At 63.7% G+C, this 55978-nt stretch carries 56 protein-coding genes and 1 tRNA gene (2 of these 57 only partly in view); 32 read left to right on the top strand and 25 right to left on the bottom strand.

What is annotated here, in order from left to right:
- From hydA to Q4G22_RS00810, 3 genes are all read right to left on the bottom strand, one after another.
- Positions 1-1433: the 5' portion of a dihydropyrimidinase gene (hydA, locus tag Q4G22_RS00820; RefSeq protein ID WP_303383999.1), read on the bottom strand. 22 nt of this gene lie to the left of the window's left edge; the window shows 1433 of its 1455 coding nt (coding positions 1-1433); it begins with the start codon at positions 1431-1433; its stop codon lies beyond the left edge, outside the window.
- A 371-nt stretch (positions 1434-1804) separates the two neighbouring features.
- Positions 1805-3079, bottom strand: a complete 1275-nt coding sequence (locus tag Q4G22_RS00815; RefSeq protein WP_303383998.1) for a Zn-dependent hydrolase — start codon at positions 3077-3079, stop codon at positions 1805-1807.
- Positions 3080-3219: 140 nt separating this feature from the next.
- Positions 3220-4545, bottom strand: a complete 1326-nt coding sequence (locus Q4G22_RS00810) for an aspartate aminotransferase family protein (protein ID WP_303384162.1) — start codon at positions 4543-4545, stop codon at positions 3220-3222.
- 126 nt (positions 4546-4671) lie between these two features.
- On the opposite strand from Q4G22_RS00810, the gene Q4G22_RS00805 reads away from it, so the two are divergent.
- Positions 4672-5289: a TetR family transcriptional regulator C-terminal domain-containing protein gene (locus Q4G22_RS00805; protein ID WP_303383997.1), complete on the top strand. Its 618-nt coding sequence runs from the start codon at positions 4672-4674 to the stop codon at positions 5287-5289.
- Between the two features lie 557 nt (positions 5290-5846).
- Positions 5847-6065, top strand: coding sequence for a hypothetical protein (locus tag Q4G22_RS00800; RefSeq protein WP_303383996.1), 219 nt, complete (start codon positions 5847-5849; stop codon positions 6063-6065).
- Positions 6066-6083: 18 nt separating this feature from the next.
- On the opposite strand, the gene Q4G22_RS00795 is transcribed toward Q4G22_RS00800, so the two are convergent.
- Positions 6084-6614, bottom strand: coding sequence for a TetR/AcrR family transcriptional regulator (locus Q4G22_RS00795; RefSeq protein ID WP_303383995.1), 531 nt, complete (start codon positions 6612-6614; stop codon positions 6084-6086).
- A gap of 311 nt (positions 6615-6925) precedes the next feature.
- Positions 6926-7489: a DUF882 domain-containing protein gene (locus tag Q4G22_RS00790; RefSeq protein WP_303383994.1), complete on the bottom strand. Its 564-nt coding sequence runs from the start codon at positions 7487-7489 to the stop codon at positions 6926-6928.
- 316 nt (positions 7490-7805) lie between these two features.
- On the opposite strand from Q4G22_RS00790, the gene Q4G22_RS00785 reads away from it, so the two are divergent.
- The 5 genes from Q4G22_RS00785 to Q4G22_RS00765 all read left to right on the top strand — a co-directional run bounded on the left by Q4G22_RS00785 (position 7806) and on the right by Q4G22_RS00765 (position 13931).
- Positions 7806-9434 carry a murein L,D-transpeptidase gene (locus Q4G22_RS00785; protein WP_303383993.1) on the top strand — a complete coding sequence of 543 codons (1629 nt, stop codon included), beginning with the start codon at positions 7806-7808 and terminating at the stop codon, positions 9432-9434.
- A 33-nt stretch (positions 9435-9467) separates the two neighbouring features.
- Positions 9468-10559, top strand: a complete 1092-nt coding sequence (locus Q4G22_RS00780; protein ID WP_303383992.1) for a UDP-3-O-(3-hydroxymyristoyl)glucosamine N-acyltransferase — start codon at positions 9468-9470, stop codon at positions 10557-10559.
- A gap of 12 nt (positions 10560-10571) precedes the next feature.
- A complete protein-coding gene (locus Q4G22_RS00775) occupies positions 10572-10838 on the top strand; it encodes an acyl carrier protein (RefSeq protein ID WP_303383991.1) in 267 nt (88 codons plus the stop codon).
- The gene (locus tag Q4G22_RS00770; RefSeq protein ID WP_303383990.1) at positions 10835-12076 is read left to right on the top strand and encodes a beta-ketoacyl synthase; all 1242 of its coding nucleotides are present in this window, start codon (positions 10835-10837) and stop codon (positions 12074-12076) included. The genes Q4G22_RS00775 and Q4G22_RS00770 overlap by 4 nt, the downstream gene beginning before the upstream one ends.
- 220 nt (positions 12077-12296) lie before the next feature.
- A complete protein-coding gene (locus Q4G22_RS00765; protein WP_303383989.1) occupies positions 12297-13931 on the top strand; it encodes a GMC family oxidoreductase in 1635 nt (544 codons plus the stop codon).
- Here Q4G22_RS00765 and Q4G22_RS00760 read toward each other — a convergent pair.
- The 5 genes from Q4G22_RS00760 to Q4G22_RS00740 form a co-directional block, all read right to left on the bottom strand.
- Positions 13921-14991 carry an AI-2E family transporter gene (locus Q4G22_RS00760; RefSeq protein WP_303383988.1) on the bottom strand — a complete coding sequence of 357 codons (1071 nt, stop codon included), beginning with the start codon at positions 14989-14991 and terminating at the stop codon, positions 13921-13923. The two genes, Q4G22_RS00765 and Q4G22_RS00760, sit on opposite strands and share 11 nt — an antisense overlap.
- Before the next feature lie 54 nt (positions 14992-15045).
- A complete protein-coding gene (locus tag Q4G22_RS00755) occupies positions 15046-15888 on the bottom strand; it encodes a metal ABC transporter permease (RefSeq protein WP_303383987.1) in 843 nt (280 codons plus the stop codon).
- Complete coding sequence (locus Q4G22_RS00750; protein WP_303383986.1) at positions 15885-16745, bottom strand: metal ABC transporter permease; 861 nt, start codon at positions 16743-16745, stop codon at positions 15885-15887. Before Q4G22_RS00750 ends, Q4G22_RS00755 begins: the two co-directional genes overlap by 4 nt.
- A 67-nt stretch (positions 16746-16812) precedes the next feature.
- On the bottom strand, positions 16813-17661 hold the full coding sequence (locus Q4G22_RS00745; RefSeq protein ID WP_303383985.1) for a manganese/iron ABC transporter ATP-binding protein: 849 nt from the start codon (positions 17659-17661) through the stop codon (positions 16813-16815).
- Positions 17654-18526 (bottom strand): metal ABC transporter solute-binding protein, Zn/Mn family, encoded by an 873-nt coding sequence (locus tag Q4G22_RS00740; protein WP_303383984.1) that lies wholly within the window; start codon positions 18524-18526, stop codon positions 17654-17656. Before Q4G22_RS00740 ends, Q4G22_RS00745 begins: the two co-directional genes overlap by 8 nt.
- A gap of 86 nt (positions 18527-18612) precedes the next feature.
- Here Q4G22_RS00740 and Q4G22_RS00735 point away from each other — a divergent pair, with 86 nt between their 5' ends.
- The 5 genes from Q4G22_RS00735 to Q4G22_RS00715 all read left to right on the top strand — a co-directional run bounded on the left by Q4G22_RS00735 (position 18613) and on the right by Q4G22_RS00715 (position 22522).
- Positions 18613-19032: a Fur family transcriptional regulator gene (locus tag Q4G22_RS00735; protein WP_303383983.1), complete on the top strand. Its 420-nt coding sequence runs from the start codon at positions 18613-18615 to the stop codon at positions 19030-19032.
- Positions 19033-19083: 51 nt separating this feature from the next.
- A complete protein-coding gene (locus Q4G22_RS00730) occupies positions 19084-20247 on the top strand; it encodes a homoserine O-acetyltransferase (protein WP_303383982.1) in 1164 nt (387 codons plus the stop codon).
- 151 nt (positions 20248-20398) lie between these two features.
- Entirely contained in the window at positions 20399-20773 is a 375-nt protein-coding gene (locus Q4G22_RS00725; RefSeq protein WP_303383981.1) for a YigZ family protein, read from the top strand.
- Complete coding sequence (locus Q4G22_RS00720; protein WP_303383980.1) at positions 20770-21831, top strand: hypothetical protein; 1062 nt, start codon at positions 20770-20772, stop codon at positions 21829-21831. The genes Q4G22_RS00725 and Q4G22_RS00720 overlap by 4 nt, the downstream gene beginning before the upstream one ends.
- 160 nt (positions 21832-21991) lie before the next feature.
- The gene (locus Q4G22_RS00715) at positions 21992-22522 is read left to right on the top strand and encodes a GNAT family N-acetyltransferase (RefSeq protein WP_303383979.1); all 531 of its coding nucleotides are present in this window, start codon (positions 21992-21994) and stop codon (positions 22520-22522) included.
- Between the two features lie 189 nt (positions 22523-22711).
- Here the strand turns inward: Q4G22_RS00715 and Q4G22_RS00710 are convergent, their stop codons facing one another.
- From Q4G22_RS00710 to Q4G22_RS00650, 13 genes are all read right to left on the bottom strand, one after another.
- Complete coding sequence (locus Q4G22_RS00710; protein ID WP_303383978.1) at positions 22712-23299, bottom strand: DedA family protein; 588 nt, start codon at positions 23297-23299, stop codon at positions 22712-22714.
- A complete protein-coding gene (locus Q4G22_RS00705) occupies positions 23296-23655 on the bottom strand; it encodes a hypothetical protein (protein ID WP_303383977.1) in 360 nt (119 codons plus the stop codon). The genes Q4G22_RS00710 and Q4G22_RS00705 overlap by 4 nt, the downstream gene beginning before the upstream one ends.
- A 55-nt stretch (positions 23656-23710) precedes the next feature.
- Complete coding sequence (locus Q4G22_RS00700) at positions 23711-23998, bottom strand: hypothetical protein (RefSeq protein ID WP_303383976.1); 288 nt, start codon at positions 23996-23998, stop codon at positions 23711-23713.
- A complete protein-coding gene (locus tag Q4G22_RS00695; RefSeq protein WP_368661449.1) occupies positions 23995-24201 on the bottom strand; it encodes a hypothetical protein in 207 nt (68 codons plus the stop codon). The genes Q4G22_RS00700 and Q4G22_RS00695 overlap by 4 nt, the downstream gene beginning before the upstream one ends.
- A gap of 13 nt (positions 24202-24214) precedes the next feature.
- Positions 24215-25825 carry a nitrite reductase gene (locus Q4G22_RS00690; protein WP_303383974.1) on the bottom strand — a complete coding sequence of 537 codons (1611 nt, stop codon included), beginning with the start codon at positions 25823-25825 and terminating at the stop codon, positions 24215-24217.
- On the bottom strand, positions 25800-27023 hold the full coding sequence (nirJ, locus tag Q4G22_RS00685; RefSeq protein WP_303383973.1) for a heme d1 biosynthesis radical SAM protein NirJ: 1224 nt from the start codon (positions 27021-27023) through the stop codon (positions 25800-25802). The genes Q4G22_RS00690 and nirJ overlap by 26 nt, the downstream gene beginning before the upstream one ends.
- A gap of 7 nt (positions 27024-27030) precedes the next feature.
- Positions 27031-27528, bottom strand: a complete 498-nt coding sequence (locus Q4G22_RS00680; RefSeq protein ID WP_303383972.1) for an AsnC family transcriptional regulator — start codon at positions 27526-27528, stop codon at positions 27031-27033.
- A complete protein-coding gene (locus tag Q4G22_RS00675; protein ID WP_303383971.1) occupies positions 27525-28007 on the bottom strand; it encodes an Lrp/AsnC family transcriptional regulator in 483 nt (160 codons plus the stop codon). Before Q4G22_RS00675 ends, Q4G22_RS00680 begins: the two co-directional genes overlap by 4 nt.
- The gene (locus Q4G22_RS00670) at positions 28004-28996 is read right to left on the bottom strand and encodes an Lrp/AsnC family transcriptional regulator (RefSeq protein WP_303384161.1); all 993 of its coding nucleotides are present in this window, start codon (positions 28994-28996) and stop codon (positions 28004-28006) included. Before Q4G22_RS00670 ends, Q4G22_RS00675 begins: the two co-directional genes overlap by 4 nt.
- 5 nt (positions 28997-29001) lie before the next feature.
- Positions 29002-30165 (bottom strand): cytochrome D1 domain-containing protein, encoded by a 1164-nt coding sequence (locus tag Q4G22_RS00665; protein ID WP_303383970.1) that lies wholly within the window; start codon positions 30163-30165, stop codon positions 29002-29004.
- A complete protein-coding gene (locus Q4G22_RS00660) occupies positions 30162-30488 on the bottom strand; it encodes a cytochrome c (protein ID WP_303383969.1) in 327 nt (108 codons plus the stop codon). Before Q4G22_RS00660 ends, Q4G22_RS00665 begins: the two co-directional genes overlap by 4 nt.
- Positions 30481-31263 carry a uroporphyrinogen-III C-methyltransferase gene (cobA, locus tag Q4G22_RS00655; protein WP_303383968.1) on the bottom strand — a complete coding sequence of 261 codons (783 nt, stop codon included), beginning with the start codon at positions 31261-31263 and terminating at the stop codon, positions 30481-30483. Before cobA ends, Q4G22_RS00660 begins: the two co-directional genes overlap by 8 nt.
- A gap of 72 nt (positions 31264-31335) precedes the next feature.
- Entirely contained in the window at positions 31336-33117 is a 1782-nt protein-coding gene (locus tag Q4G22_RS00650; RefSeq protein ID WP_303383967.1) for a nitrite reductase, read from the bottom strand.
- A 319-nt stretch (positions 33118-33436) separates the two neighbouring features.
- On the opposite strand from Q4G22_RS00650, the gene Q4G22_RS00645 reads away from it, so the two are divergent.
- The 8 genes from Q4G22_RS00645 (at position 33437) to Q4G22_RS00610 (ending at position 41830) form a co-directional block, all read left to right on the top strand.
- On the top strand, positions 33437-35395 hold the full coding sequence (locus tag Q4G22_RS00645; RefSeq protein WP_303383966.1) for a NosR/NirI family protein: 1959 nt from the start codon (positions 33437-33439) through the stop codon (positions 35393-35395).
- Entirely contained in the window at positions 35392-36261 is an 870-nt protein-coding gene (locus Q4G22_RS00640; RefSeq protein WP_303383965.1) for an FAD:protein FMN transferase, read from the top strand. The genes Q4G22_RS00645 and Q4G22_RS00640 overlap by 4 nt, the downstream gene beginning before the upstream one ends.
- 156 nt (positions 36262-36417) lie before the next feature.
- A complete protein-coding gene (locus Q4G22_RS00635; protein WP_303383964.1) occupies positions 36418-36870 on the top strand; it encodes a cytochrome c in 453 nt (150 codons plus the stop codon).
- 13 nt (positions 36871-36883) lie between these two features.
- Positions 36884-38272, top strand: coding sequence for a cbb3-type cytochrome c oxidase subunit I (locus Q4G22_RS00630; RefSeq protein ID WP_303383963.1), 1389 nt, complete (start codon positions 36884-36886; stop codon positions 38270-38272).
- A 5-nt stretch (positions 38273-38277) separates the two neighbouring features.
- Positions 38278-39084: a CbbQ/NirQ/NorQ/GpvN family protein gene (locus Q4G22_RS00625; protein WP_303384160.1), complete on the top strand. Its 807-nt coding sequence runs from the start codon at positions 38278-38280 to the stop codon at positions 39082-39084.
- 3 nt (positions 39085-39087) lie between these two features.
- Positions 39088-41043 carry a nitric oxide reductase activation protein NorD gene (locus Q4G22_RS00620; protein ID WP_303383962.1) on the top strand — a complete coding sequence of 652 codons (1956 nt, stop codon included), beginning with the start codon at positions 39088-39090 and terminating at the stop codon, positions 41041-41043.
- The gene (locus Q4G22_RS00615) at positions 41040-41576 is read left to right on the top strand and encodes a cytochrome c oxidase subunit 3 (protein ID WP_303383961.1); all 537 of its coding nucleotides are present in this window, start codon (positions 41040-41042) and stop codon (positions 41574-41576) included. The genes Q4G22_RS00620 and Q4G22_RS00615 overlap by 4 nt, the downstream gene beginning before the upstream one ends.
- A gap of 5 nt (positions 41577-41581) precedes the next feature.
- On the top strand, positions 41582-41830 hold the full coding sequence (locus Q4G22_RS00610; RefSeq protein WP_303383960.1) for a cytochrome C oxidase subunit IV family protein: 249 nt from the start codon (positions 41582-41584) through the stop codon (positions 41828-41830).
- Here Q4G22_RS00610 and Q4G22_RS00605 read toward each other — a convergent pair.
- Positions 41801-43021, bottom strand: a complete 1221-nt coding sequence (locus Q4G22_RS00605; protein ID WP_303383959.1) for an NnrS family protein — start codon at positions 43019-43021, stop codon at positions 41801-41803. The two genes, Q4G22_RS00610 and Q4G22_RS00605, sit on opposite strands and share 30 nt — an antisense overlap.
- Positions 43022-43148: 127 nt before the next feature.
- Between Q4G22_RS00605 and Q4G22_RS00600 the strand changes: the two genes are divergently transcribed.
- The 10 genes from Q4G22_RS00600 (at position 43149) to Q4G22_RS00555 (ending at position 54105) form a co-directional block, all read left to right on the top strand.
- Positions 43149-43847, top strand: coding sequence for a Crp/Fnr family transcriptional regulator (locus Q4G22_RS00600; RefSeq protein WP_303383958.1), 699 nt, complete (start codon positions 43149-43151; stop codon positions 43845-43847).
- A gap of 114 nt (positions 43848-43961) precedes the next feature.
- Complete coding sequence (locus Q4G22_RS00595; protein WP_303383957.1) at positions 43962-46196, top strand: NosR/NirI family protein; 2235 nt, start codon at positions 43962-43964, stop codon at positions 46194-46196.
- A 1-nt stretch (position 46197) separates the two neighbouring features.
- A complete protein-coding gene (gene nosZ, locus Q4G22_RS00590) occupies positions 46198-48171 on the top strand; it encodes a TAT-dependent nitrous-oxide reductase (protein ID WP_303383956.1) in 1974 nt (657 codons plus the stop codon).
- On the top strand, positions 48171-49496 hold the full coding sequence (locus Q4G22_RS00585; RefSeq protein ID WP_303383955.1) for a nitrous oxide reductase family maturation protein NosD: 1326 nt from the start codon (positions 48171-48173) through the stop codon (positions 49494-49496). Before nosZ ends, Q4G22_RS00585 begins: the two co-directional genes overlap by 1 nt.
- Entirely contained in the window at positions 49462-50361 is a 900-nt protein-coding gene (locus Q4G22_RS00580) for an ABC transporter ATP-binding protein (protein WP_303383954.1), read from the top strand. Before Q4G22_RS00585 ends, Q4G22_RS00580 begins: the two co-directional genes overlap by 35 nt.
- On the top strand, positions 50358-51182 hold the full coding sequence (locus tag Q4G22_RS00575; protein WP_303383953.1) for an ABC transporter permease: 825 nt from the start codon (positions 50358-50360) through the stop codon (positions 51180-51182). Before Q4G22_RS00580 ends, Q4G22_RS00575 begins: the two co-directional genes overlap by 4 nt.
- Positions 51179-51748, top strand: a complete 570-nt coding sequence (locus tag Q4G22_RS00570) for a nitrous oxide reductase accessory protein NosL (RefSeq protein WP_303383952.1) — start codon at positions 51179-51181, stop codon at positions 51746-51748. The genes Q4G22_RS00575 and Q4G22_RS00570 overlap by 4 nt, the downstream gene beginning before the upstream one ends.
- A gap of 1 nt (position 51749) precedes the next feature.
- Positions 51750-52637 (top strand): FAD:protein FMN transferase, encoded by an 888-nt coding sequence (locus tag Q4G22_RS00565; protein ID WP_303383951.1) that lies wholly within the window; start codon positions 51750-51752, stop codon positions 52635-52637.
- Between the two features lie 82 nt (positions 52638-52719).
- Positions 52720-53202, top strand: a complete 483-nt coding sequence (locus Q4G22_RS00560) for a cytochrome c family protein (protein WP_303383950.1) — start codon at positions 52720-52722, stop codon at positions 53200-53202.
- Between the two features lie 309 nt (positions 53203-53511).
- Entirely contained in the window at positions 53512-54105 is a 594-nt protein-coding gene (locus Q4G22_RS00555) for an NAD(P)H oxidoreductase (protein ID WP_303383949.1), read from the top strand.
- 49 nt (positions 54106-54154) lie between these two features.
- Here the strand turns inward: Q4G22_RS00555 and Q4G22_RS00550 are convergent.
- Positions 54155-54230: transfer RNA gene (locus Q4G22_RS00550), tRNA-Ile, on the bottom strand.
- 120 nt (positions 54231-54350) lie between these two features.
- Between Q4G22_RS00550 and purM the strand changes: the two genes are divergently transcribed.
- Together purM and purN are read left to right on the top strand one after the other, a co-directional pair.
- Complete coding sequence (gene purM, locus Q4G22_RS00545) at positions 54351-55397, top strand: phosphoribosylformylglycinamidine cyclo-ligase (protein WP_303383948.1); 1047 nt, start codon at positions 54351-54353, stop codon at positions 55395-55397.
- Positions 55394-55978: the 5' portion of a phosphoribosylglycinamide formyltransferase gene (gene purN, locus Q4G22_RS00540; protein WP_303383947.1), read on the top strand. It continues 6 nt past the right edge of the window; the window shows 585 of its 591 coding nt (coding positions 1-585); it begins with the start codon at positions 55394-55396; the stop codon falls past the right edge of the window. The genes purM and purN overlap by 4 nt, the downstream gene beginning before the upstream one ends.

The following is a 55978-nucleotide window of genomic DNA, read 5'->3' as shown; positions in this document are numbered from 1 at the left end:
CCCGACCGCGCGACTGGCCGTGGCGCGGTCAGGTCTTTCCACGCCGACAGCGCCCGGTTCACCGCTGGCCGCGCCTCGCGCGCCACAAACGCGCCATGCCCTTCGCGGCTGTCCACGCGGCCCTCGGTCACGGCCACCACCCCGCGCGTCAGGGTAAACCGGGGCAGGCCCTTGACCCTTTGCCCCTCGAACACGTTGTAATCAATGGCGGATTGCTGCGCGCCTGCGGTGATGGTCTTTTCCGCCTCGGGGTCCCAGACCACCAGATCGGCGTCGCTGCCAACCAGCACCGCCCCCTTGCGCGGATACATGTTCAAGATCTTGGCGATATTGGTTGAGGTGACGGCCACGAACTCATTCGGCGTCAGCCGCCCGGTGCCGACACCATGCGTCCACAGCATCGGCATCCGGTCCTCAAGGCCCCCGGTGCCGTTCGGAATCTTGGTGAAATCGTCCACACCCGTGCGTTTCTGCTGGGTCGTAAAGGCGCAATGATCCGTGGCCACCACCGAAAGACTGCCCGATTGCAGCCCGGCCCACAGGCTGTTCTGATGATCCTTGGACCGGAAGGGCGGCGACATGACCCGCCGCGCGGCATGGTCCCAATCGGCGTTGAAATATTCGGATTGGTCCAGGGTCAGATGCTGGATCAACGGCTCGCCCCAGACGCGCTTGCCCGCCGCCCGCGCGCGCCGGATCGCCTCGTGACTGTCCTCGCAGGACACATGCACGACATACAGCGGCACCCCGGCCATATCGGCGACCATGATCGCGCGGTTCGTCGCCTCGCCCTCGACCTGCGGCGGGCGGGAATAGGCGTGCGCCTCTGGCCCGGTGTTCCCCTCGGCCAAAAGCCGCGCGGACAGTTCCGCCACCACATCGCCATTTTCGGCATGAACCATCGCCAAAGCGCCCAAATCGCCGCAGCGGCGGAACGACGCGAACAACTCATCGTCATTCACCATCAGCGCGCCCTTATAGGCCATGAAATGTTTAAAGCTGGTGATGCCGCGATCCACCACCGCCTGCATCTCATCAAACACCTGCTGGCCCCACCAGGTGATCGCCATATGATAGGAATAATCGCAATGCGCGCGGCTGACCTTGTTATCCCACATCTTCAGCGCATCCAGCAAACCCTGACCGGGCGAGGGCAGGGCGAAATCCACCACCATGGTCGTGCCGCCCGCCAAAGCGGCCCGCGTGCCGCTTTCAAAATCATCGACGGAATATGTCCCCATAAAGGGCATTTCCAGATGCGTATGCGGATCAATCCCGCCGGGCATGATATAACAGCCGGTGGCGTCCAGAACCTTGTCGCCGGAAAGGTTCTCACCAATCGCCGCGATCTTGCCGCCTTCGATCAGAACATCGGCGTCATAGGTCAGATCGGCGGTGACGATGGTGCCGTTTTTTATGACAGTGGTTGTCATTGTTATCTCCTCTTAACTGAAAAAAAACTCAGCTATCATCCTCCAGTGTTTCTGTCGCGGCCAGTAAGAGGGACTTTAGTTCCTTCGATAATATCGGGTCTCCCCGTCTCCTGACTGAAACAGTTATGCCGCTTATTAATGAATCCAAGGGAACGTCGAAACTGGCAGTTCGCCTCCAAGTTGGGCTATGATCTTCCCTAATATAGAGGTTCACGTAAGTGTCGTTGCTCCGCCTCAACGGGTCTGGATTTTTCCATTTACCAACTTCAAATCGGTGACTATACCAATCCCCATATTTTTTCTTATCATGAGAAAGATTTACTTCCGTTATTTGACTGCGGTGATTTGCTGTTGCCTCAATCCTTGCGAACTTAAAGTGATTCACTCTCCACCTCCGCCGCCTCTATCACCGCGTGCAGCAGCACATCGGCCCCCGCCGCCGCCCATTCGGGGCTGATCTCTTCGGCCTCGTTATGGCTCAGCCCGTCCACGCAGGGACACATAATCATCACCGTCGGCGCGATGCGGTTGATCCAGCAGGCGTCGTGACCGGCACCCGAGATAATATCCATGTGGCTATAGCCCAGCCGTTCGGCCGCGGCCCGCACCGTGCCGACCAGACCGGGATCGAACGTCACCGGGTCAAAATGCCCGACGGCCTCGATGCTGATCCCAAGACCCAGTTCGGCGGCAATCGCCGGGGCCTCGGTTTCCAGTCGGGTGCGCATCGCGGTCAGCTTGTCCAGATCGGGGCTGCGGAAATCGACGGTGAAGACCGCGCGGCCGGGGATCACGTTGCGGCTGTTGGGCGTGACGTTCATCTGCCCCACCGCGCCGACCGCGCCGGGCTGATGATCCATGGCGATCTGATGCACGGCCTCGATGATCCGGGCCATGCCAAGCCCCGCGTTCACCCGCATGTTCATTGGGGTCGAGCCGGTATGCGCGTCCTTGCCGGTCAGGGTGATTTCCAGCCACCACAGCCCCTGACCGTGGGTGACGACGCCAATATCCTTACCCTCGGCCTCAAGGATCGGGCCTTGTTCGATGTGATATTCGAACATCGCGTGAATGGGCCGCCCGCCGACATCCTCGGACCCGCGCCAGCCGATGCGGTCCAGCTCATCCCCGAAATGCTTGCCCTCGGCATCCACGCGTGCATTAGCGTAATTCTCGGTATGCACGCCCGCGAACACGCCCGAGGCCAGCATCGCGGGGGCAAACCGCGCGCCTTCCTCATTGGTCCAGTTCACCACAACGATGGGGCGGCGCGTCCGAATGCCCAGATCGCGGATCGAGCGCACAACCTCCAGCCCCGCCAGCACGCCCAAAACCCCATCAAACTTGCCCCCGGTCGGCTGGGTGTCCAGATGGCTGCCGATATACACCGGATCAAGGTCGGGGTCAGTCCCGTCGTGGCGCATGAACATGTTGCCCATACGATCAAGGCCCATGACCATGCCCGCATCTTCGCACCACGATTGAAACAGCGCCCGCCCCTGCGCATCGGCGTCGGTCAGGGTCTGCCTGTTGTTGCCACCCGCAATGCCCGGTCCAACCTGTGCCATCTGCATCAGGCTGTCCCACAGCCGTTCGCCGTTGATTTTCAGATTCGCAGCCGGGGCCACCCCACTGGCGTCGGTCATCATACATCCTTCCTGTCTGGCCACCCTGTCTTGGCGCGGGGTCGGCGGAATGGGCCGGGCGTCAGGACTGCCCGGTTCTGGTTTTCATCGGGGCGGCCGTCGTGCTGCCATCAGCCCCGGCAGCACACGCCGCCCCGCCATCACGGCGTTTCCTTCAGCACATCAGCCAGCGTGCCGATCAGCGTGTCGATCTGCGCCTTGTCGATAATCAGCGGCGGCGACATGGCGATGGTGTCGCCGGTGGTGCGGATCATGATGCCTTTCTCGAACGCGCGGATGAAGGCGTCAAAGGCGCGCACGCCCGGCTTGCCCTCGATCGGTTCCAGTTCGACCGCGCCGATCAGGCCCATGTTGCGGATGTCGATGACATGCGGCAGGCCCTTTAGCCCGTGCAGCGCCTGTTCCCAATAGGGGGCCAGTTCGGCACAGCGGTCGAACAACCCTTCCTCGGCATAGGTGTCCAGCGTGGCGATACCGGCGGCGCAGGCGATGGGGTTGCCGGAATAGGTATAGCCGTGGAACAACTCGATCACATGTTCCGGCCCTTGCATAAAGGCGTCGTGGATTTCGGCGGTGGTCATCACCGCACCCATCGGGATGACGCCGTTGGTCAGCCCCTTGGCGCAGGTTATCATGTCGGGCACCACGCCAAAGTGCTGCGCTGCAAAGGCCGAGCCAAGGCGGCCAAAGCCGGTAATGACCTCATCAAAGATCAGCAGGATGCCGTGCTTTTTCGTGATGGCGCGCAACCGCTCCAGATAGCCCTTGGGCGGCATCAGGACACCGGTGGACCCGGCCATCGGTTCCACGATCACGGCTGCGATGGTTTCGGCGCCGTGCAGCGCGACGATGCGTTCCAGATCGTCGGCAAGGTTCGCGCCATGTTCGGGCTGGCCGCGGGTAAAGGCGTTTTCCGGCAGATGTGTATGCGGCAGGTGATCGACGCCGTTCAGCAGGCTGCCAAAGAACCGGCGGTTGTTCACAATCCCGCCCACCGAAATGCCGCCAAAGCCGACACCGTGATAGCCCCGCTCGCGCCCGATCAGGCGGGTGCGGGCAGCATCACCCCGTGCCCGGTGATAGGCCAGCGCGATTTTCAGCGCCGTATCCACCGCCTCGGAACCAGAGTTGGTAAAGAACACATGCTCCATCCCGTCAGGCGCGATTCCGATCAGACGGTTGGCCAGTTCGAACGCCAGCGGGTGGCCCATCTGGAACGCGGGGGCGTAATCCAGTTCCTCGGCCTGTTGCTGAATGGCGGTGGTGATGCGCGGGCGGCAGTGGCCCGCGTTACAGCACCACAGCCCGGCGGTGCCATCCAGCACCTGCCGCCCGTCGGCACTGGTGTAATACATGTCTTTGGACGCAACCAGCATCCGGGGCGCGGATTTGAACTGCCGGTTCGCGGTGAAGGGCATCCAGAAGGCGCGCAGGTCGTTCGGGGCGGGTTTACGGTCAAGGGCCATCCGGCTGACTCCATTCATGTTTGACCAGACGGTCAGGATCACGCTAGCACGGCGCAACAGTCAGTCAAGCATGTTGGGGTGCCCAATCCCGGCTGACTCTTGCAGGAATTCGTGCCAAGGCAAGCCATGAACAATCAAAACCAGCCCACGCTGACCCGTATCCAGCAAAAGAACAGAGATTTGATCCTGCAAGCGGCGCTGGATGCGTTTTCCGCCCAGGGGTTTCGCGGTGCCACCCTTGACCAGATCGCTGAAAGCGCGGGCCTGTCAAAGCCGAATGTGCTGTATTATTTTTCATCAAAAGATGAAATTTATCGCACTTTGCTGACGATTCTGCTGGATACGTGGCTGGCGCCACTGCGCGAATTGAACCCGCAGGGCGATCCGATGGGCGAGGTGCTGTCTTATGTCCGGGCCAAGCTGGACCTGTCGCGTGATTATCCCCGCGAAAGCCGCCTCTTTGCCAATGAAATCCTGCAAGGTGCCCCGCATCTGAGCGAGTTGCTGGGCGGTGGGTTGCGTTCTTTGGTAGACGAGGCCGTGACCACTCTGGCCGCATGGATCGAACAGGGGCGTCTTGCGCCGGTCGATCCGCATCATCTGATCTTTTCCATCTGGGCGCTGACCCAGCATTACGCCGATTTCGAGGTTCAGGTGCGGGCCGTGCTTGGTCCCGGCCACGACCCTTATGCCGAGGCAGGGCCGTTTCTGGACAATCTTTACCGGCGGATGCTGGTCGTCTGAGGGGCGCTTGCGCCGACTTTTGTGTTCCGCGATGGGTGGGCTGTGCGGCTATGCTGGCCCTAGCGACATCGGCCCGCTACACGCTGCGCGAATCGCTGGCGCGCGCGGGGTGGGCCGAAACATCGTCGTCGTGCTGCTGTCTTTGGCGATAAGGTGATTACACCGGCCAGTCCGCTGTTGTCGACGGTCGAGGGGGGCTGCCCTCGGCTTTGACGGCAAACCCTTTGGGTATCGTGCGGGCGCTGGTTGGTCAGGGGCCGAGGCGGTGTCGCGGCTGGCGGGCCGGTGATGCGACTGGGGCCAGCCATGTCACGGATAACGGGCGCATTTCGGGGGCTGAAACCGTGACGGGCGCTGCCGCACAACGGCTTTGGTGCGCTGCCGGTGCCGGGGCGGTGTTTCTGGCCGTCATCGGAAGGGCCGTGGCGTTGATGGTTGTGGTTCATCTGAATCGTAGGCCAATGCCTATGGCATTGCGGTGACGGGGATATTGGCATTCCCTTTCCAGCAGATCGGCCCCGGATTCTGTCTGCGCTTTGGTTCTGTGGAACCGCCCAATGCGCCGCGCGCTGGCGGGATCGCGTGGGCCGGGGCACAAGTTCGGCATCATCCAGACCAGCTGGCACCGAAACCGCCGCATTCTGCGCGTGGGCAAGGCGCGGCTGATGCTGGAAGGGCCGCCCGGCTCGTCTGTGTCGCTGTGCAAAAGCGTGTTCGGGCCAGTGAACTTGCACGCCTGCCGTCCAACCGGGTGGGGCCAGCAGATCAACATCTGATTGCCGACGCGCGGGTCGTCAGTCGGGTTTGCGGTTCAGCATCCCGACGGCAGGGCCGATTTTTTCCAGATAGACCAGCCCGGTCGCGATGATATTGTCCTGCCGTCCCTCGGCCCAGTCCACCAGCGCGCGCTCAATCGCGGCGGTGATAGCCGAGGACAGGATCGCTACCAGAACCGGGTCGGCGCGCGGCACACGGCGAAACAGCAGCGTGGCCATTTCAGCGCGGCGCAGGTTCTGGGTGTTCTGATACATCGCCGCCAGCTTGGCATCGGTTTCGGCAAGGCGCAAAACGGCGGCCAGCTGGTCCCTTTCGTCCGCAAAACGGCCAAGGTGATGTTCCATCAGCTTGTGCAGGTCGTCGATCAGACGACCGCGCCCCTCGACGAACTGTTCGGCGGCATCGGCGGGATAATCGGGCGGCGGCCCCATCAAGGCCGCCTCTTTGAATGGGTAATAGTTGAAGAAGGTCCGTGTGCTGATACCTGCCTCGCGCGCGATCGCTTCGGCCGTGAGACCGGCCATACCATCCTGACTGGCAAGCCGCATCGCCGCTGCCTGTATCTTTCGCGCCGTCTTTAATTTCCGGCCTTGTGCGGGGGTCATTTGGGATAAACCTATGAAATACTGCGCTTTCACTTTCAAAATTGCCGGTGTTGGTTGGGTTGACAATAGAAAATCAACGGGCAGACTAATGAATCATGGTTAATAAGATCTATATGCCTGCGACAGCGCATCCCAAAACCAGTAACGTTGCCGGAACTGCAATCTGCGGGTGCGGCCATTTGTCTTTTTGTCAATGAAACAGCCCGCCGCAAGATGCAGACGGGCCGGTTCAACCAAGACTGATTCTATCGGGGTTACGAACCCCACTGACGAACCTGCCCGCAGTCCATATGCACAAAGTTCGAGCGGCTGTATTTGCCGACACCGCCGGCGCGGCAGGCGACCGCCGCCTGATACATCTGGTTCACCGAGCGCGACTTCATCCGCATGTCGGCGGCCTTGCCGACCAGATGCAGCGAGTTGCGGGCAACGCCGCCGCCCATGGTCCGGCGCAGCATGTTGTTGGTCTGCGGCGAACGATAGCCCGACAGCATCATGTAGGGTTCGTTGGTCTGCATCAGCCGGGCTGAGGCCGAGGCGATGTCGATGGTGCGGGGGTCGATGCCGATGGCCTGGCCGGTGCGCCAGTCACGCATAAAGATGTTGATCTCGTTCAGGGCCTCGCGGATGTATTTGCCATCCACCCAATAAACGACATCAACGCTTTCGCCGGTCCGGCCGGAATACATCTTGATGCGGCGCATGTCGCCCGCGCCCCGCAGAAAACCGAAGGCATTGGCCATCACGGGCGCGGCGGCAACGGACGTTGCGGCAAACACGCCCAAAAGGCCGCGGCGGTTCAGAAGATTCATGGTCATGTCGGATCGCCTGTCCTGCTTGTTTCTTGAGTGCCACATTTGCGCGGCGATTCCCCGGTTAACCGGGATTAGTTAAGAATGTGTCAAATTTTCCTGCTACTGGGAACCGTTTAGTTCCCGGCACGGCACTGGCCCGCCGGTTTGGGCGGAATCCCGCCGATCAACTGCGGGTTGTTAATCATTTCTTAACTCATTCCCGAGGGCTGGCGTGTGATGTTGCCGTGCGGTAACGCCCCCTTGACTTTTTCAGCGTGTCAGTATGGACGCTGCGCCGCAGTCGGTGGCACAAATGCGAATCACATCATTCGGGGTTGTTATGAGTTTTGTCGTTTCAGGCGTTTCCACATGGATTCGGGTCGCCGCGTTCGGGGTTGCGGCGGCGTGGACCTTGCCCGCTGCGGCGCAGGTGCCGCAGGTGATGATGACTGGCGCGCAGGCGGCCCCCCGGCTGGATTTCACCGCGGATGAAATGGCCTTGGCGACCGCTGTGGCAGGCAATGCCGATCTTGCAGCTTATTATGGCAGCAACGGGCTGCGCTCGATTTTCGGCGGGCCAGGGGGTGCTGCCCGTGCCGCCGCGCTGCAAGCCGCTGTTGCGGCGATGCCCGACCACGGGCTGCCCCTGTCCCGTTACCGCGCTGATGCGCTGGCCGGTGCCGATCCCGCCAGCCTGGAAGGCGAGGTGCTGCACGCGCGTATTCTGGCGCGGGTGATTTCCGATCTGACCGGCGGGATGGTGCGTCCGCAATCCGCTGATCCGCAGATCCACCGTCAAGTGTCGCGCCGTGCCGTCGCCGACAATCTACGCGATTTCGCTGCCAGCCCGGACCCCGCCCGCTTTCTGTCGGGGCTGGGGCCGAAAGATCGCCGCTATCGTGTCTTGCAGGGCGCATTGGCGCAGCGTGCGCGGCTGATCGCCCCCGCAGGCACGCCCGCCGCCCCCGAAGGGCTGTGGCGCGATGGTGCCCGCGACCCGCGTCTGGCGGACCTGCGGCTGCGTCTGGCCTCGATCGGGTTCGACGCTGGCCCGGCGGCGGACCCGGCGCTGTATGACGAAGGATTGTCGCAGGCGGTGCTGGCCTATCAGCAGGCTGCCGGTCTGCCCGCCGATGGCATCGCCGGGCCGCGCACCATTCAGCGCCTGAACACGGGCGCCGACCGGCAGACCCGCGCCATCCTGATCGCGCTGGAACGGTTTCGCTGGATGGGCGATCATGATCTGAACGCGCGCCATGTCTGGGTGAATATTCCCGACTATATGGTGCGCGTGTTCGACGGCGGGCAGGAAATCTTTCAGACCCGCGCCGTGATGGGCAAGACCAGCGACGACATGCAGACGCCGGAATTTTCCGACGAGATGGAATATGTTGTCGTGAACCCCAGCTGGAACGTGCCGCCGGGGATGTTCGCGCGCGATTATTTCCCGCGCTTGCAACAGAACCGCAACGCCTTTGCGCATCTGGATGTGGTGGATCGCCGGGGCAGGGTGGTGCCGCGCGACCAGATCGACTTTGGCCGCTATACCGCGCGCAGCTTTCCCTATCGGTTGCGGCAGAAACCCAGCGATGACAACGCCTTGGGCATCGTCAAATTCATCTTTCCGAACCAGTGGAACATCTATCTGCACGACACGCCCTCCAAGGGGCTGTTCGGCGAATCTGCCCGCGCCTTTTCGAACGGCTGTGTGCGGTTGCGCGATCCGATAGATTTTGCGCATCTGCTGTTGTCGCAGCAAACCGACAATCCGCAGCGCATGTTTCAGCGTGCGCGTGACAGCGGGCGGGAAACCTATCTCAAGCTGACGCCGTTCGTGCCGGTGCATCTGGTCTATTTCACGGCTTTTCCCGACGACAGCGGGCAGATGCGGTTCTATCATGATGTCTATGGGCGCGATGCCACCGTGTGGCAGGCGATGGCCAAGGCCGGGCTGGAACCTGACGCCTGAACCGGCTACCACTGCCCCGAAAGGGTTGAGCCGATGACCAAAACTGTCACTGTTGATGAACTGGCCCGCGCACTGGATGCGCGGGCGTGGGGCGATCTGTCTCTGGCCATTACCGGCGCGGCAGAACCGGGCGCGGCGCAGGCCGATCAGATCGCGCTGGCCATGGCGCCGAAATACGCCGCGACGCTGAAGCCGGGCGCCATCGCCATTCTGGCCGAGGGGATGGACCCCGCCGAATATGGCCTTGCCGCCGCCATCTTTGCGCCGCGTCCCCGGCTGGTTATGGCGGGGCTGACGCGTGCCTTTGACCCCGGCCCCGGCATCGCGCCCGGCATTCACCCCAGTGCCGTGATTGACCCGACCGCGCAGCTGGGCGAAGGGGCGGCGGTCGGTCCGCTGGCTGTTATCGGTCCGGATGCGCAGATCGGGCCGCGCGCGCGTATTGCCGCCCATGCCAGCGTCGGTGCGGGGGCACGGATCGGGGCGGATGCGCTGATCCTTGAGGGCGCGCGCATCTGCCATGGCGTCGTCGCGGGCGATCGGCTGATCGTGCAGCCCGGCGCGGTGATCGGTGGCGACGGCTTTTCCTTCGTGACCCCCGAGGAATCCGGGGTCGAGGAAATGCGCCGTAATCTGGGCGAGCGCGATCATATCCGCCAGCAGAAATGGCACCGTATTCACAGCCTTGGCGCGGTTGAACTGGGCGACGACGTGGAAATCGGCGCGAATTCCACCGTTGACCGCGGCACGATCCGGTCTACGCGCATCGGATCGGGCACCAAAGTGGACAGTTTGGTTCAGATCGGCCACAACGTCATCATCGGGCAGGATTGTCTGCTGTGCGGGCTGGTCGGCGTGGCCGGGTCGTCACGCATCGGCGACCGGGTGGTGCTGGCAGGTCAGGTCGGCGTGTCGGATAACATCGAGATCGGCGACGATGTGATCGCCGGCGGTGCAACCAAGATCTTTACCCGCGTGCCGGCCGGGCGCGTCATTCTGGGCAACCCGGCGGTCAAGATGGAAACGCAGATGGATATTCAGAAATCCATGCGCCGCCTGCCACGGATCGCCGCGACCGTGGCCGAGCTTCAGAAAATCGTTACAAAATTGATGGACAAGGGCTGACCGGAGGCCAACATGACTCAAGATGTGAAAACCCGAATCCGCGAAATCATTGCTGAACAGGCGATGCTGGAACCCGACCAGATCACCGATCAGGCCACACCCGAAGAATTGGGCATCGACAGCCTTGGGCTGGTCGAATCGATTTTTGCCATCGAGGAAGAATTCGACATCTCGATCCCCTTCAACGCCAACGAACCGGAACAATCCGATTTCGACATTTCCTCGATGGGCGCGATCATCTCTGCCGTGGAACGGCTCGTCGCTGAAAAATCCGCATGAGCGCGGGGGCCTTGGCGACCACTGGCGGGCCGCGCCGTGTTGTCATCACCGGCGCGGGCACGATCAATGCGCTGGCCCGCGACGTGCCCGGCACGTTCGAGGCGCTGCGCGAAGGCCGCTGCGGCATCACCCGGCTGAACTTTCGCGATGTGGACCGGCTGTCGGTGCAGATCGGCGGGCAGGTGCATGACTGGCAGCCCGAGACCTATTTCAATCGTCAGCAGATCGTTCTGTATGACAAGTTTTCTCAGTTCACCCTGTTGGCGGCCAAGCAGGCCGTCGCGCAATCGGGCCTGTCGTTCGAGGGCGAGCTGGGTGCCCATTCCGGCGTGGTTCTGGGCACCGCTGGCGGCGGGGTCAACACCTGGGACGATAATTACCGCACCGTTTACGAAGAAGGGAAGAACCGGGTTCACCCCTTTGTCATCCCGCGGCTGATGAACAACGCGGCGGCCAGCCTGCTGTCGATGGAGTTCGGCCTGCTGGGACCGTCCTTTTCGGTTTCAACCGCCTGCGCCAGTTCCAATCACGCCATGGGGCTGGCGTTCCAGATGGTCCGTTCGGGCGCGGTGCGTGCCGCCCTGACCGGCGGGTCCGAGGCGATGCTGTGTTTCGGCGGCGTCAAGGCGTGGGAGGGGCTGCGCGTCATGTCCAAGGATGCCTGCCGCCCGTTCAGCGCCAATCGCAACGGCATGGTGCAGGGCGAAGGCGCGGGGGTTTTCGTGTTCGAGGATTATGAACATGCCCGCGCGCGCGGCGCCGATATTCTGGCCGAAGTGGTTGGATTCGCTATGTCTTCGGATGCGCAGGATATTGTCATGCCCTCGGCCATCGGGGCCGAACGGGCGATCACCGGCGCGATGCGTGATGCTGGCATGAACCCCGAGGACGTTGGCTATATCAACGCGCATGGCACCGGCACCGCCGCCAATGACAAGACCGAATGCGCCGCCGTCGCCCATGCCTTTGGCCATCACGCCGATAAGCTGATGATTTCATCTACAAAATCTATGCACGGCCATCTGATCGGCGGCACCGGCGCGGTGGAATTGCTGGCCTGTATCATGGCGCTGCGCGACGGGATCATCGCGCCGACCATCGGCTATGAGGAACCCGACCCGGAATGCGCGCTGGATGTCGTGCCGAACGAGGCGCGCGAGGCGCGGGTGGAGGCCGTTCTGTCCAATGCCTTTGCCTTTGGCGGCCTGAACGCGGTGATCGCGTTGCGCCGGGTCTGACGGCGGACGGCGGATTAACCAATTCCGATGCAACAGGGCGCGCGCTGCGTTGCGCGGTAATGGCGGCTGCGCCGCTGTCAGCCCCTGCATTTGCTGGGTTTTTCGCTGCACAGATGATGCACAACCTGTGCACAGGCTGTACACAACCTGTACACAGCCCGCGCAACAACAGATTAACGGGGCTTGCGCCGCAATCGGCCATGATGCTTGTATCGGCGGCATGAACGAGACTTGGGATTTCGGTGAATGGGATGCCATCGTCGTCGGTGCGGGCAGTGCCGGCTGTGTGCTGGCCAACCGGCTGTCTGCTGACCCGCGCCTGCGGGTTTTGCTGATCGAGGCGGGCGGGTCGGACAACCGTTTCTGGGTGCATGTGCCGGTCGGTTATCTGTATGCGATGGGCGACCCCTCGCTGGACTGGTGCTACAAGACGCGGGCCGAGCCGGGGCTGAATGGCCGGGCGCTGAACTATCCGCGCGGCAAGGTGTTGGGCGGCTGTTCCTCGATCAACGGCATGATCTATATGCGCGGGCAGGCCGCCGATTACGACCGCTGGCGGCAGGCGGGCAATCCGGGCTGGGGCTGGGGTGATGTGCTGCCGCTGTTTCGCCGGTCGGAACGTCACTATGCCGCCGCCGATGATGCCCACGGGGTCGAGGGTGAATTGCGGGTCGAACAGCAGCGCCTGAACTGGCCGATCCTTGATGCGGTGGCGCGTGGGGCGCATGAACTGGGCATCCCCGCCGCCACCGATTTCAACGGCGGCGATAACGAGGGCGTCGGATATTTCCCCGTCAACCAGCGGCGCGGCTTGCGCTGGAACGCGCGCAAGGCGTTTCTGAATCCGGCCCGCGACCGCGCCAATCTGCGGATTGAAACCCATGCGCAGGTGCGCCGCATCGTGCTGAATGACCGCCGCGCCGTGGCGGTGGAATTCGCGCAGGGCAGCACCCGGCGCGTGGCGCGGCTGCGCGCGGGCGGGGAAATCGTGCTGGCGGCGGGGGCGATCAACTCGCCCGCTTTGCTGGAATATTCGGGGATTGGCCAGCCAGACCGGCTGTCGGCGCTTGGCATTCAGCCGCGCCACGATCTGCCCGGCGTGGGCGAGAATTTGCAGGACCATCTGCAATTGCGCACGATCTTTCGCATCACCGGGGCGCGGACGCTGAACGACCGTTCGGCCAGCCTGTGGGGCAAGGCGGGGATCGCGCTGGATTATGCGCTGCGGCGGCGTGGGCCGATGTCGATGGCGCCCTCGCAACTGGGCATCTTTACCCGCTCGTCAGATCGGTTCGAGACGGCGAATATCGAATATCACGTGCAGCCGTTGTCGCTGGACAAGTTCGGCGAGCCATTGCACCGCTGGCCGGCGCTGACGGTTTCGGTGTGCAACCTGCGCCCGGAAAGCCGCGGCCACAGCCATATTACCAGCGCCGATCCGACCATTCAGCCGGAAATCGCCCCCAATTACCTGTCCGCCCCTGCTGATCGAGAGGTGGCCGCCGACAGTATCCGCCACGCCCGGCGGCTGATGGCGACGCAGGCGATGGCGCGCTATGCGCCGCGGGAAACCTTGCCGGGGGCCGCGATCACCACGCAGGCTGAGCTGGAGCGGGCGGCGGGCGATGTCGGCACCACGATTTTTCACCCGGTTGGCACCACGGCCATGGGCAGTGGCCCGATGGCGGTGGTGGATGCGCGGTTGCGGGTGCATGGCGTCGCGGCGTTGCGGGTGGCCGACTGCGGGATCATGCCCTCGATTGTGTCGGGCAATACGCACGCCCCTGCGGTGATGATCGGGGAAAAATGCGCGCTGATGATGGCCGAGGATCGTCAGGCCGCGATCAGCGCGTAACCGGCCCCGGCTGTGCGTCACGTTCCTGCGTAAAGCGCGACCAGGCGGCGATGAACAGCGCCGCGATCAGCGGTCCCATCACCAGCCCGTTCACCCCCAGCGTGGCGATGCCGCCCAGGGTGGACAGCAGCACGATGTAATCGGGCAGGCGGCTGCCCCGCCCGACCAGAGGCGGTCGCAGCAGGTTGTCGATGGTGGCGATCAGAAAGGCCCCGACAGCCAGCAGGATCACGCCTTTCAGATAGCTGCCGGTCGCCTGCAGATAGACCGCAACCGGCGCCCAGACCAGCGTTGCCCCCAGAAACGGCAACAGCGCCAGCACCGCCATCACCACGCCCCACAACAGCGGGCTGGCCAGCCCCAGCAGCCAGAAGGTCACGCCGCCGATGGTGCCCTGCACCATGGCGATGATGACATTGCCCTGAACCGTGGCCCGCACCACATCGACGAATTTTGTCGCAAGATAATCGGTATAGTCGGGGTTCAGCGGGCTGGCGCGGCGGAGCCTGTGGCTTAACGCCTCGCCCTCGCGGAACATGAAGAACAGCACATACAGCATGACACCGCTGGCGATGACCAGTTGCATGGTGTTCTGCCCGATGGTCAGCAATTGCGTGGCGATCAGTTGCGACAACTGCCCGATGAAGGCGTTGATCTGGGTCTGGATCTGCTGAAACGGGGTCAGGTTCAACGAAGCAAAGGTCTCGGTCACGATTGAGGGCAGGGCATTTTGCAGACTGTTTAATGCTGCGCTCAGGTCGATCTGCTGTGCCGTGACCTGACGATACAGCCCGGCCGCCTGCGCCGACAGTGACGACAGGATGATACTGCCGGGGATCAGCACCACCAGCATGACCGCCAGCAGGCTGAGCGCCGAGGCGGCATTTCGCCGCCCTCGGGTCACGCTCAGAAAGCGCCGGTGCAGCGGGTGAAACAGGATCGCCAGAATCACCGCCCACAGCACCGCCCCGAAATAGGGTCGGATCACCCAGGCAAAGGCCAGTGTCAGCAGCACCAGCAGTGTTACCGAACTGATCGTGTGCACCGTTTGTCTGTTCATCGCGGGGCCTTTGGTTTGGGTTGGCCCCGTTATCGCATGTTGCGGGCGGTGGCGCTATGGGGCTTGGCTGTGGGGCGCGGCTTGCCGGGCCTGCCATTGCCGCCGGGCAAAGGCGGCGATGAACATGACGGTCAGCGCCAGAACGATGGTCGGGGCCGGGGCGCTGTCCAGCCAGAAGCTGGCCCAGACACCGGCAAGGGCCGCCATTGCCGCCGCTGCGCAGGCCACGGTCAGCATGACCGGCAGGCGGCGGGTGGTCAGAAAGCCGATGGCGCCCGGTGCAATCAGCAGTGCCACCGACAGAATGATGCCCACTGCCGACAGCATCGCCACCACGCTGGCCGAAATCATCGCCAGCAGGCCATAATGCAACAGCCGCACCGGCAGCCCCGCGACCCGTGCCTGCACCGGATCAAAGGACCACAGCGCCAGATCGCGCCATTTCAGCACGATGGCGGCGGTGATGGCCGCGCCGATGGTCCCTGCGGTCGCAAAGTCACCTGGCCCGACCCCAAGGATGTTGCCGAACAGGATGTGATCCAGATGCATATCTGACGGTGTGGCGACATAGATCACCAGCCCCAGCCCGAACATGCCCGCCATGACCACGCCCAGCACCGTGTCGGATTTGACGCGCGAGTTTTCCTGAATCCAGCCGGACAGGGCGGCGCAGGTGGTGCCGGCGGCAAAAGCTCCGATCAGCAGTGGCAGGCCGGTGATATAGGCCAGCACGATGCCGGGCAGGACGGCATGGCTGATGGCGTCGCCCATCAGGCTCCAGCCGCGCAGGATCATGAAACACGACAGTAGCGCGGCGGGGATGGCGACGATCAGCGCCATCAGCGCGGCGCTCTGCATGAAGGGATAGGCAAAGGGCAGGGTCAGCGTCTGCATCATGGCGCGGCCCCGCGGGCAGCGGCGGCGCGGCGTCGTGTGGCCAGCAGGCCATGAGTGGGCGCACAGACAAAGGCCAGCGCAAAGACCAGCGTTTGCAGCACCACGATCACGCCGCCGGTCGCACCGTCCAGAAAGAAGGACAGATAGGCGCCGGTCCCCGACGTCACCGCGCCAATGGTAACGGCCAGCGCGATCAGCCGGGGAAAGCGGTCGGTCAGCAGATAGGCGGTGGCCCCCGGCGTCACGACCAGCGCGACGACCAGAAACGCCCCCACCGTCTGCATGGCGGCGACGGTGCAGGCGGCCAGCAGCGCAAAGAACAGCACCTTCAGCCGCGCCGGGTTCAGCCCGACCGTGCGGGCGTGGGTTTCATCGAAAAACACCGCCATCAGGTCGCGCCATTTCAGCGTCAGGATCAGCAGCGAGACGGTGCCGATCAGCACCAGTTGCAGCGTGTCGTCGGGGCTGATGGCCAGAATATTGCCCATGGTGATCTGCTGGATGCTGATCGCCATCGGATTGAGCGAGATCATGAACAACCCCAGCCCGAAAAAGGCGGTGAAGATCAGCCCGATGATCGCATCTTCGCGCAGGCCGGTGCGGCTGTTCAGAAACAGCATGGTCATTGCCGCCAGCCCGCCGGACAAAAAGGCTCCAATCGCGAAGGGCAGGCCCAGCATATAGGCTCCGGCGACGCCCGGCACGATGGAATGGGACAGCGCATCGCCGATCAGCGACCAGCCTTTCAGCATCAGATAGGCCGACAGAAAGCCGCAGACCGCGCCGACCAGGGCCGAGACCCAGATCGCTTCGGCCATATAGCCATAGCGGAACGGGATAAGCAGGGTTTCCATCATGCGCCCTCGCAAGTGGGGGTTTTGCACCCCCACACCCCCGCAGGATATTTAGAAACGAAAGACGCCATCAGTCGCGCCCCGTGGTCTGGTGCTGATCGTCGTAAAAGATCAGCGGGCGTTCGTCGTCGCTGAGCACGGTCACGGCGCGGTTGTCCTGATCGTCGTGCAGGTCCGGGCCTGCCAGCGTAAAGTGGCGCAGCACGCCGCCGAAGGTTTTGCGCAGGTTGTCGGCGGTAAAGGTGGTGGCGGTGGGGCCATAGGCCAGCACCGTGCCTTTGACCAGCACCACCCGGTCGCAGAATTCCGGCACCGATCCCAGATCGTGGGTCGATACCAGCATCACCCGGCCTTCGTCGCGCAGGGCGCGCAACAGGATGATGATGGTTTCCTCGGTCTGCACGTCGACGCCGGTGAAGGGTTCGTCCAGCAGGATGACGCGGGCATCCTGTGCCAATGCGCGGGCCAGAAAGACCCGTTTTTTCTGCCCCCCCGACAGCTCGCCGATCTGGCGGGTGGCGTAGTCCTGCATGTTGACGCGGGCCAGTGCCGCCGCAGTGGCGGCGTGGTCGGCCGGGCGCGGGCGGCGCAGCCAGCCCATATGGCCATAGCGGCCCATCATCACCACGTCGCGCACCAGAACCGGAAAGGTCCAGTCCACGTCCTCGGACTGGGGGACATAGGCGATCAGGTTCTGTTTCAGGGCCTGGGCGACGGGCAGGCCCATGATGCGTGTCTGGCCCGAGGCGCCGGGGATCAGCCCCATCAGCGCCTTGAACAGCGTCGATTTGCCTGCGCCGTTCATGCCCACCAGCGCCGTGACCGAGCCTTGCGGCACCGTAAAGCTGGCGTCGCGCAGTGCTGTGTGGCCGTTGCGATAGGTGACGGTCAGGCCGGTGACGGCGATGCCCTCAGCCATGGGACAGTCCTTTCAGGATGGTGGTATAGGTCACGGTCAGCAGGTCCAGATAGGTCGGCACCGGGCCGTCGGCATCGGAGAGGCTGTCCACATACAGCACGCCGCCATAACCTGCCCCGGTTTCCGCCGCGATCCGCCGTGCCGGGCGATCCGATACGGTGGATTCGGAAAAGATCACCCCGATCTGCCGGGCGCGCATCGTATCGACGACATGGCGCACCTGTTGCGGCCTGCCCTGTGCGTCGGCGTTGATCGGCCACAGATACAGTTCGTTCAGCCGGGCGTCGCGGGCGAGATAGCTGAACGCCCCTTCGGAGGTGACCAGCCAGCGGCGGTTATCGGGCAGGGCGCGCAGCGCGTCACGCAGGGGGGCGATGGTGGCGGTGATCCGGTCGGCATAGGCGCGGGCGTTCGCCTGATAGGCGGCGGCATTCGCGGGATCGGCGGTGGCCAGTGCGGCGGCGATGTTGCGCACATAGATCAGCGCGGAATCGAGCGCCATCCACGCGTGGGGGTTGGGCGCGCCAGTGGCCACCTCGATCGGGGTGATGCCGTCGCTGACGATGGCGGCGGGCACGCCGGACAGGTTGCGCAGAAACTGTTCGAACCAGAGTTCCAGATTCAGACCGTTATACAACACCAGCCCCGCCCCCTGCGCCTGCACCAGATCGCGCGGCGTGGGTTCGTATCCGTGGATCTCGGCCCCCGGCTTGGTGATGCTGACCACATCGGCCAGCCCGCCCGCCACATTGCGGGCCATATCGGCCAGCACGGTAAAGGTCGTTGCCACCCTCAGCCGGCCCTGTGCCAGTGCGGGGGCGGCAAGGGTGCTGGCAAGCACGGCGAGGGCGTGGCGGCGGTTCATGGTGCAATCTTTCTGCGAATGAATCGCAACTGTCAAGTAGGTGAGAACTACTTGCAACTGGCTGCGGGACTTGCCATCAATCCGTAATGGACAAGGCTCGGGCACAACGGATGGAACAGGCGCTGCGCGATGCGGGCGTGCGGGTGACGCGGCAGCGCGCCGCTTTGCTGCGGGTGCTGGCCGCCGTCGATGACCACCCTGACGCGACCGAATTGCACGCGCGGGCCGAGGCGGCGGGGGCAGGCGTTTCACTGGCCACGGTTTACCGCACGCTGACCACGCTGCGCGCGCAGGGCGTGATCGACAAGCTGGAGTTTCAGGGCGAGCCGGCGCGCTGGGAGCCTGCCGACCAGCATCACCACGATCATATGATCGACGTGGACAGCGGCGCGGTGATCGAGTTCACCGACGACCGCATCGAACGCCTGCAAGCCGAGATCGCGGCCGAGCGCGGATACGAGATCGTGCACCACCGGCTGGAGCTGTATGTGCGACGGCGGACTTGATCGCGGGGCAGCAACGCCTTTAGCTGGGGGCGAGGAAACCGGAGGAACCCCATGCGTCGCATTCTGGCCTTGATGCTGACCGCCACCCCTGCCTTTGCACTGGACGGGCTGGTTGAAAAGCAGGCATTCACCCTGACCGATTTTCAGACCCGCAGCGGGGAAACCATCCCTGAAATGCGGCTGGGTTACGAAACCTATGGCACCCTGAACGAGACGAAAGACAACGCTATCCTGATCCCGCATTTCTTCAGCGGCACCAGCCATGCGGCGGGGAAATATGCCGACAGCGACGCTGCGCCGGGCTATTGGGATGCGATCATCGGGTCGGGCAAGCCGATTGACACGGATCGGTTCTTTGTCGTCTCGGTCGATACGCCGGTGAACCTTGGCGCGCATGATCCCAATGTTATCACCACCGGCCCGGCGACACTGAACCCGGCAACGGGTCAGCCGTGGGGAATGGATTTCCCGGTCATGACCATCGGTGATTTCGTCGATACGCAAAAGGGGTTGATGGATCAGCTGGGGATCGAGACATGGCACGCGGTCATGGGGGCCTCGATGGGCGGACTGCAAAGCTATGAATGGGCGGCCAGCTATCCCGACCGGCTGGAACGGGTGATCCCGGTCATTTCATCGGGCTATGCCAACGCGGATCTGATCGCCTGGCTGGATGTCTGGGCCGCGCCGATCAGGGTCGATTCCAACTGGAACGGCGGCGATTATTACGGCGGTAATGCGCCCGTGGCCGGGCTGGCGGCGGCGCTGAAAACCCTGACGCTGCACGCCAATTCCGCCGAATGGGCCAACAGCAGCTTTGGCCGCGCCCCGGCCGAGGGCAGCGATCCGGCCAGCATTGATGGCAAATTCGCCGTGCAGGCCGCGCTGGATGCGGCGGGCGCGGCACGGGCACAGATCGCGGATGCCAACCACTTTCTGTATCTGGTCAAAGCGAACCAGCTTTTCGTCGCCGGTCAGCCTGAAGGCGGTATTTATGACGGGCTGCGGGCGATCGAGGTGCCCGCGCTGCTGATCTATTCCGATGCCGACCTTGTGTTCCCGCCCGATGCGGTGCGCGAAACCGCCGCCATCATCCGCAGCGATGGCACGCCGGTGCAAACGGTGCAGATCACCGGCGGGCGCGGCCATCTGGACGGGGTGCTGAACATCGCGCAGGCGGGCGAGCAAATCCGCGCCTTTCTGAACGCGGACTAAAGGCATCTTTGGTTCAATAAATATCCTCTGGGATGAGGAGGATCAGGAAAAGGTCCGGCGGACCTTTTCCCCGACGAATGGGAGGGACGAAGCGCCCCCGGCCTTTCGGGGCAACCTTGATTTCCGTCGCGATAACGCGCATTTGCGCCACATGACCGAAACCCTGCGCATTTTCGACAAGATCATTTCTGACCGCGGCTCGCGCTACGCCGTCTCTGGCGGGGCGGCGCGGGACCGCGAACAGGCGCAGGCGCTGATTGCAGACCTGACCCGCAACAAGCGGTTCGCCAGGGCCACACATAACACCTGGGCCGGAATCCTTTCGGGCGAACCTGTCAAGGATGACGACGGCGAAACCGGGGCAGGGGCGCTGATCCTGCAAATGCTGGATCGTGCGGGCGTGGCGGATCATATCGTGATCGTTACCCGCTGGTATGGCGGCAAGCATCTGGGCGGCGACCGTTTCCGCCATGTTGCCGATGCGGTGCGCCACTATCTGCGCGAAACCGGGCAGGGCGTGGCATGAAGATACGGGTCGGGATCGCGGGCACCTCGGGGTCGCTGATGCAGGATGGATGGACGCAGGCGTTCGCCCAACCCGGCTGCGGGTTCGAGATCGTCGGCAATGCCTCGCTGGGGTCGTCTCATGCCGTGATGCTGCCCTATCGGCTGCCGCTGCTGGACGATGTGGCGATGGATGTGCTGATCGTCGATCTGTGCGTGAACGAACAGCGGGCGCTGAACCGCAACCTGCATGACCCCGCGCAAACGGCGGCGCTGTTTGCATGGCTGCGCGGCTGGTGCGCCGACCGGGGTATTCTGCCGGTGGTGCTGATCCTGCCGCATGTCACCACGGCGGGGCTGCGCCATTCGGCGGTGCGCGATCATTGGGCGGAAATGTGCCGTGCCGCTGGCCTGCCGTTTCTGGATGGCTATCGCCTGCTGCGCCATGCCTGTTTTTTCGGCGAACGCGCGCCGCGTCATTTCATGTCGGGGCCGAACCACCTGAACCCGCGCGGGGCCAAAATGACCGCCGAGGTGCTGATGGAGACGCTGACTCGCTTTCTGCAACATGCCCAGATCGGCACGGAACAGGGCAGCGTGCATGAATTCCGCCACGTTCACCTGAACGGCAAGGCCGAGCGCAGCACGTCGTTGATGACCGAGCATCTGCACCGGCTGCTGATTGGCGACACGCTGCGGGCCGAGACGGGACCGGGCGATCTGGTGGGCATGGTGCTGAACATGAACGCCAGTTGCGCGGCTCTGGTCATTTCGGGGCAGGATATGCGGGTCAAGCGGCTGGATTCGCCGCACGCCCGCGCCGATTCCACGCCCGCCATGGTGTGCTGGTCGCTGCTGCATCCGGTGGCGGCGGCGGATGACTGTTTTGTGCTGTCGGTGCAGCCTGCCCGCGATATGTCGGGGCAAGAGGATAATGACCACACCGACCCCGGCCGCCCTGCCGAGGTGGCGGAACCTGCGGTCGAACTGGCGGGCCTTGTGATACGCGGGCCTGCCCGCGCGCGCCGTCTGGTCATGACCAGCGGGGCCGAACCGGATCTGCTGCGCCTGCTGGACTGACGCTGGCCCCGCCGTCACGTCACGTTACGTCGCGGCAGGGCCGAAAGCCTTGATCCACGGACAGGGATGCCGCATCATTGCTGCACTGCCGCATAAAGCTGACGTTGCGCGGGTGCTTGCGCGCTGCTGTCGCGAAACCCTTGTTCTGAACAGGGCTGCAATGGATCAGAAAGACGATGAAAACGGTGGCTATCTGGTGCTGCCATCCAGCGCCGAGGTGACGCATGGCCACGACCTGCGCCTGCGTGGGCTGGTGGCAGAGGATCAGGCCCAACATGCTGCCCATCTGAAACGCCTGTCGTCCCAAGACCGCTATTCCCGGTTTCAGGGCGCGGTCAGCGATGAAACGATTGACGCCTATTCCAGCCGTCTGGATTGGGACACGGTGCTAATCTTTGGCGTGTTCGTTGACGGCACCCTGCGCGCGGTGGGCGAACTGTTGGGCACGCCGGGGGATCGTGACGCCGAAATCGCCGTATCGGTGGAAACGGAATATCAGCACATCGGCCTGGGCAAGCAACTGGTGCTGGCGATGGTGCTGGCCGCCCGCGCCATCGGGGTGGAACGCATTGTTATCAGCTTTCTCTATGATAACAGCGGAATGCGTGGTCTGGCCCAGGACATTGGTGCGGAAATGGAATCGATGGAAGGTGTCACCATTTCGGTTAAAACCTTGCCCGCGCAGCATTAGGTTCTGATCCCGCGCCCCTATCGCAGCCGGGGTATGCTGGGCGCGCACCCGCAATATCCCGCCCCTCGGGGATACCTCACTGGCCAAAGGCATCGGCACGGCGACCGTGGTGTTGCCACGCTCTGCACATCCCGCATGGTGCATTTGGCCTCTCGGATGCCCTGCGACCGGGCAATGCGGGTTCTTAGCCTAACGCCCTTCGACCCGCAGCAATCGCATCAGCCGCCAGCCAAGCACCACGACCAGTGCGGCGGCGGCCGCAAAGCCCAGCAGGTGCAGCGCCATCTGTGATGCCGCCTCAAGATTGCCGGCAAAACTGTAGCCAAGCGCCAGATACATGGCGATCCAGATCAGCATTCCGGCAAGGCTGGCCCCGGTAAAGCGCGCCCAGCCCAGACCGGCCATCCCGGCGGCGAATGTCACCCAAGGCCCAAGCGCCGAGACCAGCCAGCGCGACAGAAACACCGCCAGCCCTCCGCGCCGGTCCAGCATGGCCTGTGCCTTGGTCAGCGCGGCGGCGCGGCGGGCATTTCCGCTGCGCAACAGCCCGCCGCCGCGCCGCCCGATCTGATAGGCCAACTGATCGCCCAGAAACGCCCCCGCCAGCGTGCCAATGGCGCAGTTCAATGCCGACAGATCGCCCGCCGCGACAAAACCCCCCGCCGCCAGCAGCAAAATCGACGACGGCGCGGGCAGGGCAAGGCAGGACAAAAAGGCGCATACTGCCAGCAGCCAGACCCCATACTGCGGCACAAGGCCCAGCAGGGTCTCGGTCATTGTGCGGGTTCCTGTTGTGCCGCGTCCTGCTGCTGCGCGCGCAATTGCGCCACGGCGGCATTGACCAGCGCGATGATCTGTTCGGGCGGCACGCCCTGCGCCTCGGCGATTTCGCGGATGGTCAGCGGGCGCGGGTCGGGGCCGGGCAGGTTGGCGATGCGGTCAATCTCGCGCGGGGGGACGCCCCAGCTATGCCCGACATAGCCGATGGTCATCCACGGGCGCACGGGTTCCTGACGGTGGTTCTGCCAATAGATGAAATTGTGGGCAAAGGTCACGGCAAAGAACAGCATCGCCGCCATGGCCAGCGTCAGGGCGGCGATCAACAGGGGATGGCGACGGAACGTGGCCAGCATGGGCACCTCTTGCGATGGTGGCGATCATAGCGCCATCATGCGCCGGGCAAAAGCGTCAGCGATCCAGTCGGAATTTATCCGCGACGGCCCCGGCCCCGGCCCCCAGCACCATCCCGACAAAGCCGGGCAACAGCACGAAATAGATCGCCACCGAACGCCGGATTTCCGCATCCCCCAGCAGCGGTTCGCGCGTGATGAACCAACCGGCCAGCCCAAGGATCGCACCCGCGATCAGCGCCGCCCACAGGATGCCAAGCCCCATCCGCCGCGCTGCCAGCCATGCGACCAGCCCCGGCACGATCAGTGAAACGGTGGCCAGTGTGACCAGATAACCGGGGTTCATTCCGCTGCCTCGTCCATCAGATGCCGCACCCATCGCCCCGCCGCCCATGTCGCCGGCACCCCAAGGATCAGCCCGCCGATGACCGATTGGATCGGCGTCAGGCTGCCCCAGTCCATCCTGGCCCCGATCAGCGCGAACAGAAACAGGTTGATCGCCACCGCCGCCGCCGTAAACGGATACAGCAGCAGCGCCAGTTTCCACACCGGCCAGCGGCCATCAGTGGCTGGTTCCGTCGCTGAAGGTGATTTTGTTCCAGACATTGTATTTCCCAGATGGTTTGCGCATCGGCAGGCGTTTCACCTCATTCAGCGTGGCGGCATCATAGACGATCACCGCCCCGTCGTCCTCCCAGATCGAGACCAGCGCGTATTTGCCATCCTTGGTGAATTCGGTATGAGCGACGGTCTTGCCGGGGGCGGGGTCAAGGGTGCGGACGATTTCCAGCGTTTCCTTGTCGATGATATGCATCTTGTCCTTGTTCGGACCAAAGAACACATCGGCCCAGACATAGGGGCTGGTTTCGTGGCTGCGCAGGAAAAAGCCGGGGCCATCGGTCTTGATGGTCTTGACCAGTTCCCATGTGTCGATGTCGATCACCGACAGAACGCCTTCGTTCAGGTGCGGCGTGGCCATGACCCGCCGCCCGCCGCTGTCCCATGTGATGCCCGACCCAAGGTGCGGCATACCGGGCAGGGGCAGTTCCGCGATCTCGCGCCCCACATCGAGGTTCACCACCACGCCCTTGTCCCCCTCGCGGTTGGTGCCGATCAGGTGGCGATAATCGGGGGTGAAGAAAAAGTCATCCAGCGGTTGTTCGATGACGATGCGGCGGCGGGCGAACAACCCTTCCTCGGCCCCCACCGCCTCGACCGCGCCGGGCTGATAGTTGTGGACAAAGCCTTCATAAAACGGACCCGAGTCCTCGGCCGTGCCGATCTCCCAGATTTCCGGCGCGTCCTTTAGCGCCAGAATAAAACTGCCCCGCTGCGGCGCCTGATACACCGCCGACACACGGCTGGTGCTCTTGTCCTTTGCGACAATCGGGATCACGCGGGCCGGGGTCAGGTCATCGGTGGACAGGATGGTCAGCGTATGCGGCAGGTAATTCGCCACCGCCAGCCATTTGCCATCCGCCGACATGGCGATGTTGCGGCTGTTCACCCCCGCGCGGACGCGCCCCACCTCGGCCAGCGACCAGATGTCATATTTCTGCACCCAGCCATCGCGCGCCATCACAAAGACATAGCGCCCGTCGGGGCTGAATTTCGGCCCGCCATGCACGGCAAAGGGTGTCTCGAACCGATCCAGCACGGTCAGCGCATCGCCGTCCAACACGCTAATATGGCTGTCGCCCGTCTCCACCGCCAGCGTGATGTTCATCGGGTCGGCGTCGAATATCGGCGCATCAGCGGCGATATAATCGCCCCGCATTTCGCGGCTGGAGGCGATGTCGGCCTGGGTCCAGTCGGGGACATAGCCCAAAGGTTGCTGAATATAGGCGACCAGTTCGGCAATCGCCTGTTCGTCCAGCACATCCGCATAGGCCGCCATCTGCGTGGCCGGACGGCCATGGGCGATCACCGCCGCCAAAGCCTCGGGTTTTTGTCGGCCCAAAGCCTCGGGGATCAGCGCCGGGCCGGTCGCGCCAAGCCGGTTTTCCGCATGGCAGACGGCGCAATGTTCGGCGTAATCCGCCGCCGCGTCGGCCCATGCGGGTGCGGCCAAGCCCGCCAGCAGCACCAAGGCCCATGCTTTCTGCTTGCCCACATGCGCATGACGGCGGTGCAAAACCGACCACGGCTTAGAAAAATTGATGCGCTGGATCATGGCTTTTCCCTCGGAACGGCGCGTTGGTCAGGCGGTCAAGACCCTCATCGACGCCGATTTCCGCATTGGTCAAGTAACAGGCCGGGTCTTCGGCCCAGGGATCGCCGGTCAGTTGCAGCGCGCGGATGCGGGTATTGCCGCCGCAGACCGACTGAAACGCACAGGCCCCGCAGCGTCCCTTCAAGGGGCGGGGGCGCGTGCGCAAGGTCGCCAGCATCGGGTCATCCCCGGTCCACCATGCGCTGAAAGGCCGGTCTTTCACGCTGCCGATGGTGTAATCCGACCAGTAGGTGTCGGGATGAACCTTGCCCTGCGGGTCAATATTGGCGACGCCGACGCCGGATGAATTGCCGCCCCACGCCTCTAGGTGCGCGCGCACATGGGCGACGCGATCCGGGTTGAACCGCCGCTCGGCCCACCGCAGGAACCAGACCGCATCGGCGTCATTATTGCCGGTCACGATCTCCAAATTCCGGCCGTTTTCCACCGCATCCCAAGCCCGGTCCAGCACAAGATCCATCGCGCGGCGGGTATGGTCATGGGCGGTATCCTCGCCCCGATGTTTGTCGCCGCGCCCGGCATAGACCAGATGCGACAGGTAGAATTTATCCACGCCCTCGGCCTCGCACAGATCCAGCATGGCGGGCAGATCGTGGCTGTTCTCGCGCGTGATCGTATAGCGCAGGCCGACCTTGACGCCGCGCGCAAGGCAGGCCCGCACCCCGGCCAACGCATCGGCATAAGCGCCATCGACGCCCCGGAACCAGTCATTCACCGCCCCGATCCCGTCCAGCGAGATGCCGACGTAATCAAAGCCCAGATCGGCCACCCGCGCGGCATTATCCCCGCCCAGTTTGGTGCCATTGGTGGACAGCGACAGGTGGCGGAAGTTCAGCTCTTTCGCACGAGCCGCCAGTTCCCAGAAATCGAAGCGCGACAAAGGCTCGCCCCCCGACAGGATCAGCGCCGGGATGTTAAAGCCGCGCAGATCGTCAAGCACGCCCATCGCCTGTTCATGCGTCAACTCGCCCGGAAAGACGTTGTTGGATGACACGGTATAGCAATGGCGGCATTTCAGGTTGCAGGTGCGGGTCAGGTTCCAGATCACCACCGGCTTGACCATGCCGCCCGGTGCCGCGCGGCGGCGCACCGGGGTCGGGTGCAGCAATTGGTGCATATATTGGGTCAGGCGAAACATCTTTGCCTCAATCTCGGGCCAGCCGCAGGCCGGTCTTTTTCAGAATCCGCGTCGAATACAGAATGTCCGAGGCCCGGCAGGCATTGCCCAGAATCGCGGCGATCTGTTGGCGCTGCGTTTCCACCGTATCGCGATCCGGGCCGTGGATCATCGCGAACAGGTTATAGGGCCAGATCGGCCGCGCGCGGGGGCGCAGATAGCTGTGCGTCACGAAATCCAGCGCGCCGACCTGTTCGCCCAGCTCGATGGCGCGGTCGTCGTCAACGTCCCACACGCTCATCCCGTTGGCGGTCATGCCAAGCGCATAGTGGTTGGGCGCGATGGCGATACGCCGGATGATACCGCGATCCTGAAGCCGCTGCACCCGCGCGATCACCTGATCTTCGCGCAGGTTCAGCCAGCCGGCGATTTCGGCAAAGGGGCGGGGGACCAGCGGCAAACCGCCCTGCGTCGCGGTCACGATGCGCCGGTCGATCTGATCCAGCAGGGGCGGCATGGCGTTCATGCCTGCACCCGGAAGCCGATAAAGAATTCGTGTTCCTTGGGAAACATCAGGACGCGCAAACCTGTCTCCTTTTCGATGCGGCGGGCACAATTGCGGATGCCCGCGGGCGTTTCGGTCGCCAGCACGAACCACATATTCAGCTGGTGGCTGCGCTGATAGTTATGCGCAACCTCGGGGTGCGCATTGACCAAAGTCGCCACCTCATCGAATTTTTCGGCGGGCACCTCCATCGCGCACAGGCAAAAGGCACCGCCCATGGCAGCCGCGTCATAGAACGGGCCAAAGCGGGTGATGGCCCCGATGTCGCGCAGCCGCAGGATACGTTCGATCAGGTCGGTTTCGTCGATGTCCAGAGTCACCGCCACATCGGCGAATGGCGTGGGCGAAATCGGAAAGCCGTCCTGCAACTGATTGATGATGCGGCGGTCGGTGTCGTCCAGCGCATCGGCGGGCAAGGTGTGACGGATCGGGCGTGTCATGATGTCGGCCTGTCTCCGGCGGCAATCAGCGCGCCAGTTTGTTTAAAACAACGGGTTGAGAAAAGCACTTTGTGTTCCGCGCCTGCCAGTTCGGGCAAGGCGCGGGCCTGATCCAGCACGGTCAGGGCATCGGGGCGCGACCGGGCGTGGATCATGCAAAACAGTGGCCAATCCCACACGCCCGGCACCGGGCGGCGGTGATAGGACAGGGTGACGCCCGGCAATGCCGCCAGCGCGCGGCCTGCGGGGTCGATGCGATCTTCGGGCAGCCGCCAGACGACCATCGCATTGGCGCGATACCCCAGGCGACGGTGACGCACGATCACCCCCACGCGGGTCAGCAGCCGCGCCCGCGACAGCGCCGCGATACGCCGCATTACCGATTCTTCGCTGCGGCCCAATTGCCCGGCCAGTGCGGCAAAGGGGCGCGGCACCAGGGGCAGCCCATTCGACAACGCGTGCATCAGCGGGCGATCATCGTCGCGCAGTTCGGACATATCGGCGGGCCGGTCGGGGGCCATAGCGCGGGCCGGGCCGTTCAGGCGAAAGCCAAGGTCGATGTTGTAGGGCGTCACCAGCGGCAGCGACAGCACGGCCAGCCCCGATGCTGCCTCGATCCGCGCCAGCGACGCGGCCAGTTCCTCTGCATCGGGCGCGGTGGCCACGAACCACAGGTTCCAGTCATCTTCGCGCAGGTAGGAATGGTTCACCCCCGCTTCGGCGCTGACGACGGCGGCGACCTGTTCGATGCGATCCGCCGGAATCGCCAGCGCGGCAAGGGTCGATGCCCCGGCGCAGTTCGGGCGGCAGGTGGCACCGACGCGGGAAATCTGCCCGGTCTTTTGCAGCGCATCCAGACGGCTGATCGCCTGATCCTCGGTGATGCCCACAACGGTGGCCATCGCGGCAAAGGGGCGTGGCACCAGCGGCAGGTCGCGCTGAAACTCGTCCATCAGCCGCAGGTCGGTGGCGTCGGTGATCTGGTCCAGCATGGTTACAGCCCCAGCCGATAAGCGCGGTCGGTGAAGAAGATGCCCGAAGGCGCTTGCGCCGGAATCTCGCCAATCACCTCATAGCTGCGGGTGTCGCGAATCTCGATGCGGTTTTCGTCGCGCACGGACAGCCAGACCTCGCGCCCGCGCGGGGTGAACTCCATATGCAAGACGCCGGGGCCGGGGGTCAGGGTCTGGATGACCTGATGCGTCATGGTGTCGATCACCTGCACGGTGTCATTGTCGGGCGGGGCAAAGTTGACCCAAATTTCGCGCTGATCGGGCCGGGCCAGCGCAAAGATCGGCTGGCCATGCAGATCGGTGCGGCCGGTTTCGGACAGGCTGGCGGCATCGACCCACAACAGTTGATGCAGCCCGACAGCGGGCAGGGCAAAGCTGTCGCCTGCCAGCGTCCAGCCTTGTAAATGCGGCATCTTGTAAACCGGCAGATCGTCCTGATCCTTGCCATAGTCGGGCAGGAACCGCACAGGCTGCGGATCATCGGCCCACAGGTCGATCGCGGTCAGACCCTTTTCGCCGAACAGCCCGACAATATAGGTGCGCCCGTCGCCGGTCATCAGCGCATCATAGGGGTTGGCGCCCACGTCCTGAAACACGGTGATTTCGGGGTTGGCGGGATCAGCCGAATGATCCAGCAGCCAAGCCTGACCGCTGTCCCATGTCGCGACGATAAAGCGGCTGCCGGGCACATCGGCCAGCCCGACGGTTTTCGAATCCATCGGAATATCGGCCACCAGTTCCAGCGTATCGGCATTGAACACCTTGACCCCGCCGGGTTCATAATTCGACACGGCGACCAGTTTGCCATCATCGGAAATCGCCCCGCCGATGGCATTGCCGCCCTGAATGATGCGTTTGTCGATGGTCCGCGTGGTCAGGTCGATCTTGGTCAGCCCGCCGTCGCGGCCAAAGACATAGGCAAACCGCTGATCGGGGGAAAAGGTCACGCTGGCGTGCGACAGATCGCCCAGGCCCTCGATCCGGGCCAGCATGTTGCGTTTGGTCTGCGACACCACCAGAACCGATCCGGTGGCGCGTTCGATCACCACGCCCATTTCGCCGGTGGTATAGGTGTCGGCATGGGCAAGGCCGGGCAGGGCCAGCAGCGTCGCGGCGGCGATCAGGGGGCGAAGGGCCAGCGTCATGGGCGGTCCTCTTTGACGGTTAACAGATAATGGGCGATCCAGCGCGCCTCGGCCTCGGTCAGCAGCGGGCGCCATGGCGGCATTGCGGTGCCGGGGATGCCGTCAAGGATGATCTGGGCAAGTCCGTCCGGGTCGCGCCCGGCCAGATCGGCGGGGGTGATCGGTGTGCCAAGACCACCACGCATCGTCAGCCCGTGGCACGATCCGCAATCCTGCACCACCATATGTTCCAGCGCGATCTGCCGTTCCGGCGCAATCTGCGGTGCCGCGGCGGCCATGACCGCCCCAGCCAGCAGCGGCAGGATCAACAGCCGACTAACCATTCGCAACCATCCGCAGCGGCGCGGTCAGTTCGGCGGGCAGGGGCAGGGCGACGCTGTTATACAGCGACACCACACGCCCGATGATGAACAGCACCGGCGCAGGCATCCGCGCATCGGCGATGTCGTCGCCGATGCGGTCCAGCGTGGACAGCAGGCGCATCTCATCGGGCGTGGTGGCATGGGACAGTGCCAGAACCGGCGTCGCGCCTGGCAGGTTATGGGCGATCAGATTGCGCGCGATCAGCCCGATATTCGCGGCCCCCATATAGACGACCAGCGTGCAGTCGGGATCGGCCAGCGATCCCCAGTCCAGCGTCAGCGTGGCATCCTGCGCGCGGTGTCCGGTGACATAGCGCACACTGGTCGCCAGCCCGCGATGGGTCAGCGGCACCCCGGTCGAAACGGCGGCACCCTGGGCGGCGGTGATACCCGGCGTGTAATCATAAGGAATGCCCGCGTCGCGCAGAACTCCGGCTTCTTCGCTGCCACGGCCAAAGATCAGCGGATCGCCGCCTTTCAGCCGGGCTACGGTCAGCCCCTGACGGGCCAGATCGACCAGCAGCGCATTGATGCGTTCCTGCGGGACGGAATGAAAACCAGATGCCTTGCCAACCGAAATTCGCCGCGTGGTGGCCGGGATCAGATCCATGATCGCGGGTGAAACAAGGCGGTCAAACACCACCACATCTGCCGATTGCATCAGGCGCAGGGCGCGCAGGGTCAGCAGTTCCGGATCGCCGGGGCCTGCACCGATCAGATGAACCTTGCCTGCCATGTCAGCTTCCTTCGCGGTGGCGTGTCGTTGGCGGGGTGCCGGGGGCGGCGAACCGCCCCCGGCGCAGCAGTATCAATAAACATCGCCCATGGTGTTGTAGACGTTGAACTTGCCGGTCGGCGTAATCAGGCGTTCGTCCTTGATGACGTGTTTGACCTCAAGCGTCTTGTCGTCCAGCACAACGATGGCCGATTCCTGATCGGCGGCGTTCCACAGCGAGAACCAGACCTCGGTCCCCTCTTTGTTGAACTCGCCCTGCACGGCGCGGGCCTGACCGCCGGTGATACCGGCCATTTCAGCCAGGTTCAGCGTGATGATTTCCGGGTCTTCGCCGGCCTTCATCTCGCTGACCTTGAACACCGCAACCGAGCCAGAAATGGCCGCATCAGGGTTCAGCGTCGCATCGACATACAGGTGATCCGATTCCGGGTGCGTTTTCACGAACAGCGAACCGCCGCCCAGTGCCGGAAAGCTGGACACGATCTGCCATGCCTGATCGGGATGCCCTTCCGGGTCGGTGCCGATCAGCGCCACCGAATCGTCGCCAAGGTGCGAGGTCGCCCAGACCGGACCATATTCCGGGTGCGTGATGTTCGCGCCCCGGCCCGGATGCGGCGTTTCGCCCCCGGTGTCGGTGATCGCCTCAAGCTTGCCTTCTTTGGTGTCGATGACGACCAGCTTGTTGCGGGCGTTGGCGGCCGTGATGAAATACCGCTTGGTCGAATCCAGACCGCCATCATGCAGGAAACGTTCGGTTTCGATCTCGGTGATCTTCAGGTTCTTCAGGTCGGTGTAATCGACCAGCTGAATCTTGCCGGTTTCCTTGATGTTGACGATGAATTCAGGCCGGTAGTGCGACGCCAGGATGGCGGCCACACGTGGTTCCGGGTGATATTCCTGTTCGTCATAGGTCATGCCGCGGGTGGACACGATCTTCAGCGGCTCCAGCGTGTCGCCGTCCATGATGACATATTGCGGCGGCCAATAGGTGCCGGCGATGGCGTATCTGTCTTCCCAACCTTCCATTTTCGAGGTTTCGACCGAACGCGCCTCGGACCCGACCTTGATGGTCGCAACCACGTCGGGTTCTTCCATCCACAGGTCGATCATATCTACCTTGGCGTCGCGCCCGATGACCATCAGGTAACGGCCAGACGCGGACAGGCGGCTGATGTGAACGGCATAGCCGGTGTCCACGACGCGCTTGATTTCATAGGTGTTGCCGTCGATCAGGGCGATCTGCCCCGCGTCGCGCAGCGTGACCGAGAAGATGTTTTCCAGATCCCAGTCGTTCATCTGCTGGGTCGGACGATCCTCGGGGGCGACTTTTACCTCCCAGGTTTCTTTCATTTCGGCCATGCCGAATTCCGGCGGGCTGGCGGGGTCAAGCAGCAGATAGTTCGCCATATTGGCGATCTGCTGTTCGTTCAGTTCGCCCGACGTGCCCCAGTTGGGCATACCGGCGGGCGAACCATAGGTGATGAAGCTTTCCAGATAGTCGAAACCCAGTTCGCGTGTCAGGTCTGGCGTCAGCGCCTTGCCCGTTGCACCGTTGCGCAGCACGCCGTGGCAGCCTGCGCAGCGTTCGAAATAGATCTTGTTCGCTTCGTTATATTGTTCGTCGGTCAGTGCCGCCACACCCTCGGGTGCGCCGGGGGCGGTTACATCCTGTTCAGCCAGCACATCCAGCGAGGGCTGATACTGGTCCTGCGGGGTGGTGCCGTGATCTTCAAGCGCGGTGGCCGGATCGGGGGGCGCGTCCTGTGCCAGAACAGGGCTGGCGCCAAGAATCAGCGTCATGGCCGCGCTGGCAAGCAAAAGATGCCGCGCCTTGGCTACGTGGGAAGTTACCATCGCAAATCTCCGTTGCTGGTGGGCGTGCTCACATTCGCGTGCGACGAAGGTGGCGTCCTTGACTTTTTTCAAAGCGGTCAAATTGTCGCGATGCAAATCTGATGTCGGATATGCGGTGCGGATGCGCTGGCACAGGAATGATGGGGTTTTGGTGGGAAATCTTTTCAAAACAATGCATTTCTGTGGAATTTGGGGCTGGGCCGCGCTGCTGTTTGCGGCCTTGATGATGTGGATTTCACCGCCTTCGGCACCGGCATGGGCCGCACCCCCTTTGGTTGCAGCGGAAAATAATCCTGCACACTCTGCGCCTGATTCTGTCGTGGCGCAGCAGATGTTCGGGTTGGATGCCGCCCCAAACGTGATGCGGCAGGAAACGCCGGTGCCTTCGTTCCGGGTGGAACTGGACGGGATGCCGGTAGGGCTGATCGGCTCGACCTGGGAGCTTATCAGTTCGACGGGCTATTCGGGGCAGCCGCTGGATGTGCAGGTGGCGGTGCGCCCCGATGGGGTGGTTGCCGGCGCGCGTCTGGTCCGCCACGCCGAACCTGTGCTGACGCTGGGCATATCGGATGCCGACATCGCGGCCTATGTGAACAGTTATCGCGCGCTGGATCTGAATGCGCCGATTGCGGGGCAGGCGCTGCCCGATGTGATCTCGCGTGCGACGGTTTCGACAGCGGTGATCCGCGACGGGATCTTGCGCGCCGGGCGCATCCTTGCGGCGGCGCAGACCGGGGGCGAACTGGTGAACCGCGTTACCTATCAGCCTGCCGACTGGGCGGCGCTGGTGGATATGGGGGGGCTGTCGCGCGCAATGGTCAGCATGGCATCGGCGGCGGCGGCCTTTGACGATGCCAAAACCCCGCTGACGCCATCAGACGCGCCCTTCATGGAACTTTACGCCGGTATTGTCGATCCGCCGACGGTCGGGCGCAATCTGCTGACTCCGCGCGATTACTCTGCCGCCCTTGGCGATCAGCAGCCGGGGCAGGTCTGGTTGGCGGTGCTGTCGCGCGGGGCCTATGGCCATCGTGGCACCGAGGTGCGCCGCACCGGCGTGTTCCAGCGTCTGACCATCGAGCAGGGCGATCTGCAATGGCAGCCGGACGAAGCGAGCTTTCGCCGTATCGACCGGCTGGCTGTCGAAGGCGCGCCCGATTTCCCCGAGATCAGCCTGTTTCGACTGAATGCCGATCCGGCGGATGGCGGTTTTGACCTGACCCAACCGCTGCGGCTGACCGTCACGGCCAGCCGCGACGCCCGGTCGGGTCCGCCGCAGGTGGTGCAGATCGCCACCGACGTGACCCTGCCAGAAACGTTCCGCAACCCGATTGCCGCCGACGCCGCGCCGGAACCGCCGCTGTGGGTCGCGCAATGGGAAGCGCGCATCCCGCAACTGATGATCGTCGGCGCGATGCTGACAGTGCTGGGCGTGATCCTGTTCGCGCAGGAATGGCTGGTCCGCCGCCCGACCCTGTGGCGGCAGGTGCGCACAGGGTTCCTGCTGGTGACGCTGTTTGTGCTGGGATGGGGTCTGAACGGGCAATTGTCGGTGGTGCAGGTGGTTGCCTTTCTGCATTCGCTGCTGGGCGGGTTCCGCTGGGAAACCTTCCTTGTCGCGCCGGTCATCTTTGTGCTGTGGTGCTGCGTGGCGCTGGGGATGCTGTTCTGGGGGCGCGGCGTCTTTTGCGGCTGGCTGTGCCCCTTTGGTGCCTTGCAGGAACTGACCAATCAAGCCGCGCAGCGGTTCGGCATCCGCCAGATCGCGGTGCCGCAGGCGCTGCACGAACGGCTGTGGGTCATCAAATATACGCTGTTTGTCGCCATCGTCGCCCTGTCGTTTTACAGCATGGAACAGGCGCTCATTCTGGCCGAGGTCGAGCCGTTCAAGACCGCCATTTCCATGCGTTTCATGCGGGCGTGGCCGTTTGTGCTGTTCGTTGTGGCGCTGCTGGCGGCGGGCCTGTTTATCGAGCGGTTCTTTTGCCGCTATCTGTGCCCGCTGGGGGCCGGTCTGGCGATTCCGGCCAAGCTCAAGGTGTTCGACTGGCTGAAACGGCGCCCGCAATGCGGTCGCGAATGCCGCCTGTGTGAAACGAAATGCACCGTGGGCGCGATTGATCCGCTGGGGCGGATCAACCCGAATGAATGCGTGCTGTGCCTGCGCTGTCAGGTCATCATGAACGATGACCACACCTGCCCGGTTCTGAAACGCCGCGCCCGTGCTGCCGCCCCGCCCCCGCAACGCCCCGCAGCCACGCCCGAGGTGACGCCGTGACACCGATCCCCCGTCGCCGCTTTATCGGCATGACCGCCGCCGCGCTGGTAAGTGCTGGCCGGGCAGGGGCCGCAGCCCCCCAGGAATGGCGCGGGCAGGCGCTTGGCGCGCAGGTGGTGCTGCGCACCCGCGACGCCGCACCCACGCAGGCGCGCAGCTTTTTCCGTGCCGCCGAACAGGCGCTGCGGCGGGTCGAGCGGCAGTTTTCGCTGTATCGCTCCTCGGAGCTGACGCGCCTGAACGACAGCGGTCTGTTGACCAACCCCAGCCCCGGCTTTGTCGCGCTGTTGCGGCTGGCGGGGGATCTGCATCGGGCCACTGGCGGCGCGTTTGATCCGACGATCCAGCCGCAATGGCTGGCCCGCGCCACCGGGCGGCCCGCCCCGGAACCCGGACCGGGGTGGGACGCGGTTCAGATCAGCAACGACCGTATCACCCTGCGCCCCGGCATGGCGCTGACCCTGAACGGCATCGCCCAGGGTCTTGCCGCCGATATGCTGGCCGATGCCGCCCGCCTGCATGATCTGCCGCAGGTGCTGATCGACGCTGGCGAGATCATGGCAATCGGGGAATGGACGGCGGCCATCGCCGATCATCATGGCACCCCGGTCAGCCGCCTGACGCTGGGCGATCGGGCGCTGGCTACCTCGTCGGGGCAGGGCACCTTGATTGGCCCGCGTGGCAATCTGCCGCATATCCTTGACCCACATGGCCGCCAGGCCCCGCGCGCACTGGTTTCCGTCAGTGCCCCCGCTGCCGCGCTGGCTGATGGTCTGTCCACAGCGTTTTGCATCATGCCGGATGACAGCATCGCCCGCGCCCTGCGCGCCTTCCCCGGCTGCCGCATCGAACAGATCACCGCCTGATCACCGCGCCATAAGCTGTTGCTTGCGCCAAATGCCCCATCGGGGTGCCTTTGGGCAAAACGACGCCAATCACATCGTTTTGACTTTCGTTAAGGTGGAATCGCCTGCCAGCCGCATTGTGGCCAACAGTTAGCAACTGCTTTGAGAGGGCTGCGCATGAGCGAAGTCATGACCAAAAGCATGGCCCGCAACGTCTTCTATGGCGGGTCTTTGTTTTTCATCCTCATCTTCATCGGCTTGACGGCGCACAGCCATCTTTATGCCGTGAATGTCTCGACCGACCGCGAAACGCTGACCGACAGCGTGGTGGCTGGCAAACATGTCTGGGAACGTAATGGCTGCATCAACTGCCACACGCTGCTGGGCGAAGGCGCGTATTTCGCGCCCGAGCTGGGCAATGTCATGCGCCGCTGGGCCGTGCAGGACGATCCCGATGCCGCCGCCGACACGCTGAAAGCGTGGATGGAGGCCATGCCCACGGGCATCGAGGGCCGTCGCCAGATGCCCTATTTCGGCCTGACTGACGAAGAATATCGCGAACTGTCCGACTTCCTGCTGTGGAGCGGCACGATCAATACGCTGAACTGGCCGCCGAACGACGCCGGTTAAGGGAGAAACGCCGATGAGATATGCCACACAACGGATCGCCTACCCTTACTTTGTGGTGGCGATGGGTCTGTTCGCCATTCAGGTGACGATGGGCCTGCTGATGGGTTACGTCTATGTGAACCCGAATTTCCTGTCTGATCTGCTGCCGTTCCACGTTCTGCGGATGCTGCACACCAATGCGCTGATCGTCTGGCTGCTGCTGGGCTTTTTCGGCTCGGCCTATTTTCTGCTGCCCGAGGAAACTGAACGCGAGATCTATTCGCCGAAGCTGGCCTATTTGCAACTGGCGATCCTCGTGGTCGGCACGCTGGGCGCGGTTCTGACCTATGCGTTCGACCTGTTTCACGGCAACTGGCTGCTGGGCAAGGAAGGGCGCGAGTTTCTGGAGCAGCCCAAATGGGTCAAGATGGGCATCGTCGTCGCGGCGCTGATCTTTCTGTATAACTGCTCGATGACGCTGCTGAAGGGCCGCAAGACCTCGATTTCCACGGTGCTGATGATCGGTCTGTGGGGGCTGGCGCTGCTGTTCCTGTTTGCCTTTTACAACCCGCCAAACCTGGTGCTGGACAAGCAATATTGGTGGTGGGTCGTTCACCTGTGGGTGGAGGGCGTGTGGGAACTGATCATGGCCGCCATCCTTGGCTATCTGATGCTGAAACTGACCGGCGTTGACCGCGAAGTGGTCGAAAAATGGGTCTATGTGATCGTCGCCACCGCGCTGTTTTCCGGTATTCTTGGCACCGGGCACCACTATTACTGGATCGGTCTGCCGGCCTATTGGCACTGGATCGGTTCGATCTTCTCGTCCTTCGAGGTGGTGCCGTTCTTTGCCATGATGGCCTTTGCCTTCATCATGGTGTGGAAGGGCCGCCGCGATCACCCGAACAAGGCCGCGATGCTGTGGTCGCTGGGCTGCGCCGTTTTGGCCTTTTTCGGCGCGGGTGTCTGGGGCTTCCTGCATACGCTGCACGGGGTTAACTACTACAGCCACGGCACGCAGATCACCGCGGCCCACGGCCACCTGGCGTTCTATGGCGCTTATGTCTGTCTGGTCGCCGCGCTGGTCAGCTATGCCATGCCGATCCTCAAGAACCGCGATCCCTATAATCAGGTTCTGAACATGGCGGCCTTCTGGCTGATGTCCTCGGGGATGCTGTTCATGACCTTTACCCTGACCTTTGCGGGCACGGTGCAGACCCACCTGCAACGGGTGAACGGCATCTTCTACATGGATGTTCAGGATCAGCTGGTGCTGTTTTACTGGATGCGGCTTGGTTCCGGCGTGGCCGTGGTGCTGGGCGCGCTGCTGTTCATCTATGCCGTCATGTTTCCGGGGCGCGAAGTTGTCGATCCCGGCCCGGTGCAGCGTCAACGCGATGAGCATCTGGAACCGGCGGAGTGACCAGCATGAATGTCCATAACAATCAAGGGGGGGCGGCATCTGCCCCCTTCTACCTGCCGCAAGCCGATGAAGTTGCGATCTTTGAAGCGGCGGCGCGGAATGATCTGCCGGTTCTGCTGAAAGGCCCGACCGGCTGCGGCAAGACCCGCTTTGTGTCCTATATGGCCGCGAAACTGGGCCGCAAACTGTATACCGTCGCCTGCCATGACGATCTGTCGGCGGCGGACCTGATCGGGCGCTATCTGCTGAAGGGGGGCGAAACCGTCTGGGTCGATGGCCCGCTGACCCGCGCCGTGCGCGAAGGCGCGATCTGCTATCTGGACGAAGTGGTCGAGGCCCGCAAGGACGTGACCGTCGTGCTGCACCCGCTGACCGACGACCGCCGTATCCTGCCTATCGACCGCACGGGCGAGGAACTGGATGCGGCCCCCGGCTTTATGCTGGTGGCCTCCTATAACCCCGGCTATCAGAACATCCTGAAAACGCTGAAACCATCGACGCGGCAACGCTTTCTGGCGATGGATTTCGATTTCCCCGCACCCGCGCTGGAAACCGATGTGGTGGTGCAGGAAACCGGCATCGACCGCGATAGGGCAACCGCGCTGGTTCGTCTGGCGGGCAAGCTGCGTGCCCTGCGCGGACAGGATCTGGAAGAAGGCGTTTCCACCCGTCTGCTGGTCTATGCGGCGACGCTGATCGTGGGCGGCATGTCGATCGACCGCGCGATCGAGGCGGCGATGATCGAACCGCTGACCGACGATGCCGATGTCAAACGCGGCCTGCTGGATCTGGTCTCGGCGGTGTTTGGATAAGCCATGGGCTTTGAACCCTGGGAACCGGAAGAAACCGTCGGCAAGCTGTGGCACGATATGGCCAGCCGGTGGGACGCGCCGCCCGTTTATGACGATGCGCGGGTGGATCTGCCGCAAGTGTCGGGGCGGCTGGCGGTGTTCTGGCGCGGTCTGGGCGGCGATCATTCGGTTGAGTTGCGCGCCGCCCGTGCCGTGACCGCGCGGCACCGCCTGTCGTTCCGTCGCCGCCTGTCCACCGAGGCCGAGGCAGCCGCCCGTGCCAGCTTTGACGGCGAGGTTTTGCGCCTGCCCGAAACGCTGGCGATCTTTCCGGCAGAACAGGCCAATGGCGCGCTGTATCTGTGGCTGACGGCGATGGCCGTGGCGGTGTCGCAGGATGATCCGCCCGCACCGCTGACCGATGATCCGCTGGCGCGCGATCTGGCCTTTGTGGCGGCGGCGGCCCGTGCCGTCGATCTGACCGTGGCTCAGGCACCGGGGCTGGCCCCGCTCTATCGCGACTTGTGCGCGCTGCTGCTGGCGGGGCGGAACGCGCCGCGCCTGCCCCCCGCCGAAGCGGCGGTCGAGGCGGTGATCCGTCATCTGCTGGGCGATCCCGCGCCGCTGCCTGACAATGCGCGTCAGGCGTGGGACCGGGTGCAGGCCGCCCGCGCCGGTGATCGCGCCGCGCTGGATGCCCGCGCCCCGCGTGGCTATAAACCTATGCGCCCGGTGGAATTATGGGTCGCGCCTGATGATGTGGTCTGGTCCGCCGAAGGACAGGTCGAAACCCGCGACACCGAAGGCACCCCCGAAGAGGGGCAAGACGGCAAGATGATGCGCGCACGCCGTCGCAAATCCGATCAGGCCGAACGCAAAGACAGCCTGATCCTGCACAAATTCGAAGCGATCCTGTCATGGGCCGAATTCCTGAACCTGAACCGCCGGGTCGAGGATGACGACATCGACAGCGCCAAGAAGGCCGCACAGGATCAGGACGAACTGAACCTTGGTCAATTGTCCAAGGCCCCGGCCACGCGGCTGAAACTGCATCTGGACCTGTCGCCCGAGGATGCGGACATCGAGGCGATGGCGGGCAAGCATGTCTATCCCGAATGGGACGCGCGGCGCGGGGTCTATCTGCCCGCGCATGTCCGCGTGCTGGAAACGCGCCCCGAACCTGCGCCCGATACCGAACTGATCCACGATGCCGCCGCGCGCCGTCGTATCCGCGCCGTCCGCCGCCAGTTCGAGGCGCTGCGCCCCGGTCGTGTGACCACCACCGGCCACCGCGATGGCGACGAACTGGACACCGAACTGGCCGTCCGGTCGGCCAGCGAACTGGCGGCCATGGGTGAAGGCAACGACCGCATCTGGCGGCAGTCGCGCCCGATCGAACGCGATCTGGCGGTGTCGATCCTGCTGGACGTGTCGCGGTCCACCGAAAGCGCCGTGACCGGCCGCGCGGTGATCGACATCGAACGCGAGGCGCTGACCGCGCTGGCTTGGGGGCTGGACGCCTGTGGGGATCGCTTTGCGCTGAACGCGTTTTCCTCGTTGCGGCGCGACCGGGTATTCGTGGCCAATTGCAAGACGTTCGATGAACCCATGTCGCATCTGGTCGAACAGCGGGTCGCGGCGCTGCGCCCGCAATTCTACACTCGGCTTGGCGCAGGCGTGCGCCATGCCTCGGCCGGGCTGGCGACGCAGGGCAATCATCGGCGATTGCTGCTGGTCATCACCGATGGCAAGCCGAACGATCTGGATCACTACGAAGGGCGCCACGGTATCGAGGACAGCGCCCGTGCCATCCGCGAGGCCCGCCGCGCCGGTCACTCGGTTTTTGGCATCACCGTGGACCGCGATGGCAAAAGCTGGTTCCCGCGCATCTTCGGGCAGGGCGGCTTTGCGCTGTTTCCTGACCCGGATCGCCTGATCGGGGCCTTGCCGGAAATCTATCGGCAACTGGTCGGACGATGAGCGCGGGGGCAGGCGATCCGCGCCGGTTGCCCGGCGATTTGATGATGTGGGTGCTGATCTTGTCGGAGCTGGCGGTCTTTGCCGCAGGTCTGCTGGCCTTTCTGGCGGTGCGTCTGACAGACCCGGTGGGCTTTGCCGCAGCGCAGGATCAGTTGCACCGGCTGTCCGCCGGAATCAATACCGTGGTGCTGGTCACTTCGGGCCTGCTGGCGGCACTGGCCTTGCGCCGGGTGCGGATCGGGCAGGTGGCCGGGTGCCGCATGATGCTGTTGGCTGCCGCCGGGTTCGGGGTGCTGTTCCTGATCCTGAAGGGCATCGAATACGCCCATGCCGGAACCGGCAGCGAGGCGTTTTTTACCTTCTACTATCTGCTGACCGGGTTTCATGCCGTTCACGTCATTGCCGGGGCGGTGATCCTTGGTATCTGCGCCATCACCTGCCGTCAGGATCACGTGCAGGCCGGAACGCAGTTCTGGCATATGGTCGATCTGGTCTGGGTGATCCTGTTTCCCGTCATCTATCTGCTGAGGTAAGGACGATGCGCGACCCCTTGATCCGGGCCTGGCTGGTGCTGATTGCGGCGTCACTGCTGGCCACCGCCGCATCCTTGTCGCCGCTGCCCGGCAGGCTGGCCATGGTGGCGGTGCTGCTGCTGGCATGGGTCAAGGCGCGCGTGGTGCTGGGGGCCTATCTGGAACTGGACGAGACCCCCGCCATCCGCCGCGCCTTTGATCTGGCGCTGGCGGTGTTCATGATCTTAGCCGGGCTGTCGTATCTGGCCGCCTGAGGGCTGGCGCGCGGCGATGCGCGGGCCGGTGAGGATCGGCCAATACAGCACCGCGAAACCGCCAAAGGCCGCGATCCACGCCGTGCCGGCGGCGTGCAGCATCCACATCTGCCCCGGCGCCAGCGCATAGGCCAGCCGCAGCGCAGCGGCCAGATTGGCCAGCACATAGACGATGGTCAGCGCCCGGCTGGCGGTCAGTGCCCGCCCGGTATGGCCAAGGCTGGCGCGCGACATGACGGCCAGCGTCAGCACGCCGATACCGCCCGCCATCCAGACATGCTGCGCCCCGGCGGGCAGCATCAGCCCGGCCCCGGCGGCGGCGACCGACAGAAAACCGGCGGCGATCCAGGCATAGGCCAGATGCAGAACCCACAGCAGAGCTTCGGGCGCGGTGGCCAGCCCGCGCCAGCGTGACAGGCGGACCAGATGCGCCACCCCCGCCACCGCGCAAAGCGCCGCCGTCAGCCCTGCATCCGGCGCGGCGACAAAGGCGATCAGCGCCGCTGCGCCGATCATCAGTGCAACCTTGTCGGGTTGGCCCATGGGCGCGGGCAGGGCGGTTTCGCCGCGCTTGACCAGCCAGTTGCGGGTGAAGGACGGAATGATCCGCCCGCCGATCAGCGTCATAAGCATCACCAGCGCCGCAAGTCCCAGTCGCAGGCCCCAGCCCTGCGCCGCAGCCCCGCCGCGCGCCTGAACGTGGAACACCACCAGCCCGGCGACGAACAGCCCGATGAATCCCACCACCGGCAGGTTGCGCCAGTTCTTGCCTGCGATCACCTCGCGCAGCAGGACGAACATCAGCGCGGCATAGACCGACAGATCGACGGCGGCGATCAGCAGCGGCGGCAGCGGCAAGGGCAGCGTCGTGACGATCCGGCCCAGCAGCCACATCCCCGCCAGTCCGGCCAGCGGCCAGCCCGTCACCGGCAGCCGCCCTGTCCAGTTCGGCACCGCCGTCAGCACGAACCCGGCCACCGCCGCGCCGCCATAGCCGAACAACATTGCATGGGCATGCCAGTCCACCGGCGAAAACACCGGCGGCGGGGCAATGCGCCCCAGGGCCATCGGCAGCCAGATCAGCATCGCCAGCGCGGCCCAGATCGCACCAAGCAGAAAAAACGGACGGAAACCAAAGCTGAGCAGCGCGGGGCCATTCCAGCGGCGGATACGTTGCGTCGTGGTATTCATGAGGGGCCTGCGGAAAATGATCCGTTTGGCATTCTGCCGACTCTTTTTGTCATCTGCGTTGACTTAAGTCAGGTCGGGGTTTGCGCACTGGCGTTATGGGTCTGTTTGCCTAATAGATAGACAGATAATGACCCTGATCCGCGACACCATCCGACAGTCGATTCTTTTCTCATCCCTGCAAGCGGACCTGATTGATCGGATCGCGGGCTTTTCCTCGATGCGCGATGTCGCGCAGGGTGAGACGATCTTTGTGCAGGGCGAACCCTCGAACGGTGTGTTCCTGATCGTGCGCGGTTGGGTCAAGCTGTATCGCGTCGCCCCCAGCGGGACCGAGGCGGTCGTGTCGGTCAAGACCCGCGGCCACAGCTTTGCCGAGGCGGTGGCGATCCGTGGCACGCCCTATCCCGTATCGGCCGAGGCCGCGACCGAGGCTTCGCTGATCGTTGTCGATGCCCGCAAGCTGCGCCACCTGATCGAGACCGAACCCGATGTGGCCAAGGCGCTGCTGATAAGCTGCGTCACCAAGCTGCAAAGCTTCGTCACGCAGGTCGAACAGCTCAAGGCGCGGTCTGGGTCGCAGCGGGTGGCGGAATTCCTGATCGAACTGGCCGACGACAAGGACAGCGCCTGCCATGTCGACCTGCCTTATAACAAGGTGCTGATCGCCGGTCGGCTGGGCATGAAACCCGAAAGCCTGTCGCGCGCCTTTCGCCGTCTGCGCGATTATGGCGTGCGCATCGACGGCAACCGCGCGTGGATTTCGGATTTGCAGCAGCTGATTGATTTCGCATCCGAAGATCCCAGCCTGCCGTGGACCAAGGGCTGACGGGGCAAAATTACGCCGGGCTTTTGAGTTTGGTCAAGGCGGCGTCTGATGTGTCATCGCAATCATTGGTCTGGCGACTTTCTATCTGCGTGCGGTGGTTGGGATATTTCGGTCATGACAGTCAAACGCCGGCCTTGGCCCGTGGGCGCGCTGAATCTTGCCCTTGCTTTTCTTCTGGCCCTGTTTTTGCTGCTGCTGACTGGCCCTGCGCGGGCGCAAACGCCGGTGCTGCCACAATTTCTGGCCGAGGTTCCGGCGGGTGATCTGGTTGCGGGGGCTGACGCCTTTGGCCCCATGCGCGACGATATACCCGTTGCGCCGGTCATGCAGGGCAATCAGCAACTGGGCTGGGCCTTTATCACCAGCGATTTCGTCGGCACGACGGGTTATTCCGGCAAGCCGATTCACACCATGGTTGCTGTCGATGACGCGGCCAAGGTGATCGGTGTCAAGCTGGTCAAGCATTCCGAACCCATCGTCCTGATCGGCATCCCCAATTCCCGGATGGAGGAAATGGCGGCGGGCTATGTCGGGCTGGATCTGGTGGCCGAGGCGGCGGCGGGCGGATCGGCGCATGATTTGAACATCATTGCCGGTGCGACGGTGACAGTGATGGTGATCGACGACAATATCGTGCGTGCGGGTCTGCGGGTGGCACGGGCACTGGGTCTGGGCGGTCTTGGCAGCAGCACTGCCGAAAACACGCCGCCGCGTGAACTGGCCGCTGATGTCGCGCCCGTTGCCGACTGGGCCGAGGCCGAAGGTGACGGCACCGTCCGCCGCCTGCTGCTGACCGTGGGCGAGGTGAACGAGGCTTACAACGCCCATGACGATCTGCGCGCCGCCGCCCGGCCGCTGCCTAACGACCCGGAAACGGTGTTCATCGACATGCAGGCGGCGCTGGTCAGCGTGCCTGCCATCGGTCAGGCAATTCTTGGCCCGGCGGAATATGCCAATGTCACAAGCTGGCTGGAAGAAGGCGATAGCGCCATCGCGATTGTCGGGCTGGGCATCTATTCCTTTAAGGGATCGGGCTATGTGCGCGGCGGGATATTTGACCGTATCCAGTTGATTCAGGACGACATCTCGGTCCGGTTCCGCGACCGGCAGCACCGCCGCACCACGATTGCACTGGCGGGGGCGCCGGCGTTCACGGAAATGGACCTGTTCCGTATCCCGGCTGACAGCGGCTTTGACCCGGCCAAACCGTTCCGCATTCAACTGCTGGTCCACCGTGACGTGTCGGCGCTGGAAAAGGCGTTTCTGACCTATGATCTGGGTTATCAACTGCCCGAACGCTATTTGACGCCGCTGCCGCCGCCCGAGCCGGTATCTGCCCTCACCCCTGCGACGGTGGCGGTGGCCGACACGGATGAGGCCGGTGCGCAGGCGGCGCTGTGGAAACGCGCGTGGGATGCGAAACGTCCGCAGATTGCCATCCTTGCCATTATGCTGGGCGTGCTGACGGCGGCGTTCTTTTTCCAGGAATACCTGTCGCGGTCGGAACGTGCCGTGCGTCTCTTTCGGCTAGGCTTTTTGACCGTAACGCTGGTCGTGCTGGGCTGGATGTGGAACGCACAGCTTTCGGTGGTGAACATCTTTGCGCTGTTCAATTCCCTGCGCGACGGCTTTTCGTGGCAGGCGTTCCTGATGGACCCGCTGACCTTTATCCTGTGGTTCAGCGTCGCGGCGGCGCTGATTTTCTGGGGCAGGGGGGCCTATTGTGGCTGGCTGTGTCCGTTCGGCGCCTTGCAGGAACTGACCAACCAGATCGGGCGCAAGCTGCGCATCCCGCAGATCACTGTGCCGTGGTTCATCCACGAACGCGCCTGGGCGATCAAATACGTGATCTTCCTTGGCCTGTTCGGTGTCTCGCTGATGAGCCTTGAACGGGCCGAGCATCTGGCCGAGGTCGAGCCGTTCAAGACCGCGATCATCCTGAATTTCCAGCGCAGCTGGCCGTTCCTGCTGTATGTCGGCGCGCTGTTGGTGGCGGGGCTGTTCATCGAACGGTTCTTTTGCCGCTATCTGTGCCCGCTGGGGGCCGCGCTGGCGATCCCCGCGCGTATCCGCATGTTCGACTGGCTGAAACGCTATAAGGAATGCGGAAATCCGTGCCAGACCTGTGCGAATGAATGTTTCGTGCAGGCGATCCACCCGGAAGGACAGATCAACCCGAACGAGTGCCTGAACTGTATGCACTGTCAGGTCTTGTATCATTCCGAAACCAAATGCCCGGTCGTCATCAAGCGGCTGAAACGGCGCGCGAATATCGCTGCCAGCAATGCGCCGGTGTTGCCGCGTGCCGGGCTGTCCAACCACCCAAATCTGCAAACAAAGGGAGTCTGACATGTCCAATGAAGGAAAAACCGGCATCAGCCGCCGCGGGCTTTTGGGCGCGACGGCAGGCGGGGCCGCACTGCTTGGCGGCGGGATCACCGCGCGTCAGGCGTTTTTCGCGGCGGCCACCGGCACTGCGGCCACAGCCGCAGCCACCGGCGTGGCCAGCGCCCAGTCGGGCGGTGTCAGCGCGCCGCATATCGGGCCGGGCCAGCTTGATGAATACTATGGTTTCTGGTCGTCGGGTCAGACCGGCGAGGCGCGGATTCTGGGCATCCCCTCGATGCGGGAACTGATGCGGATTCCCGTCTTCAACCGCTGTTCCGCCACCGGCTGGGGCCAGACCAATGAATCGATCCGCATTCACCAGCGGACGATGAGCGACAAGACCAGAAACTATCTGGAGGCCAACGGCAAGAAAATCCACGATAACGGCGATTTGCACCATATCCACATGTCCTATACGGACGGGCGCTATGACGGCCAGTATCTGTTCATGCAGGACAAGGCCAATGGCCGCATCGCGCGCATCCGCTGCGACGTGATGAAATGCGACGCCATTCTGGAAATGCCGAACGCCACCGCCATGCACGGGATGCGCCCGCGCAAGGTGCCATCGTCGAACTATATCTTTTGTAACAGCGAGGACGAAACCCCGCTGGTCAATGACGGCACCACCATGGATGACGTCAGCACCTATGTGAACCTGTTCAGCGCCGTTGACAGCGAAACAATGGATGTCGCCTGGCAGATCATGGTGTCGGGCAACCTTGACAACTGTGATGCCGATTATGACGGCAAATATGCGTTCTCGACCTCGTATAACTCGGAAATGGGGATGACCCAGCCCGAGATGACCGAAGCCGAGATGGATCACGTCGTGGTCTTCGACATCGAGGCGATCGAGGCCGCGATCGAGCGCGGTGAATATCAGGAACTGAACGGTGCCCGGATTCTGGACGGGCGCAAGGAAAACGCGGCGGCCCGGCTGACCCGCTATATCCCGATCCCGAATAACCCGCACGGCTGCAACATGGCGCCGGACAAGATTCACCTGTGCATCGCGGGCAAGCTGTCGCCCACGGTTTCGGTGATCGACGTGCGCAATCTGCCTGCTATCTTTGCGGATGAGGCCGAACCTGAAACCGCTGTCGTTGCACAGCCGGAACTGGGCCTTGGCCCGCTGCACACGGCCTTTGACGGTCAAGGCAACGCCTATACCTCGTTGTTCCTCGACAGTCAGGTGGTGAAGTGGAACCTTGACCGGGCGGTGCGCGCCTATGCGGGCGAAAACGTCGATCCGATCATTTCCAAGGTTGACGTGCATTATCAACCCGGCCACCTGAAAACCACGCTGGGTGAAACGCTGGATGCCGATGGCAAGTGGCTGGTCTGCCTGTCGAAATTCTCGAAGGACCGTTTCCTGAACGTCGGTCCGCTCAAGCCCGAAAACGATCAGCTGATCGACATTTCCACCGATCAGATGGTGGTGGTCCATGACGGTCCGAACTTTGCCGAGCCGCATGACGCCATCGCCGTGCCCGCCTCGCTGATGACGCCGATCATCAAATCGGTCTGGGATCGCAACGATCCGATGTGGGCCGAAACCCGCGCGCAGGCCGAAGCGGATGGCATTGATCTGGACGGCTGGCAGGACAGTGTGATCCGCGATGCTGACGATCCGACCAAGGTGCGGGTCTATATGACCTCGCAGGCGCCGACCTTCTCGCTCGACAGCTTTGAGGTGAACGAGGGTGACGAAGTAACCGTCATCGTCACCAACCTTGACGACATCGACGATCTGACCCACGGCTTTACCATGGGTAACCATGGGGTGGCGATAGAGATCGGGCCGCAGGCAACGTCATCGGTGACGTTCGTCGCCGCCAAGCCGGGTGTTTACTGGTATTACTGCCAGTGGTTTTGCCACGCGCTGCATATGGAAATGCGCGGCCGGATGCTGGTCCGGCCCAAGGCGGCATGATGATACGCGGCGTTCTTGCCCTGCTGCTGATTCTGGCCGGTCCCGTCTGGGCCGGTCAGATCGGCGTGCCTGCGGGCGGGGACGCGCTGAAACAGGCCATCGACGGGTCATCCCCCGGCGATGTGCTGATCCTGGAACCGGGCCTGCACCAAGGCCCCGTCACCATTGACCATGCGCTGACACTGCAAGGACAGCCCGGCGCACAGATTGATGGCGGCGGGCAGGGCAGCGTGATTTTCGTGACGGCCGAGGATGTGACCATCCGCAGCCTGCATCTGACCGGATCGGGTAATTCGCATCAGGATATTGATTCCGGGGTGCTGCTGACCCGCACCGCCCACCGCGCCGTGATCGAGGATAATCTGTTCGAAGGCAATCTGTATGGCGTCGATGTCCATGGCGCGAATGACAGCATGGTGCGCGGCAATACCATCATCGGGCGGCGCGATCACCGGATGAACAGCCGGGGCAATGGCATCTATATCTGGAACGCGCCCGGCACGCAGGTGGTCGGCAATACCATGCGCTATGGCCGCGACGGGATTTTCACCAACTCCAGCCGCCGCAATGTGTTCCGCGACAATCTGATGCATGATCTGCGCTTTGCCGTGCACTACATGTATACGCATGACAGCGAAGTTTCAGGCAATATCTCGGTCGGCAATCATCTGGGCTTTGCGATGATGTTTTCCGACCGGGTGACGATCACGAACAATCTGTCGATCAACGACCGCGATCACGGGGTGATGCTGAACTATGCCAACGGGGCCGATGTGGCGGGCAATCTGGTGCGGGGCGGGCCGGAAAAATGCACGTTCATTTATAACGCGCACCGCAATCTGATCGCCGGAAACCGCTTTGAAGGCTGCGACATCGGCATCCACTTTACCGCAGGGTCTGAACGGAACGCGTTGACCGAAAATGCCTTTATCGGCAACCGCACGCAGGTGAAATATGTCGGCACCCGCGACATTGAGTGGAGTCTGGACGGTCGCGGAAATTACTGGTCGGATCATGCTGTCTTTGATCTGAACGGTGACGGTATCGCTGACAGCCGGTTTCGTCCCAATGATCTGATGGACCATATCCTGTGGTCGCAACCTGCCGCCGCGCTGCTGACCGGATCGCCCGCCGTGCAGTTGATCCGGTGGAGTCAGGCTAACTTTCCTGCGACCCTGCCCGGCGGGGTGGTGGACAGTTTCCCCTTGACCCGGCCGGTGGATATTCCGGTGCCCGAGAATATTGCCCGGATGGCGGCGCAACCGCCGTTGTGGAAAATGATAAGGACCGATGACGATGGCGCTGACGCTTTCGCACCTCACTAAGCGGTTTGACGCGTTCACCGCGCTGAATGATGTGTCGCTGACGGTGGAACCGGGGCAGCGCGTGGCCCTGCTGGGGCATAACGGCGCGGGCAAATCGACGCTGATGAAGATCGTGCTGGGGCTGATCCCCTTTGATTCCGGCGAGGTGTCGGTGATGGGGGCCGCACCCGGCAGCGGCGCGGCGCGGACGCGCGTGGCCTATCTGCCGGAAAACGTGGCCTTTCACCCGGCGCTGACCGGGCTGGAAATGGTGATGTTCTATCTGCGGCTGCGCGGTGAACCGCCGTCAGATGCACCCGGCCTGCTGGAACGGGTCGGCCTTGGCCATGCGATGAAGCGGCGGATCGGCACCTATTCCAAGGGGATGCGGCAGCGGGTCGGGCTGGCGCAGGCGCTGATCGGGCATCCCGGTCTGCTGGTGCTGGACGAACCCACCTCGGGGCTGGACCCGGTGTCGCGCCGGTCCTTCTATGAACTGCTGGACGGGCTGGCCGCTGACGGGGCGGGCATCCTGCTGTCCTCGCACGCGCTGACCGAGGTCGAGGCGCGCACGGATCGCATCGTGATCCTGTCGCAAGGCCGTCGCATGGCCGAGGGCACGCTGGCTGATCTGCGCAGGCAGGCGGCGTTGCCGGTATCTTATCTGCTGGTGCCGCAGACCGGCGCGGCGGATGCGCTGGCCGCTGCGCTGCCGGATGCGCGCCCGGTGACGGGCGGGCTGATGCTGACCAGCGCGCAAGACGAAAAGATCGCCATGCTGGCGCGCATCGGCAACCTGTCCGGCCTGATCGCCGATGTCGAGGTCACGCCGCCCAGTCTGGAAGACATCTACAGCCATTTCGGCGCACAGGGGGCTGCGGCATGATCGGGCGTATTCTTGCCACGGCGGGGGCCGAATTGCGGATCGCGCTGCGCAACCGCTGGCTGGCGATTGCGGTGGCGATGATGGCGGTGTTCGCGCTGGTGCTGTCGGCTGCCGGATCGGCACCGACCGGCGCGCTTGGGGCCGACCGGCTGTCGGTCGTGGTTGCCTCGTTGACCAGTCTGGCGGTCTATCTGGTGCCGTTGCTGGCACTGCTGATGTCCTTTGACGCCGTGGCCGGCGAGGTCGAGCGGGGCACGCTGCCCCTGCTGCTGACCTATCCCGTCGCGCGGGCCGAGATTCTGGCGGGCCGTCTGCTGGCGCATCTGTCCATTCTGGCGCTGGCGGTGGGTGTCGGCTATGGGCTGGCCGCTGTCTCGGCGATTGCGGTTGACCGTGGGGCGGTCGCCGGGCTGCCTGCGCTGTGGCGGCTGTTCTGGACCTCGCTGTTGCTGGGGGCCAGCTTTCTGGGTGTGGGCTATGTGATTTCGGCGCTGTCGCGGCGGCCTTCGGGTGCGGCGGGGCTGGCGATCGGGATCTGGCTGGTGGCTGTGGTGCTGTATGATCTGGGCCTGCTGGCTGCGCTGGTCGCCACTGGCGGCGAGGGTGCATTTGGTACCGCGCTGCCTGCGCTGTTGCTGGGCAATCCCGCCGATGCCTTCCGCCTGTATAACCTTGCCGCGTCCGAGGCGACGGCGGCGGCGGCGGGCCTTGGCGGGGCGGCCAGCACCATTCCGCCATGGGCGGCTTTGACATCGCTGTTGATCTGGCCGGTTCTGATGCTGGTGCTGGCCAGTCTTGCCTTTCGCCGGGTGACGCCATGAAACGTATCGCACTGATTGCCCTGCTGGCCCTGACCGCCTGCCGCACGGAAACGGTTGAGGTGCCCGCGCCGGTCGAGATGACCGAAACCACCATCGGGCATTTCTGCCAGATGAACCTGCTGGAACACCCCGGCCCCAAGGCGCAGGTGCATCTGAAGGATGTGATGTTCCCGCTGTTCTTCAGTCAGGTGCGCGACGGCATCGCCTATCAGCGGATGCCTGAACAAAGCCACGAGATCGTGACGATGTATGTCAGCGATATGGGGGTGGCGCCCGACTGGGCAGATCCCGGTGCCGCCAACTGGATACCAGCGGATGATGCCTTTTATGTTGTCGGCTCGCGGCTGGTGGGCGGTATGGGCGCGGCCGAGATGGTGCCCTTTGGCAATGAACAGGCCGCGCAGGCTTTTGCCGCGTTGAACGGCGGTGACATCCTGCGTCTGAACCAGATTGCAACCGAAGATGTGCTGGCCCCCGATGAGGGCGCGGCGCCCGAGGCCGCAGAAGGTGACGAACCGGATTATGCCGAGCGTTTGCGTCGGCTTGGCACCCAGGGGGGGCAATGACATGAAGCGCCGCCGTTTTCTGACCATCTCTGCCGGGATGCTGCTGGTCTCGGGGCTGCCTGCGGTTGCCGCGCCGCGCTATGCACAGTGGCGCGGGCAGGCTTTGGGCGCGCGGGCCACCATTACGCTGGATCGCCACGATCCGGCGCTGTTCGCCGCCATCCGGGCCGAGATCGAGCGGCTTGAGGCGGTGTTCAGCCTTTATCGCCCCGACTCGGCGCTGGTGCGGCTGAACAAAGCCGGGCGGCTGGACGCACCCCCGCCGGAACTGGTCGAATGTCTGACGCTGGCCGGGCGGGCGCATCGTGCCACCGGCGGGCTGTTCGATCCGACCGTGCAGCCGCTGTGGCTGGCCTATGCCGATGCCCAGGGCGCACCGGACCCGGCGCAGCTGGCTGCGCTGCCGATGGGTTGGGATGGCGTGTCTGTGGATGCGGCGGTCATCACGCTGCGCCGCGGTATGGCACTGACGCTGAACGGTATCGCGCAGGGCTTTATCGCCGATCAGGTTGCGGCGCTGATCCGGGCGCGGGGCTATGACCATGTGATGGTGGATACCGGCGAATTGTCGGCTGTCGGCACCGCGTCCGATGGCGGGCCTTGGCCGGTTTCCTTCGATGGCGGTGGTCGGACCCAACTGGCCGACCGGGCACTGGCCAGTTCGTCGCCGTTGGGGATGACCCTCGGCGGCGGGGCAGGGCACATTCTGAATCCGCAGACCCGACAGCCCGCATCGCCGCATTGGCGTCTGGTGTCGGTGTCGTCGCCATCGGCGGCGGTCGCGGATGCGCTGTCCACCGCCTTTTGTCTTATGCAGGATGCCGTCACGATGGTGTCAGTCTGTGAACAGTTTCGCGATACGCGCGTTGAGGCGTTGCGTATCGCTTGACCCGCCTGCGGGCCGACCGGCCCGACGGCATCTTCGTTCGCCCGGATGTGGCGGGCAATCTGAAACGCTGAAAGGAGACAACATGAACCGCAAGCTGATCCTGACGCTCGCTGCTATGTCCATGGCTGCCCCCGCCTTCGCGCAGGGCGATGCTGCCGCTGGCGAACGCGAGTATAACAAATGCAAAGCCTGTCACATGATTCAGGACCCCGATGGGAATGACATCGTGAAGGGCGGCAAGACCGGCCCGAACCTGTGGGGCATCGTTGGCAGCAAGTTCGCTGCTGAAGAAGGCTTTAAATACGGCCCCGGCATCACTGCCATCGCCGAAGCCAATCCCGATGCGGTCTGGGACGTGGCCTCGCTGGATCGTTATCTTGAAAACCCGACGAACTATGTCCGCGAGATCACCGGCGATGCTTCGGCACGGTCGCTGATGACCTTTCGGCTGGCCGATGGTCCGGGCAAGGACAACCTGATCGCCTATCTGCTGAGCGTGTCGCCCGACGCCCCGGCACAGCCCGAGGACAGCGACGGCAGCCCGATGGCTCCGCCGGCTGAATAAGCCAGCCGCAAGTCCCACAAGACCCCGACATCTGTGCGGGGTCTTTTCTTTTGGGGCAAGAGGTGCGGCGGGCTGTTCCCGGCGTTCGTTTTCCGGTCGGGTGCGGGACCTGTCGCGTGGTTGCGTTGTGGGTGTTGATGTCAGGGGGCGGTTTCTGCCGGTTGATCCCGTGCGGTGGCAATGTAGGTTGGCTTGATTCGTAAAGGAAAAACCCTCGGTCCGCCGGGGTTGCAATGTCCAATCGGTATTCTGGTTACAGTCAGATCAAACATTCGCACCGCCACACACATGACACGTCAAGGAAAGCACATGAAATCTGTTCAACTTGTCTGGGCGCATCCGCGCGTCGATTCCATGACGGCCCACGTTGTCGATGCCGTTCGGGACGAACTGTCCAGGCTGGACGTGGCTGTGGCCGAACTGGACCTGTATCGCGCTGGCTTTGATCCGGTGCTGCTGCCATCGGATGAACCGGATTGGGAAAATCTGGACAAGACTTATTCCGACGAAACCATGCGGTTAGCCGATGATCTGCGCACCAGGGACACGATCATCTTTGTGTTTCCGATCTGGTGGTTTTCAATTCCGGCGATGCTGAAGGGCTATATCGACCGGGTGTGGAACTATGGTATCGCCTATGGCAACCGCCGCCGCCTGCCGATCAAGACTCATCGCTGGATCGGTTTGGCTGGCGAACCCGAATCGGCCTTTAACAAACGCGGCTTAGGTGAGGCGATGATGCGGCACCTGAATGTCGGTATTTCCGGCTATTGCGGGGCCGAGGACAGCGAGGTCGTGTGCCTCTATGACGTGTTGGGCGGGGCAACAGACGACATCGTGGCCCACCATGCCGCGCTGATCGAACAGGCACGGAACGTTGTGCGGCAACTGGCTGTGAAATAAAAGGAACTGTGGGCAGGGGGCGGCGCGGCCTGTGCCCTTGGCGTGGGAATGGTAGGCCCGGAGGGACTCGAACCCCCAACCAAGGCGTTATGAGCGCCCTGCTCTGACCATTGAGCTACAGGCCCCCGATGATCTGCCCCTGACCTAAGTCGCAACGCCGCGCCGGTCAAGCGGACCATTTGCGCCGCATTGCCTGCGCGCAGCCCTTGGGGTATCGCGAAAGGAACGCGGATACGGGGGACAGGATGACCGAACCGAAACAAGGGCTGACCTATGCGCAGGCCGGGGTCGACATTGACGCGGGCAATGCGCTGGTCGAACAGATCAAACCTGCCGCAGCGGCGACGACGCGTCCCGGTGTGATGGATGCCCTTGGTGGTTTCGGGGCGCTGTTCGATCCGCGCGCGGCGGGGTTCAGCGATCCGGTTCTGGTGGCGGCGACCGATGGCGTCGGCACCAAGCTGCGGATTGCGATCGACACCGGGCATCTGGACGGCGTGGGCATTGACCTTGTGGCGATGTGTGTGAACGATCTGGTCTGCCAGGGGGCCGAGCCGCTGTTCTTTCTGGACTATTTCGCCACCGGCAAACTGTCCGTGGACGAGGCGGCACGGGTTATCAATGGCATCGCCGAAGGCTGCCGCCGTTCCGGTGCGGCGCTGATTGGCGGTGAGACGGCCGAGATGCCCGGCATGTATGCCAAGGGCGATTTCGATCTGGCCGGTTTCGCGGTCGGCGCGCTGGAACGTGGCTCGCAGCTGCCGGCGGGCGTGGCGCAGGGCGATGTGCTGCTGGGGCTGACCTCGGACGGGGTGCATTCCAACGGCTTTTCACTGGTGCGCCGCGTGGCGCAGGCGGCGGGGCTGGACTGGGATTCCGCCTCGCCCTTTGGTGGCGGCACGCTGGGGCAGGCATTGCTGGTGCCGACGCGGCTGTATGTAAAGCCCGTGCTGGCCGCGATCCGCTTGGGCGGGGTTCATGCGCTGGCCCATATCACCGGCGGCGGCATCACCGAAAACCTGCCGCGCGTTCTGCCCAAGGGCATGGGCGCGCAGGTCGATCTGGGCGCGTGGGAACTGCCCCCGGTGTTTCGCTGGCTGGCCGAGGCTGGTGGTGTGTCCGAAGTCGAGATGCTGAAAACCTTCAACAGCGGCATTGGCATGATTTTGGCCGTTGCGCCTGATCGCGCGGATGCCATCGCGGATGCGCTGACCGAGGCGGGCGAAACCGTTGCACGGCTGGGGCATGTGACGGCGGGGCAGGGCGTATCCTACAGTGGTCGCTTGTTGTGAAGCGTGTCGCGATTCTCATTTCCGGCGGCGGGTCGAACATGGTCCGCCTGCTGGACAGCATGACCGGCGATCATCCGGCGCGGCCGGTTCTGGTGCTGTCGAACGATCCTGATGCGGGCGGTCTGGCGCGGGCCGTGGAACGGGGCGTGCCGGTGGCGGCAGTCGATCACCGCGCCTTTGGCCGCGACAGGGCGGCGTTTGAAACCGAGCTGGCCGCACATCTGGATGCGGTGGCCCCCGACATCATCTGTCTGGCCGGGTTCATGCGCATTCTGACACCCGCCTTTGTTGACCGTTATGCGGGGCGGATTTTGAATATTCATCCGTCCCTGCTGCCCAAATATCCGGGGTTGCACACGCATCAGCGCGCGCTGGACGCAGGCGATGAATGGGCCGGGGCCACGGTTCATCAGGTCACGGCCGATCTGGATGCCGGGCCGATTCTGGGGCAGGGTCGGGTGCCGGTGATGCCGGGCGATGATGCCGCTGCGCTGGCTGCGCGGGTGCTGAAGGTGGAACATCAGCTTTATCCTGCCGTGCTGCGCCGCTTTGCCGCTGGCAGCCGCGACCGGCTGGATCTT

This window comes from Paracoccus sp. (in: a-proteobacteria), from assembly GCF_030538655.1.
In the GTDB taxonomy this organism is placed as follows: Bacteria; Pseudomonadota; Alphaproteobacteria; order Rhodobacterales; family Rhodobacteraceae; genus Paracoccus.
Note: the sequence above shows the minus strand (reverse complement) of the source record. Positions and strands in the feature narration are given on the sequence as shown.

Bases quoted from the DNA above. Each gene is read 5' to 3' on its own strand.
- Q4G22_RS00565 (WP_303383951.1), top strand. From the start codon at position 51,750: ATGAAGCGCCGCCGTTTTCTGACCATCTCTGCCGGGATGCTGCTGGTC.
- Q4G22_RS00770 (WP_303383990.1), top strand. From the start codon at position 10,835: ATGAGCGCGGGGGCCTTGGCGACCACTGGCGGGCCGCGCCGTGTTGTC.
- purM (WP_303383948.1), top strand. From the start codon at position 54,351: ATGACCGAACCGAAACAAGGGCTGACCTATGCGCAGGCCGGGGTCGAC.
- Q4G22_RS00735 (WP_303383983.1), top strand. From the start codon at position 18,613: ATGGACAAGGCTCGGGCACAACGGATGGAACAGGCGCTGCGCGATGCG.
- Q4G22_RS00620 (WP_303383962.1), top strand. From the start codon at position 39,088: ATGGGCTTTGAACCCTGGGAACCGGAAGAAACCGTCGGCAAGCTGTGG.
- Q4G22_RS00805 (WP_303383997.1), top strand. From the start codon at position 4,672: ATGAACAATCAAAACCAGCCCACGCTGACCCGTATCCAGCAAAAGAAC.
- Q4G22_RS00800 (WP_303383996.1), top strand. From the start codon at position 5,847: ATGCGCCGCGCGCTGGCGGGATCGCGTGGGCCGGGGCACAAGTTCGGC.
- Q4G22_RS00755 (WP_303383987.1), bottom strand. From the start codon at position 15,888: ATGATGCAGACGCTGACCCTGCCCTTTGCCTATCCCTTCATGCAGAGC.
- Q4G22_RS00750 (WP_303383986.1), bottom strand. From the start codon at position 16,745: ATGATGGAAACCCTGCTTATCCCGTTCCGCTATGGCTATATGGCCGAA.
- Q4G22_RS00650 (WP_303383967.1), bottom strand. From the start codon at position 33,117: ATGGTAACTTCCCACGTAGCCAAGGCGCGGCATCTTTTGCTTGCCAGC.
- Q4G22_RS00690 (WP_303383974.1), bottom strand. From the start codon at position 25,825: ATGATCCAGCGCATCAATTTTTCTAAGCCGTGGTCGGTTTTGCACCGC.
- Q4G22_RS00725 (WP_303383981.1), top strand. From the start codon at position 20,399: ATGACCGAAACCCTGCGCATTTTCGACAAGATCATTTCTGACCGCGGC.
- Q4G22_RS00785 (WP_303383993.1), top strand. From the start codon at position 7,806: ATGAGTTTTGTCGTTTCAGGCGTTTCCACATGGATTCGGGTCGCCGCG.
- Q4G22_RS00665 (WP_303383970.1), bottom strand. From the start codon at position 30,165: ATGACGCTGGCCCTTCGCCCCCTGATCGCCGCCGCGACGCTGCTGGCC.
- Q4G22_RS00675 (WP_303383971.1), bottom strand. From the start codon at position 28,007: ATGACACGCCCGATCCGTCACACCTTGCCCGCCGATGCGCTGGACGAC.
- Q4G22_RS00605 (WP_303383959.1), bottom strand. From the start codon at position 43,021: ATGAATACCACGACGCAACGTATCCGCCGCTGGAATGGCCCCGCGCTG.
- Q4G22_RS00680 (WP_303383972.1), bottom strand. From the start codon at position 27,528: ATGAACGCCATGCCGCCCCTGCTGGATCAGATCGACCGGCGCATCGTG.
- Q4G22_RS00775 (WP_303383991.1), top strand. From the start codon at position 10,572: ATGACTCAAGATGTGAAAACCCGAATCCGCGAAATCATTGCTGAACAG.
- Q4G22_RS00780 (WP_303383992.1), top strand. From the start codon at position 9,468: ATGACCAAAACTGTCACTGTTGATGAACTGGCCCGCGCACTGGATGCG.
- nosZ (WP_303383956.1), top strand. From the start codon at position 46,198: ATGTCCAATGAAGGAAAAACCGGCATCAGCCGCCGCGGGCTTTTGGGC.
- Q4G22_RS00720 (WP_303383980.1), top strand. From the start codon at position 20,770: ATGAAGATACGGGTCGGGATCGCGGGCACCTCGGGGTCGCTGATGCAG.
- Q4G22_RS00795 (WP_303383995.1), bottom strand. From the start codon at position 6,614: ATGCGGCTTGCCAGTCAGGATGGTATGGCCGGTCTCACGGCCGAAGCG.
- Q4G22_RS00555 (WP_303383949.1), top strand. From the start codon at position 53,512: ATGAAATCTGTTCAACTTGTCTGGGCGCATCCGCGCGTCGATTCCATG.
- Q4G22_RS00595 (WP_303383957.1), top strand. From the start codon at position 43,962: ATGACAGTCAAACGCCGGCCTTGGCCCGTGGGCGCGCTGAATCTTGCC.
- Q4G22_RS00710 (WP_303383978.1), bottom strand. From the start codon at position 23,299: ATGACCGAGACCCTGCTGGGCCTTGTGCCGCAGTATGGGGTCTGGCTG.
- Q4G22_RS00580 (WP_303383954.1), top strand. From the start codon at position 49,462: ATGACGATGGCGCTGACGCTTTCGCACCTCACTAAGCGGTTTGACGCG.
- Q4G22_RS00570 (WP_303383952.1), top strand. From the start codon at position 51,179: ATGAAACGTATCGCACTGATTGCCCTGCTGGCCCTGACCGCCTGCCGC.
- Q4G22_RS00790 (WP_303383994.1), bottom strand. From the start codon at position 7,489: ATGACCATGAATCTTCTGAACCGCCGCGGCCTTTTGGGCGTGTTTGCC.
- Q4G22_RS00630 (WP_303383963.1), top strand. From the start codon at position 36,884: ATGAGATATGCCACACAACGGATCGCCTACCCTTACTTTGTGGTGGCG.
- Q4G22_RS00765 (WP_303383989.1), top strand. From the start codon at position 12,297: ATGAACGAGACTTGGGATTTCGGTGAATGGGATGCCATCGTCGTCGGT.
- Q4G22_RS00615 (WP_303383961.1), top strand. From the start codon at position 41,040: ATGAGCGCGGGGGCAGGCGATCCGCGCCGGTTGCCCGGCGATTTGATG.
- Q4G22_RS00700 (WP_303383976.1), bottom strand. From the start codon at position 23,998: ATGAACCCCGGTTATCTGGTCACACTGGCCACCGTTTCACTGATCGTG.
- Q4G22_RS00575 (WP_303383953.1), top strand. From the start codon at position 50,358: ATGATCGGGCGTATTCTTGCCACGGCGGGGGCCGAATTGCGGATCGCG.
- Q4G22_RS00745 (WP_303383985.1), bottom strand. From the start codon at position 17,661: ATGGCTGAGGGCATCGCCGTCACCGGCCTGACCGTCACCTATCGCAAC.
- nirJ (WP_303383973.1), bottom strand. From the start codon at position 27,023: ATGTTTCGCCTGACCCAATATATGCACCAATTGCTGCACCCGACCCCG.
- Q4G22_RS00585 (WP_303383955.1), top strand. From the start codon at position 48,171: ATGATACGCGGCGTTCTTGCCCTGCTGCTGATTCTGGCCGGTCCCGTC.
- Q4G22_RS00815 (WP_303383998.1), bottom strand. From the start codon at position 3,079: ATGACCGACGCCAGTGGGGTGGCCCCGGCTGCGAATCTGAAAATCAAC.
- Q4G22_RS00660 (WP_303383969.1), bottom strand. From the start codon at position 30,488: ATGGTTAGTCGGCTGTTGATCCTGCCGCTGCTGGCTGGGGCGGTCATG.
- Q4G22_RS00560 (WP_303383950.1), top strand. From the start codon at position 52,720: ATGAACCGCAAGCTGATCCTGACGCTCGCTGCTATGTCCATGGCTGCC.
- Q4G22_RS00600 (WP_303383958.1), top strand. From the start codon at position 43,149: ATGACCCTGATCCGCGACACCATCCGACAGTCGATTCTTTTCTCATCC.
- Q4G22_RS00715 (WP_303383979.1), top strand. From the start codon at position 21,992: ATGGATCAGAAAGACGATGAAAACGGTGGCTATCTGGTGCTGCCATCC.
- cobA (WP_303383968.1), bottom strand. From the start codon at position 31,263: ATGGCAGGCAAGGTTCATCTGATCGGTGCAGGCCCCGGCGATCCGGAA.
- Q4G22_RS00610 (WP_303383960.1), top strand. From the start codon at position 41,582: ATGCGCGACCCCTTGATCCGGGCCTGGCTGGTGCTGATTGCGGCGTCA.
- Q4G22_RS00730 (WP_303383982.1), top strand. From the start codon at position 19,084: ATGCGTCGCATTCTGGCCTTGATGCTGACCGCCACCCCTGCCTTTGCA.
- Q4G22_RS00810 (WP_303384162.1), bottom strand. From the start codon at position 4,545: ATGGCCCTTGACCGTAAACCCGCCCCGAACGACCTGCGCGCCTTCTGG.
- Q4G22_RS00705 (WP_303383977.1), bottom strand. From the start codon at position 23,655: ATGCTGGCCACGTTCCGTCGCCATCCCCTGTTGATCGCCGCCCTGACG.
- Q4G22_RS00625 (WP_303384160.1), top strand. From the start codon at position 38,278: ATGAATGTCCATAACAATCAAGGGGGGGCGGCATCTGCCCCCTTCTAC.
- Q4G22_RS00635 (WP_303383964.1), top strand. From the start codon at position 36,418: ATGAGCGAAGTCATGACCAAAAGCATGGCCCGCAACGTCTTCTATGGC.
- Q4G22_RS00740 (WP_303383984.1), bottom strand. From the start codon at position 18,526: ATGAACCGCCGCCACGCCCTCGCCGTGCTTGCCAGCACCCTTGCCGCC.
- Q4G22_RS00760 (WP_303383988.1), bottom strand. From the start codon at position 14,991: ATGAACAGACAAACGGTGCACACGATCAGTTCGGTAACACTGCTGGTG.